The 47,886-nt window shown below is 69.5% G+C and carries 38 protein-coding genes and 1 pseudogene (1 of these 39 running past the window's edge); 13 read left to right on the plus strand and 26 right to left on the minus strand.

Annotation, left to right across the window (positions count from 1 at the left end):
• On the plus strand, positions 1–603 hold the 3' portion of the coding sequence (locus AC2YHT_RS01875) for a hypothetical protein (protein WP_487287894.1). Its footprint begins 207 nt before the window's first position; only the last 603 of its 810 coding nucleotides appear in the window; the start codon falls outside the window, past its left edge; its stop codon occupies positions 601–603.
• Here AC2YHT_RS01875 and arsC read toward each other — a convergent pair.
• From arsC to AC2YHT_RS01895, 4 genes are read right to left on the minus strand one after another with little or no spacing between them, the layout of a single operon-like run.
• Complete coding sequence (gene arsC, locus AC2YHT_RS01880) at positions 593–1,000, minus strand: arsenate reductase (glutaredoxin) (RefSeq protein WP_487287895.1); 408 nt, start codon at positions 998–1,000, stop codon at positions 593–595. The genes AC2YHT_RS01875 and arsC overlap by 11 nt on opposite strands.
• Entirely contained in the window at positions 997–1,671 is a 675-nt protein-coding gene (locus AC2YHT_RS01885) for an aquaporin (protein ID WP_487287896.1), read from the minus strand. Before AC2YHT_RS01885 ends, arsC begins: the two co-directional genes overlap by 4 nt.
• 4 nt (positions 1,672–1,675) lie before the next feature.
• Complete coding sequence (locus AC2YHT_RS01890; RefSeq protein ID WP_487287897.1) at positions 1,676–2,209, minus strand: arsenate reductase ArsC; 534 nt, start codon at positions 2,207–2,209, stop codon at positions 1,676–1,678.
• Positions 2,206–2,577, minus strand: a complete 372-nt coding sequence (locus tag AC2YHT_RS01895; protein WP_487287898.1) for an ArsR/SmtB family transcription factor — start codon at positions 2,575–2,577, stop codon at positions 2,206–2,208. The genes AC2YHT_RS01890 and AC2YHT_RS01895 overlap by 4 nt, the downstream gene beginning before the upstream one ends.
• Before the next feature lie 54 nt (positions 2,578–2,631).
• On the opposite strand from AC2YHT_RS01895, the gene arsH reads away from it, so the two are divergent.
• Positions 2,632–3,369, plus strand: a complete 738-nt coding sequence (gene arsH, locus AC2YHT_RS01900; RefSeq protein ID WP_487287899.1) for an arsenical resistance protein ArsH — start codon at positions 2,632–2,634, stop codon at positions 3,367–3,369.
• Here the strand turns inward: arsH and AC2YHT_RS01905 are convergent.
• The 3 genes from AC2YHT_RS01905 to AC2YHT_RS01915 form a co-directional block, all read right to left on the minus strand.
• Positions 3,366–3,713, minus strand: a complete 348-nt coding sequence (locus AC2YHT_RS01905) for a PilZ domain-containing protein (protein WP_110121521.1) — start codon at positions 3,711–3,713, stop codon at positions 3,366–3,368. The two genes, arsH and AC2YHT_RS01905, sit on opposite strands and share 4 nt — an antisense overlap.
• 10 nt (positions 3,714–3,723) lie before the next feature.
• Positions 3,724–4,914, minus strand: coding sequence for an FAD-dependent oxidoreductase (locus tag AC2YHT_RS01910; RefSeq protein ID WP_487287900.1), 1,191 nt, complete (start codon positions 4,912–4,914; stop codon positions 3,724–3,726).
• Positions 4,915–5,199: 285 nt separating this feature from the next.
• Positions 5,200–6,624: an amino acid permease gene (locus AC2YHT_RS01915; protein WP_487287901.1), complete on the minus strand. Its 1,425-nt coding sequence runs from the start codon at positions 6,622–6,624 to the stop codon at positions 5,200–5,202.
• 182 nt (positions 6,625–6,806) lie between these two features.
• On the opposite strand from AC2YHT_RS01915, the gene AC2YHT_RS01920 reads away from it, so the two are divergent.
• Entirely contained in the window at positions 6,807–7,379 is a 573-nt protein-coding gene (locus AC2YHT_RS01920; RefSeq protein WP_487287902.1) for a DUF2939 domain-containing protein, read from the plus strand.
• A gap of 191 nt (positions 7,380–7,570) precedes the next feature.
• Here the strand turns inward: AC2YHT_RS01920 and AC2YHT_RS01925 are convergent, their stop codons facing one another.
• Positions 7,571–8,683: a serine hydrolase domain-containing protein gene (locus AC2YHT_RS01925; protein WP_487287903.1), complete on the minus strand. Its 1,113-nt coding sequence runs from the start codon at positions 8,681–8,683 to the stop codon at positions 7,571–7,573.
• A 233-nt stretch (positions 8,684–8,916) separates the two neighbouring features.
• Between AC2YHT_RS01925 and AC2YHT_RS01930 the strand changes: the two genes are divergently transcribed.
• Positions 8,917–9,852, plus strand: a complete 936-nt coding sequence (locus AC2YHT_RS01930; protein WP_487287904.1) for an AEC family transporter — start codon at positions 8,917–8,919, stop codon at positions 9,850–9,852.
• 107 nt (positions 9,853–9,959) lie between these two features.
• Positions 9,960–11,894, plus strand: a complete 1,935-nt coding sequence (locus AC2YHT_RS01935; protein WP_487287905.1) for a C1 family peptidase — start codon at positions 9,960–9,962, stop codon at positions 11,892–11,894.
• Between the two features lie 15 nt (positions 11,895–11,909).
• Here the strand turns inward: AC2YHT_RS01935 and AC2YHT_RS01940 are convergent, their stop codons facing one another.
• The 10 genes from AC2YHT_RS01940 to AC2YHT_RS01985 form a co-directional block, all read right to left on the minus strand.
• Complete coding sequence (locus tag AC2YHT_RS01940; protein ID WP_487287906.1) at positions 11,910–14,933, minus strand: sensor histidine kinase; 3,024 nt, start codon at positions 14,931–14,933, stop codon at positions 11,910–11,912.
• Positions 14,930–15,586: a response regulator transcription factor gene (locus AC2YHT_RS01945; RefSeq protein ID WP_110121527.1), complete on the minus strand. Its 657-nt coding sequence runs from the start codon at positions 15,584–15,586 to the stop codon at positions 14,930–14,932. The genes AC2YHT_RS01940 and AC2YHT_RS01945 overlap by 4 nt, the downstream gene beginning before the upstream one ends.
• Before the next feature lie 127 nt (positions 15,587–15,713).
• On the minus strand, positions 15,714–16,541 hold the full coding sequence (locus AC2YHT_RS01950) for an alpha/beta hydrolase (protein ID WP_487287907.1): 828 nt from the start codon (positions 16,539–16,541) through the stop codon (positions 15,714–15,716).
• A 13-nt stretch (positions 16,542–16,554) separates the two neighbouring features.
• Positions 16,555–17,169, minus strand: a complete 615-nt coding sequence (locus AC2YHT_RS01955) for a helix-turn-helix domain-containing protein (RefSeq protein ID WP_487287908.1) — start codon at positions 17,167–17,169, stop codon at positions 16,555–16,557.
• Positions 17,170–17,331: 162 nt separating this feature from the next.
• A complete protein-coding gene (locus tag AC2YHT_RS01960) occupies positions 17,332–18,015 on the minus strand; it encodes a YoaK family protein (RefSeq protein ID WP_487287909.1) in 684 nt (227 codons plus the stop codon).
• 2 nt (positions 18,016–18,017) lie between these two features.
• A complete protein-coding gene (locus tag AC2YHT_RS01965; RefSeq protein ID WP_487287910.1) occupies positions 18,018–19,370 on the minus strand; it encodes an alginate export family protein in 1,353 nt (450 codons plus the stop codon).
• Positions 19,367–19,780, minus strand: coding sequence for a DoxX family protein (locus AC2YHT_RS01970; protein WP_487287911.1), 414 nt, complete (start codon positions 19,778–19,780; stop codon positions 19,367–19,369). The genes AC2YHT_RS01965 and AC2YHT_RS01970 overlap by 4 nt, the downstream gene beginning before the upstream one ends.
• On the minus strand, positions 19,780–21,654 hold the full coding sequence (locus AC2YHT_RS01975) for an amidohydrolase (RefSeq protein WP_487287912.1): 1,875 nt from the start codon (positions 21,652–21,654) through the stop codon (positions 19,780–19,782). The genes AC2YHT_RS01970 and AC2YHT_RS01975 overlap by 1 nt, the downstream gene beginning before the upstream one ends.
• Before the next feature lie 56 nt (positions 21,655–21,710).
• Positions 21,711–21,995, minus strand: coding sequence for a XapX domain-containing protein (locus AC2YHT_RS01980; RefSeq protein WP_110121531.1), 285 nt, complete (start codon positions 21,993–21,995; stop codon positions 21,711–21,713).
• Between the two features lie 66 nt (positions 21,996–22,061).
• Positions 22,062–22,715: a hydrolase gene (locus tag AC2YHT_RS01985; RefSeq protein ID WP_487287913.1), complete on the minus strand. Its 654-nt coding sequence runs from the start codon at positions 22,713–22,715 to the stop codon at positions 22,062–22,064.
• A 411-nt stretch (positions 22,716–23,126) separates the two neighbouring features.
• Here AC2YHT_RS01985 and AC2YHT_RS01990 point away from each other — a divergent pair, with 411 nt between their 5' ends.
• Entirely contained in the window at positions 23,127–25,937 is a 2,811-nt protein-coding gene (locus AC2YHT_RS01990; protein WP_487287914.1) for a TonB-dependent receptor, read from the plus strand.
• A gap of 256 nt (positions 25,938–26,193) precedes the next feature.
• Here AC2YHT_RS01990 and AC2YHT_RS01995 read toward each other — a convergent pair whose 3' ends face one another.
• Both AC2YHT_RS01995 and alaS read right to left on the minus strand, forming a co-directional pair.
• A complete protein-coding gene (locus AC2YHT_RS01995) occupies positions 26,194–27,480 on the minus strand; it encodes a serine hydrolase domain-containing protein (RefSeq protein ID WP_487287915.1) in 1,287 nt (428 codons plus the stop codon).
• Between the two features lie 95 nt (positions 27,481–27,575).
• Positions 27,576–30,218: an alanine--tRNA ligase gene (gene alaS / locus AC2YHT_RS02000; protein WP_487287916.1), complete on the minus strand. Its 2,643-nt coding sequence runs from the start codon at positions 30,216–30,218 to the stop codon at positions 27,576–27,578.
• A 320-nt stretch (positions 30,219–30,538) separates the two neighbouring features.
• On the opposite strand from alaS, the gene AC2YHT_RS02005 reads away from it, so the two are divergent.
• The gene (locus tag AC2YHT_RS02005) at positions 30,539–31,024 is read left to right on the plus strand and encodes a hypothetical protein (RefSeq protein WP_487287917.1); all 486 of its coding nucleotides are present in this window, start codon (positions 30,539–30,541) and stop codon (positions 31,022–31,024) included.
• Positions 31,025–31,432: 408 nt separating this feature from the next.
• Here AC2YHT_RS02005 and recA read toward each other — a convergent pair whose 3' ends face one another.
• The gene (recA, locus tag AC2YHT_RS02010) at positions 31,433–32,503 is read right to left on the minus strand and encodes a recombinase RecA (protein WP_487287918.1); all 1,071 of its coding nucleotides are present in this window, start codon (positions 32,501–32,503) and stop codon (positions 31,433–31,435) included.
• 248 nt (positions 32,504–32,751) lie between these two features.
• Between recA and AC2YHT_RS02015 the strand changes: the two genes are divergently transcribed.
• The 5 genes and pseudogenes from AC2YHT_RS02015 (at position 32,752) to AC2YHT_RS02035 (ending at position 38,352) form a co-directional block, all read left to right on the plus strand.
• Positions 32,752–34,353 carry an EAL domain-containing protein gene (locus AC2YHT_RS02015; protein ID WP_487287919.1) on the plus strand — a complete coding sequence of 534 codons (1,602 nt, stop codon included), beginning with the start codon at positions 32,752–32,754 and terminating at the stop codon, positions 34,351–34,353.
• A gap of 117 nt (positions 34,354–34,470) precedes the next feature.
• A pseudogene (locus AC2YHT_RS02020) lies at positions 34,471–34,929 on the plus strand (GAF domain-containing protein); the annotation flags it as partial.
• Positions 34,930–36,945 carry a PAS domain-containing protein gene (locus AC2YHT_RS02025; RefSeq protein WP_487287941.1) on the plus strand — a complete coding sequence of 672 codons (2,016 nt, stop codon included), beginning with the start codon at positions 34,930–34,932 and terminating at the stop codon, positions 36,943–36,945.
• A 398-nt stretch (positions 36,946–37,343) separates the two neighbouring features.
• Complete coding sequence (locus AC2YHT_RS02030) at positions 37,344–37,754, plus strand: hypothetical protein (RefSeq protein ID WP_487287920.1); 411 nt, start codon at positions 37,344–37,346, stop codon at positions 37,752–37,754.
• 73 nt (positions 37,755–37,827) lie between these two features.
• Positions 37,828–38,352, plus strand: coding sequence for a glycine cleavage system transcriptional repressor (locus AC2YHT_RS02035; RefSeq protein WP_487287921.1), 525 nt, complete (start codon positions 37,828–37,830; stop codon positions 38,350–38,352).
• On the opposite strand, the gene AC2YHT_RS02040 is transcribed toward AC2YHT_RS02035, so the two are convergent.
• Entirely contained in the window at positions 38,349–38,789 is a 441-nt protein-coding gene (locus tag AC2YHT_RS02040; protein ID WP_110118725.1) for a transcriptional repressor, read from the minus strand. The genes AC2YHT_RS02035 and AC2YHT_RS02040 overlap by 4 nt on opposite strands.
• A 181-nt stretch (positions 38,790–38,970) precedes the next feature.
• Between AC2YHT_RS02040 and AC2YHT_RS02045 the strand changes: the two genes are divergently transcribed.
• Positions 38,971–39,879, plus strand: coding sequence for a LysR substrate-binding domain-containing protein (locus AC2YHT_RS02045; protein WP_487287922.1), 909 nt, complete (start codon positions 38,971–38,973; stop codon positions 39,877–39,879).
• 141 nt (positions 39,880–40,020) lie between these two features.
• Here the strand turns inward: AC2YHT_RS02045 and AC2YHT_RS02050 are convergent, their stop codons facing one another.
• The 4 genes from AC2YHT_RS02050 to AC2YHT_RS02065 form a co-directional block, all read right to left on the minus strand.
• Positions 40,021–41,136 carry an acyltransferase family protein gene (locus tag AC2YHT_RS02050; RefSeq protein WP_487287923.1) on the minus strand — a complete coding sequence of 372 codons (1,116 nt, stop codon included), beginning with the start codon at positions 41,134–41,136 and terminating at the stop codon, positions 40,021–40,023.
• A gap of 195 nt (positions 41,137–41,331) precedes the next feature.
• Positions 41,332–43,662 (minus strand): alpha-N-acetylglucosaminidase, encoded by a 2,331-nt coding sequence (locus AC2YHT_RS02055; RefSeq protein WP_487287924.1) that lies wholly within the window; start codon positions 43,660–43,662, stop codon positions 41,332–41,334.
• Between the two features lie 105 nt (positions 43,663–43,767).
• Positions 43,768–46,440 (minus strand): TonB-dependent receptor, encoded by a 2,673-nt coding sequence (locus AC2YHT_RS02060; RefSeq protein ID WP_487287925.1) that lies wholly within the window; start codon positions 46,438–46,440, stop codon positions 43,768–43,770.
• A gap of 614 nt (positions 46,441–47,054) precedes the next feature.
• The coding region (locus AC2YHT_RS02065; RefSeq protein ID WP_487287926.1) for a PTS sugar transporter subunit IIB at positions 47,055–47,886 on the minus strand (832 nt) is incomplete at its 5' end.

A 47,886-nucleotide genomic window follows, 5' to 3' on the forward strand; every position in this document is an offset into this window, starting at 1 on the left:
AAGCCGCCGGCCCTGGAGCCGAAGCCCGAACCCACGCCCGCCCGGCCGACCTCGCCCGCCCCGCCCAAGCCGGACCCGAAGCCGCCGACCCGCACCGCCCGCCCGGCCGTGCGCCCGCCCGACGTCGAGCCCCTGGTCGCCACCCCCGCCGACACCACCATGATGGCCACCGAGCTGGGCGAGGCCGATCTCGCCGGCGCGACCACCGTGGGAACGGGATCCGGAAACGGCGCGGGCGACGGCGCCAGCTGCGACATGGTCCGGCGGCTTCAAGCAGCCCTGCGGCGCAATCCCCGCGTCCGCTCGGCCCTGGCGTCGGCGCATGGCGAGGCCGCAGCCTCGGGCAAGGCTGTGCTGGTCTGGCGCGGCAAGTGGCTGCAGAGCCCCGGCCAGGTCGGCAAGGGCCTGGCGGGCGTGCGCGAGGCGATCATCATGGAGGTCGGCTTTGCTCCGGCCGCCTGTCGCGCCGACCTGATGCGCGGCCTCGTCGTCGTCAGCCTGGCCGACGGCCCAGGCGCGCCGCGCCTGGCGCTGGGCGACGCCTCCTGGCGCTGGTCCGACCTGCTGTTCGCGCCGGGGACGCGGCGGCCGTCTAGAGGATGACGACCTCGCCGTCCTCCTTGGTGAAGCTGGCCGGACGGCGGTCCAGCAGGTCGAGCACCCGCTCGGACGGACGGCACAGGGCCACGCCCTTGGGCGTCACCACGATCGGCCGGTTCACCAGGATCGGATGCTCGACCATGGCGCCGAGGATGCGCTCGTCGGAGACCCCCTCGGCCAGAAGGCCCAGGTCCTGGGCAGGCGTGCCCTTCTCGCGGATCAGGTCGCGAAGCGGCAGACCGGCGCGGGCGGCGAGGTCGCGCAGTTGCTCGGCGGTCCAGCCGGCTTGCAGATACTCGACGACGACCGGGGCATAGCCGGCGGCCTCGACCATGGCCACGACGTTGCGCGACGTGCCGCAGGCGGGGTTGTGGAAGATGGTGATCGGGAAGTCGGTCACGACGCGGTCTCCGCTTTCAGCAGCCAGCCGAAGACGCCCGCCGCCAGCAGGGCGCCGGCGAGCTGGGCGAGGATGAAGGCCGGGGCGCAGGACGGCGCGATCCCGGCGAAGGTGTCCGACAGGCTCCGCGCGATCGTCACCGCCGGATTGGCGAACGAGGTCGAGGCCGTGAACCAGTAGGCGGCGGTGATGTAGAGGCCCACCGCCATGGGCGTGCTGTCGGGCCTGAAGCGCACGGTCCCCAGGATCGTCGCGACCAGGCCGAAGGTCGCCACCACCTCGGCGAAGGCCTGGGCGCCGCCCGCTCTCAGCTTGGTGGAAACCTGGACGACCGGCTCGCCGAACATGGCGTGGGCGATCCAGACGCCCAGCACCGCGCCGGCGACCTGCACGATCGGATAGGCCAGGGCCAAGCGCCAGGGCAGCTCGCGCCGCAGCGCCGCGACCAGGGTCACGGCCGGATTGAAGTGCGCGCCGGAGATCGGTCCGAACACCCCGATCAGCACCACCAGCGCAGCCCCCGTGGCCAGGGTGTTGCCCAGCAGGGCGATGGCGACGTTGCCGCCCGCCAGGCGCTCGCCCATGATCCCCGAACCGACCACCACCGCCAGCAGCAGGGCCGAGCCCAGAGCTTCCGCGACGAGGCGGCGCGCGACGCTGAAAGACTGCATCCGATCAGGCCGCCGTGTCGTCGGCGGTGGTAACCTTGCCGATCTCGTCCAGGCGACGCTGGAGCGACAGCCGGTCGAGCGAGTTCATCGGCAGGGCGCAGAACAGGGTGATGCGGTTGTTGAGCTGGCGGTAGGCGTCGGCGAAGGCCAGCGCGATCTCGGCTTCCGTACCGGTCGCGGCGGACGGATCAGGAATGCCCCAATGCGCGCTCATCGGCTGACCCGGCCAGATCGGACAGACCTCGCCGGCGGCGTTGTCGCAGACGGTGAACACGAAATCGAGTTCGGGCGCGTCAGCGTTGTTCAGCACCGCGAACTCCTCCCAGCTCTTCGAGCGCAGGACGTCGGTCTTGTAGTTCAGGTGCTTCAGCAGATTGATGGCGTGAGGATTGACCGTTCCGCTGGGCATTGAGCCCGCAGACCAGGCCTTGAAGCGGCCTGCGCCGACCCGGTTCATGATCATCTCGGCCATGACTGACCGGGCCGAGTTGTGGGTGCAGAGGAACAGGACGTTCAGCGGACGATGTTCGGTGCTCATGCGGGCTCCCTTTCCGTCAGGCAGGTTCCGTCGCAGGCCTCGGCCTTGGCGACGATCGCGCCCAGTGGGGCGCAGATCTGGGGCGAGCCGTTGCAGCAGTCTTCCATCAGGAAGCCCAGCAGGCCGCTCATCGCGCCGTAGTCGGCCGAATAGATGATCGACCGCCCCTCGCGCCGCGAGGTGACCAGCGCCGCATGCGACAGGACGTTGAGGTTGGCCGACAGGCTGTTGGGCAGGACGTCCAGCGTCCGGGCGATGTCGCCCGCCGCGATTCCCACGGGGCCGGCCTTCACCAGCAGGCGGAAGATCGCCAGGCGCCCTTCATGGCCGAGGGCGGAGAGCATGTTGACAGCGGACTTCGATTCCATATTTCCAATATGATGGAATTATCAGACAGTTCAATGACGCTCTTGGAGTCGCCCGTGACCGAGTTCCCCGCCCTCGACCGCCAGTTCCTCGTCCCGGTGGATCAAGCCCGGCTCGCCGTGGCGGCGCCCGCGACGCATCCGCCCCGCATCCTGCTGCTCTACGGATCGCTGCGGGAGCGCTCGTTCAGCCGGCTGCTGGTCGAGGAGGCGGCGCGGATCCTCCAGGCGCTGGGCTGCGAGACCCGGATCTTCGACCCGCGCGAGCTGCCCCTGCCCGACGCCGCCGGCCCCGACCATCCCAAGGTCCAGGAACTGCGGGCGCTGTCGCAGTGGTCGGAAGGACAGGTCTGGTGCAGCCCCGAGCGCCACGGCGCGATCACCGGGGTCATCAAGTCGCAGATCGACTGGATCCCGCTGGAGATCGGTAGCGTCCGCCCCACCCAGGGCAAGACCCTGGCGGTGATGCAGGTCAGCGGCGGCTCGCAGTCGTTCAACGCGGTCAACACCCTGCGCCTGCTGGGCCGCTGGATGCGGATGATCACCATCCCCAACCAGTCGTCGGTGGCCATGGCCTACAAGGAGTTCGACGAGAACGACCGCATGAAGCCGTCCAGCTACTACGAGCGGGTGGTCGACGTGATGGAGGAACTGGTGAAGTTCACCCTGCTGACCCGCGACCGGGCCGACTATCTCGTCGACCGCTACAGCGAGCGGAAGGCCGACGGGCGCATCTCCGAGCATGTCGCCCTGGGCGCCGAAGCCATGCGCCACGAGGCCGTGGCGGCCGACTAGCCGTCGGTGGGCCAGGGACCGATCATGTCGACCACGCGGCCGGCCCCTTCGGCCCCGCCGAGGGCCTCGGTGAAGGCGCGGCTCTCGATGAACTGCAGGCCCATCTGGCCGTCGCCCTGCCAGACCATGCGGGTCAGGTGGACGAGCCGCCGGGCCGGGTCGACCAGATGCAGCGGGCCGGCCTGCGGCGACAGCTCCGGCCCGGCGATGCGGGCGCCGCCCTTGGCGATGTCGATCAGGCGACAGCGCAGCGGCTCGCCGCCCACCACGAGGTAGGCCTTGCGCGAGGCGGGGTAGCGTCGGTAGGCGCGCTTTTCCATTCCCTGGACTTCAATCTGGCTCATCGCGGCGATTCTACACCCGACTTGGTGAATACAGCTTTGCGATTGTACGAACCGCGTCTTCGGCCTCGGCGCGGTCCGGCGTCTCGTCGGCGACGCCGTAGCCGAACATCTCGCTCTCGCCCACCTGCTGCACGACGATCCCGTCCGGGCGCGGCAGCACCGAGACGTGACGGTAGTAGAGGCCGTAGCGGACCTCGGGCTGCGGCGCCAGCCAGGCGATCTGGCCGCGCACCGGCGTGACGCTCTCGTCCTTCCACAGCGCCCGCGCGCCATAGCCCGTGCAGTTGACGACCACCGCCTCCTTCAGGCGGGCCAGATCGGCCGGCGTGTCGAAGGTCATGGTCTCGATGCGCCCGCCTTCCAACAGGAAATCGGTGGTCAGCTGGTGGGCCAGGTCGGCGACGTTGAACTGCATCTGCACGCCCCGCCGCGCGCGGGCGACCGGGAACGGGTGCGCGCCCGGCGGCAGGTCGCGCATGCTGGGCACCAGGCCCGCCAGCCGCTCGTTGTAGGCGGCGAAACGCACCGGCGGCGCCAGGTTGACGGGGCCGGGACCGCGCGGCGGCGGCAAGGCGTCGAACAGGGTGTAGCGGTCGCTCCACGCCACCGGCTCGCCGGGCAGGCCCAGCAGGGTCTGGTAGGCGGCGTAGGAGGTGCGGGCCATCCGCTCCCACAGCGCCGGGAAGTCGGCGGCGACCTTGTCGGCGTCGGCGATGCGGCTGTCGGGCGACCAGGTGCCGGTGGCCCGGGCCGAGCGGGTGTAGGGCGCGCGCTCCTTGGCGTAGATCGTCACCTTCGCCCCGGCTCGCTGCAGGGTGAGCGCCGTGGTCAGGCCGATGGCGCCGCAGCCGATGACGGCGACCTCGCGCGTCCCGCCCTCCAGCGCCTTGCCAGCCGCGATCTCGGCCGAGCCCCACGACAGCGACCAGCCGCTGCCGCCGTGGCCGTAGTTGTGCACCACGCGCTTTCCGGCGACGGTCTCGACGTCGAGACGCGGCCCCATGGCGCGGAACGGACGCAGGCAGACGGTGATCTTGGTGATCCGGTCGACCTCCATCCGCAGCGGGGCCAGCGGCGTGGCGAGAAAGCCGGACGCGACAAGACCTGGGCCGGGCGCGACCCGCCCGGTCGAGGCGCAGGCCGACAGTCCCATCGTCCCCAGTCCCGCCAGCACCGCCCGCCGACTGTTCGTCGCGATCATTGCCCCGCCCCATCGCCAACCTGAGCGCGAGCCTAGAGGCGCGGGGAAAGCCAGGGCAAGGCGCGAGGGCGGATGGTCCCCAGGAAGATGGCTCAGCGCCGAAACTTCACGCGACGGCGTCCCGAAACGATCCTGAACTCCTTTTCTCCCGTCATTCCCGCCCTTGTGGCGGGAAACCCTGGTTCCGCTCGCGAGGGCAGCGCAAGCGGCGTGCTGAGCACGCCGCCCCATCCGCACCTGCGGCTGACAGAGGGGTTCCCGCCACAAGGGCGGGAATGACGGGAGTTAAGATGCAGCCGCCAGCTTCGAGTGCTTGCGCGAGTAGCCGAAGTACATGACGCAGGCCGCCGCCGCCCACAGGCCGAACAGCAGGTAAGTGTCCCACGGCAGGCCGATGATCAGGTAGAGGCAGAAGGCCACGCTCAGCACCGGCAGCACCGGATAGAGCGGCACCTTGTAGCCGCGCGGCAGGTCGGGCCGGGTGCGGCGCAGGATGATCACCCCGGCCGAAACGATGGCGAAGGCGATCAGCGTGCCCATGCTGGTCAGGTTGACCAGCACGTCCAGCGGCACGAAGGCGGCCAGGAAGGCGATGAAGGCCGCCACGATCACCGTGTTCCAGACCGGCGTGCGGGTGCGCGGGTCGGTCTTCTGGAAGAGGCGCGGCAAGAGGCCGTCACGGCTCATGGCGAACAGGATGCGGGTCTGGCCGTACATGACGACCAGGGTCACGCTGAAGATCGAGATGATCGCGCCCAGGCACAGGATCAGCGAGGTCCAGCCCGCGCCGGTCAGGTTGCGCAGGATCACCGCCAGCCCCGCCTCCTGGCCGGCGAAGGCCGTCCAGGGCTGGGCGCCGACGGCGGCCACGGCCACCAGCACATAGACGGCGGTGACGATCAGCAGGCTCAGCACCACGCCCAGCGGCAGGTTGCGGCGCGGGTTCTCGACCTCGTCGCCGGCGGTCGAGACCGCGTCGATGCCGATGTAGGAGAAGAAGATCGACGAGGCCGCCGCCCCGATCCCGGCCACGCCCATCGGCGCGAACGGCGTCAGGTTTTCCGACCGGAAGCCGGTGAAGGCGATCACGACGAAGAACAGCAGCACCAGCAGCTTGGCCACCACCAGCACGGCGTTGACCGTGGTCGATTCCTTGGCCCCGCGCAGCAGCAGCACCATGCACGAGCCCACCAGCACCACCGCCGGCAGGTTGAACACCCCGCCCGCTCCGGGCGGCGCGGCCAGGGCCTCGGGCAGGCGCCACTGAAAGAGGTCGAAGAACAGCTCGTTCAGGTACTGGCCCCAGCCCACGGCGATGGCCGAGGCCGAGACGGCGTATTCCAGCAGCAGGCACGCCCCGACCAGGAAGGCGACGAACTCGCCCAGCGTGGCGTAGGCGTAGGAGTAGGACGACCCCGAGACCGGGATGGTCGAGCCGAGCTCGGCGTAGCACAGGGCCGTCAGGGCCGCGGTGACGCCGGCGATGACGAACGAGACGATGACCGCCGGCCCCGCCAGCGGCACGGCCGTGGTCAGGGCCACGAAGATGCCGGTGCCGATCGTGGCCCCGACGCCCAGCATGGTCAGCTGGAACAGGCCGATCGAGCGGTGCAGTTCGCCGGACAGGTCGTTGGGATTGTCGTCCCCCTCGGCCGCGATCGCGCCTACGGGCTTGCAGCGGAAAAGATCGGCGAGACGCAGGCCGGCCATGGGCGCTCCGGAAATTCCTCAGGGGCGGCGGGCGCTTAAGCCAGACCGCGAGCGGCGACCCCATAGAGCGCCCAGGCCCGTCAGGAAAGCGGATTCCATCAATGGAACTCCCGGCGCGCGAACGCCCTTGCAGGAAGGGCATGAATGCCCATTCTAGGCGGCGTTAACCGTGCGGGGGCGCAATGACTTTGCAGAAGCGGATCTGGGACCTCATCGTCCTGGCGATCTTCGTGTTCGCCGCCGCCTACGCCACGGCGCCCTGGTTCGCGTTCCGCGCCCTGAAGGCGGCCGCCCAGTACGAGGACGTGCAGGCGATCGGCGAGCTGGTCGACTTTCCCTCGGTGCGCCGCAGCCTGACCGGCCAGTTGGACGAGCAGGCTCCGGCCGCCAAGCCCGAGGCCCCGTCGATCTGGAGCAACCCGCTGGGCGTCTTCAAGCGCGCCATCGAGCCGATCGCCCCGCCCGAGCCCAAGGTCGACCGCTATCTCACCGTCCCGGGCCTGCAGGCCCTGACCCGCGGCTACGCCCCCGGCGCGGCCCCGCTGTCGCCGCCGCGTCCAGAAACGGTGCTGGCCCGCATGCAAGCCGTCGTGCGCGGCCCCTACCCGACCATCGCCTACTGGGACCCCAACCGCGTCCGCATCGCCGTGCGCCGGCCAGGCGCCAAGGACAAGGCGACGATCTTCACCTTCCAGCGCCGGGCGCTGTTCGAGTGGAAGCTGGTCCACATCCGCCTGCCCGGCGACGAGCGGTAGGCGGAACCAACCTCCATCTGCTTGCGACCCCAAATCCGTCCTTCCCCGCGAAGGCGGGGATCCAAGCAGACGTTCAAGAGGCGGCCCGGCCGTGGGTCACCTGCGGACTCGGCTTGGGTCCCCGCCTTCGCGGGGATGCTCGGTGAAAAATCGGCTGTAGTTCCTGAATATCGATCCGACCTAGGCGCCCCTCAGGCCACGTAGGCCTTCTGGAACTGCTGGGCGAGCTTGATGGCCGCGCCCTTCGACGCCTCCGGTCCGGCGTTGGTCGCGGCGATGATCGCCGCGCCGCGGCCGGGCGCGATCAGCACCACTTCGTGCCACAGGGTGTTGGAGCCCTCGTGGGCCAGGATCGGGCCGCGGCTCCAGGGCTTTTCCGGCACGATCCCCCAGCCCAGCGCATAGGTCGCGCCCGGCGCCGGCGTCGTCAGGCGACGGATGCTTTCGGCCGACAGGATCGCGTTGTCCTTCAGGAACAGCCGGGCGAAGCGGGCGTGGTCCTGGATCGTCATGTGCACCGTGCCGGCAGGACCGAGCGCCGGCGGATTGTCGGCCGGACCCGCCGGGTCGACCGGCGTCAGCCCGCCGCCCGGCGCGGACACGTGCCCCCAGGGGACGTCGCCCTTCGGCGCGCCGAAACCGGCGCTTTCGATCCCCAGCGGCTGGAACAGGCGCGTGCGGATCGCCTCCTCCCAGGCGACGCCGGTGATCGCCTCGATCGCCGCGCCCGCCAGCACGTAGTTGAAGTTGGCGTATTCGAACGTCCCCGGCTTGCCGGTCGGCGGCGCGGACAGCACCTGCACCGCGACCTCGGCCCGCTGGACGGGCAGCGGCCGCTTGTCGAGGTTGGCGCGGACCAGCCATGCGCCGGCCATCACCGGTCCGTCGCGAAGGCCCGCGCTGTGGCTCATCAGCTGCTCGATCGTGGTCTCGCGCCAGGCCGGGTCGAGCTTCACGCTAGGAAACAGCGCGCCCAGGGGCGCGCCCCATTTCGCCTGGCCGGCCTCGACCAGCCGGGCGTAGAGCGCCGCCGTCATCGCCTTGGTGTTGGAGCCGATGTGCCAGGGGTCGCGCGCCTCGACCGGGTCGGGCGCCCCGATCCGGCGCACCCCGCCGACGGCGGCCAGGACCGTCCGCTCGGCGCCGGAGACCAGGCCCGCAACGGCCGGCGCGCCGGTCTCCGCCAGCACCGCCGCCGGATCGACGGGACCAGCCGGCAGGTCCGAAACCTGGCGCGCCACCGCCAGGGACGGCGACGCCCCCGCCACGGCGGCCAGGGCGAGCAGTCGGCGGCGGTCGAGCATCGGTTCGCGTCCTTGCGAGGAGGAGACCCGTTGAAACTCAACCAAAAGGCGGTGGCAAATGAAGGATCGGTAAGCCGTCCGGACCTAGCTCTATCTTCCCTCCTCATTGAAGCGGGTACGGTCGCAGCGACGCTTTTTGACCCCGGCGCGGGACGGGTGGTATCAGCGACCCCGCGTTTTCCGCCGAGGCCCTCGCGCATGACCCTGTTCCCGCCCGCCAAGGCGCATCCGGCGTGATCGCCCTGACGCTGGAGGTCCTGGCGCGGGCCCTGCCGTTCTTCATGCTGGTCGGGGCCGGCGTGGTGCTGGCGCGGCTGCGGCTGTTCGACGGCCGCATGGCCCAGGGCCTTTCCGCCTACGTCTACTGGATCGGCTTCCCGGCCCTGCTGGTGCATTCCCTGTCGCGCATGGGCCGTCCGGGCCACGACCTGACCCTGGGTCTCGCCGCCTACGCCGGCTGCCTGGCGGCGATCATGGGCCTGCTGGTGCTGGCGGGCCTGACCTTGCGCTGGACCCGCGAGGAGCGGGCCGGCACGGCCATGGCCGCCGGCGTCGGCAACAGCGCGTTCCTGGGCCTGCCGGTGGCGGCGGCCGTGTTCGGCCCCGAGATCGCCCGCCTGGGCGCGGGCCTCGTGGCCGTGGACTTCGTGCTGGCCACCGCTCTTGGGGTCGCCTTGCTCGGCTGGGCCGGCGGGCGCTCGGTCTGGCGCTCGACCATGCAGGCGTTCCGCAACCCGATCGTCGCCGCCGCCCTGTTCGGCGCGGCCCTGGCCCTGATCGGCCTGCAACTGCCCGGCGTGCTCGACCGCGCGGTCGGCGCGGCCGCCGTCTCGGGCAGCCCCGTCGCCCTGGTGGCGCTCGGCGTGGTGCTGGGCCTGCCGGTCGAGGCCGACGTTCCCGCCCCGCGCTGGAGCCCGGTAATCGCCGCCGCCCTCGCCAAGCTGCTGGTCCTGCCGCTGCTGGTCTGGACCGTGGTCGGCCTGACCCCGGCTCCGGCCGCCTTCCGCCTGGCCGCCACCCTGCTGGCGGCGACCCCGACGGCGGTGAACGTCTTCATCCAGACCCGCGCCTACAACGTCTTCGCCCGCGGCGGCGCGAGGGTCGTGGCCCTGACCACGGTGGTCGCCTGCGTGACCCTGTCGGCCGTGGCGGTGTGGTTGAAGAGCTAGGGCCGCACACAACCAAGAGAAACACCCCCGCAATTACACGACTCTTGATTGACTAAAAAACAACCTTGAGTAACCATTGCCGTACACAATCCTGGGGGGGATTTGGTATGGTCAGCAAGATCAAGCGCACTTTCGACGCGCTGCCCGACACCATCGATTTCCGCGACACGATGTACGTCCCGAGCCTGGTCGAGGTCCGGCCGACATCGGACCTTCAGGCCTACCGCAATCTCGGATTGCCGGTTCTGGACCAGGGCAATGAAGGCGCCTGCACAGGGTATGGGCTCGCGACCGTGGCCAACTATCTTCTGACGAAGGTCGACCCGGCCGCGCCGCATGCCGGGGTGAGCGCCCGCATGCTCTACGTCATGGCCAAGCGCTATGACGAGTGGCCCGGTGAAGACTATACCGGCTCCAGCGCGCGCGGCGCCATGAAGGGCTGGCACAAGCACGGCGTCTGCGCCGAGACCGAGTGGCCAAGCTCCAACCTCAAGGCGAACCTCAACGTCGCCCGAGCCGACAATGCCTTCCTCCGCCCGCTGGGCGCCTATTTTCGGGTGAACCATGCTGATCTCGTGGCCATGCACTCGGCCATCAGCGAAGTCGGCGTCCTCTACGCCAGCGCGCTGACTCATCAAGGCTGGCTCAACGTAAAGCCGGGCGACACCGACATCACGTGGCAGGAAGGAGTCTTGGGCGGTCATGCCTTCGCCATCGTCGGTTACGACCAGACAGGCTTTTGGATCCAGAACAGCTGGGGCCCGACCTGGGGCTCCGGGGGCCTGGTCCGGCTGAGCTATGACGATTGGCTTTCCAACGGAACCGATGTCTGGGTGGCCCGACTGGGCGCTCCGGTGCAGTTCTCCGGATCCAGCAACGCGGCCAACATCAATTCGGCCGCGCCGCGCAGCTATGAAACCTATGTCTATGCCGACCTGCGTCCTCATATCGTGACGGCGGGAAATGACGGCGTGCTGCGTGAGAAGGGCGACTACGGGCTGACCGAGAAGGCCTTGGAGGAAATCGTCCGTACGACCCTCAAAGACAAGACGGCGAACTGGCCCAAGAAACGGGTTCTGATCTACGCGCACGGCGGCCTGCACCCCGAAAGCTCGGCGATCCAGTACGCGGCCAACCGTCTTTCCCCCGCCCTGGCCCACGAGGTCTACCCCATCTCGATCGTCTGGCGATCAGACGCCTGGACGACCCTCGGCAACATCCTCCGCGAGGCCGTCAGCCGGCGCCGAAACGAAGGCCCGCTCGACGCCGCGAAGGACTTCATGCTCGACCGGATCGACGACACGCTCGAACCGCTGGCCGGCCTGCTCGGCGGCAAGGCGCTTTGGGACGAGATGAAGGAGAACGCCAAGGGCTGCACAACCCAAAAGAAGGGGGCGGCGCGGTTGCTGGCCAAGCATCTGAAGACTGCGCTGCAGGCGGGAGAAATAGACGAGATCCATCTGGCGGGGCACAGCGCCGGCGCGGTTCTGCACGCCTACCTGGCCCAGCATCTGGCCGAAGAGGGCGTGCCCGTCACGAGCGTTTCACTGTGGGCCCCGGCTTGCACGATCGAGCTGTTCGACAAGATCTATCAGCCTCTGATCAAAGACAAATCGATCGCCGCCTTCGACCTCTACACGCTGGACGACGCCACGGAGCGCGACGACGACTGCGCCCACATCTATAATAAGTCGCTGCTGTATCTGGTCAGCGCGGCCTTCGAACGCAGGCGCCGCATCCCGCTCCTGAGGCCGATTGGGGAGCCTCTGCTGGGGCTGGAACGCGACGTTCGAGCGAATATTCCATCGAATTTCTGGACCGGCGGCGCGCGGAATTGGTTCATTGCGCCAAGCGCCCCCCAATCCGAGGCCCGGCATCACGGGGACTTCGACAACGATCCCGCGACGCTGGCATCGACCCTGTCTCGAATTATCGGCGGCAAGGCGCCGGTCAACCTCGCTCCGCCCTCGGCCGTTCCGCCTTCGCCAGCCAACCGCGTGGGACTGCGTCAGCGCCTGAACCGCCGGCTGGATAATGGGTGACTGCCCGCTCTAGGTCTAACGCTTCTTCCTCCCCAGCCGCGCCAGCCAGGGCTGGGTCGGGTAGGCGATGGCGCCGGCGACGCTGAGGGTGATGGTGGTGCCCTTGCCGGCGGCGCTCTCGATGGCCAGTTGGGCGCCCATCTTGCTGGCCCGCTCGTGCATGCCGATCAGGCCGTAATGGCCCTCGCGGCTGGCCCAGGCCATGCGGTTGGCGCCGATGCCCACGCCGTCGTCGCGGATGGTCACCTGCAGCTGCCGCACACCGTACGAGACGCGCACCTGCACCTGGCCGGCGCGGGCGTGGCGGGCGGCGTTGAACAGCGCCTCGCCGCCGATGCGGACGATCTCCTCCTGCACCAACGGCTGGATGGCGCGGGCCACGCCCTCGACCACCAGCTCGACCTTCACGCCGGGCTCGAACGGCTGCTCGGCCATCAGCTCGCGCAGCTGGATGTCGAGACGACGCGTCTCGCGGCCGCGCAGGTCGCGCACCCGGTCGCGGCCCTCGACCAGCATCTGGTCGGCGCGGTCCAGCGCCTGGTTGATGACGTCCTTGGCCGGCAGGTCGTCGGGGATCTGATAGGCCACCGACTGGAAGCGCATGATCAGGCCCTGCACGCTTTGCAACAGGGTGTCGTGCAGCTCGCGGGCGATGCGCTCGCGTTCGGCGGCGCGCTCCTCCAGCCGGTCCTTGATCTGGGCCGACACCCGCCGCAGCCGCAGGGCGTAGACGCCCCACAGCGCCAGGCCGACGGCCGCCATGCACAGCAGGCGGAACCACCAGGTCTCGGCCAGGGTCGGCGGGATGGTGACGACCACCTGCGCGCCCTGCTCGTTCCAGACGCCGTCGTTGTTGGCCGCCTTGACCCGGAAGCGGAAGGTCCCGGGATGCAGGTTGTTGTAGAGCACCTCGCGCCGGCCGCCGGCGTCCACCCAGTCGCGGTCGACGCCCTCCAGCCGGTACTGGAAGCGCACCCGGCCGGGCACGGCGAAGCTGAGGGCCGTGTACTGGATGCGCAGGCTGGTGGTGCCGGCCGCCAGGCGCACGGCCGAGGGGTCGGCGAAGCGTCGCTCGCCCGCCACCACCGCGCGAATCGCCACCGGCGGCGCCACGGTGTTGAGCGCCAGGCGGGCCGGATCGACGACCAGCACGTTGCGCCGGGTCAGGATCCAGATGCGCCCGTCGCCGCCGGCGGCGATCTGGGCGCCGGGCGACTTCTGCACGAAGCTGTTGAGGCCGTCGCGGAAGTCGAACACCTGCCGGGCCAGCGGCGCGCCGGGCTTGTCGAGGGCGCGGTCGAGATCGGCCGAGCGCATCCGCACCACGCCGGCGTCGCCGATCGTCCAGGTGTCGCCGGCCGGGGTCTGGACCAGGCCGTTGACCGAGGCCAGCCACGGATAGCGCTCGGCGTCGAGGGTCGCGGCCTTGCCGTCGCGCAGGCGGGCCAGGCCCTGGCCGCCGCTGAGATAGAGCGCCGCCGCGCCGGGCAGCACGCCCTCGATCTCGCCGATCGAAAAGCGCTCCTTGTATAGCGGCTCGAACGGCGGCCGGCCTTGCAGCGGCGGCAGGGTGCGGAACAGGATCGCCACCCGGCCGTCGGGCTGGACGGCGGCGTTGGAGGCCACGCCCAGGGTCGGCGACAGGCCCGGCCAGCGATTCCAGGTCCCGCCCTCGCGCCAGTAGAGGCCCTTGTCCAGCGCGGCCATCCATAGCCGCCCCTCGGCGTCCTGCGCGCAGCCGAAAGCGCTGGCCTCGGCGGGCTTGGGATAGGTCTCGACCTTGCCGGCGCGCACCTTCAGCACGGTGTCGCGCAGGGTGACCCAGACGCCGTCGTTCTCGTCGGCGCACAAGGCGCCGGCCGACCAGCTGGTCCGCGCCACCGGCCTGGGCGCCTTGCCGGGAGCGATGGCGTAGACGGTGTGGGCGTCGGCGACCCAGACCGTACCGTCGCGGGTGGCGGTCATGCGATAGCCGCGCGCGGAGTTGGGCGGGATCGCCTGCTCCACGACCACGCTGGCCGGCCGCATCATGTCGAGACCCAGCTCCGTGCCGAACCAGACATTGCCCTCGCGGTCCTCGAACACCGCATGGGTCTGGTCGGAGGTCAGGCCGTGCACGGCCTTGTAGGCCTGGATGCGCAGGCCCGCCGCGTCGGCGCTGCGGGCCGCCACGCCAGGCGCTGGAATGTGCACGACGCCGTCGGTCCAGGTCGCGCCCCACAGGTCGCCCTTGTGGTCGAACAGGATCTTCGAGCCGCCCACCTCGTCCTGGCGCGGATAGGCCCGGGTCAGCGACGAGGCGGCCGGGGCCTCGCCCGCCAGCAGCCGCACGCCCTTGGTGTCGGACACCCAGAGGCGCCCCAGGGCGTCCTGCGCCAGGCTGGCCCGGCGGGCGACCTTGACGCCGGTCGGCGAAAACCGGGCCTGGCCCGGCGCGCGGCGCAGCACCGTGTCGCCCAGCACCAGCCACTGGACGCCGTCGCGGCTGAAGAAGACCTGCCAGACCTCCTGCTCGGGCACGCCGACCTCGGCCCCGAACTCCTGCCAGCGGCCGTCATGCCAGCGGGCCAGGGTGTTTCGCTTGCGGCCACCGCGGGCGACCCAGATCCCGCCCTCGCGGTCTTCGGCCAGGCTCGTGACCTCGCGCGAGGGATTGGGCATGCGGGCGTCGATCAGCTGGCCGTCGCGATAGACCGCCACCCCGCCGCTGCGGCCCAGCCCCACCCACAGCGCGCCCGACTTCGCGCCCAGCACCTGCGAGACGTTCAGCCGCCCGGGCTTTGGCCCGCCGCGCTGAATCTGCTCGAAGGCCACGCCGTCGAAGCGGAACAGGCCGTCGACGCTGCCGATCCACAGATAGCCGTCCTTCGACTGGCCGATGCTGTTGACCCGGCTGGGGGCGCCGCCCTCCAGCGACCAGCTGACGCGCTTGTACTCGGCCAGGGGTTCGAGACCCGGCGTTGCCTGCGCGGAGACCGCGAGGCTGAGGGCGAGCGCGACGCCCGCCAGTCCGGTCCGGAAGCCCCCCGCCCGGCTCAAAGGTCGATGATGCCGCGCTTGGCGGCCACGGTCACCGCGTGGGTCCGGTCGTTGACGTAGAGCTTGGCGAAGATGCTCTTGATGTTCGACTTGATGGTGTCTTCCGAGAGGTTCAGCTCACGGGCGATGTGCTTGTTGGAATTGCCGTTGGCGATCAGCTGCAGGACGGTGATCTCGCGGGCGTTCAGCGTCTCGTCGATGGCGTGGATGGCGATCCGTTCGGCCACCTCGGCCTGAAGATGGCGGCGGCCGGCGTGGACGCCGCGGATGGCGTCCAGCAGATCGCGGCGCAGGCTGCTCTTCAGCAGATACCCCGCCGCGCCGGCGCGCAGGGCGTGCAGGGCCTGGGCGTCGCCGGTGAAGGTGGTCAGCACGATGATCCGCGCCTCGGGATGGGCCCGGCGGATGGTCTCGATCGCCACCACGCCGTGGCCGGGCATCTGCAGGTCCATCAGGGTGATGTCGGGACGCAGCGCCTCCCAGCTGGCGACCGCCTCGTCGCCGGTGGCGGCCTCGCCGACCACGACCATGTCGGCCTGCGTCTCCAGCACCGAGATCACCCCTTCGCGCAGCATCGGGTGGTCGTCGGCGATCAGCACGCGGATGCGCTCGTCGCTGGCAGGGGACGCGCCGCTGGCGGGGTACTCGTTCATTTCGGCGGCGTCCGGGGACCGGTCCTTGCGCATGGGGCTCGTACAGGTGACGTGTTTGGCGAACCGCGACCATACACGAAAGCGGCGCAGCATTACCCTTTCGGGGGTTGACGCGGAACCGGCCCGATCAAGCCTGCGCGGGAATGGGACGCCCATTGGCGCCGCCGGCCGCTTCCAGCGGACGGGCATGGGCAAGAGCCCAGTCGAGGGCGAAGTCGGCGACGTCCTCCCAGCCCGGCTCGTTGCACAGCCAGTGCGAGCGGCCCGAGAAGCATTGCAGGTCGGTGCGCGAGGCCGCGCGACGCTGCTGGCGGGCGCTGGCGGCGACCATGGCCACCGGCGCGACCCGGTCCTCGTCGCCGGCGATCAGCAGCAACGGCGGCCGGCGACAGCCCGTTCCCTTGCGACGCCTCCAGGGGCCGAGCAGGGCCTGGCGCACCACCCTGGCCGGCGCGGACACGATCTGCTCGGCATAGGCCGCGCGGCGGTCGGCCTCGGGCAGGGTCTGGGCGAACAGGGCGGCAAAGCGCTCGGGGCTCAGCGGCGCGGCGCCGTCCCAGTCGCGCCAGCGGGCCAGGATCCGCCGCAGGGCCCAGGCCGCGCGCGGCCGCTCCAGCAGGCCGAACGGCGGGGTCGAGGCGATGGCCACCCCGCAGGCGCCGCAGCCGCGATCCAGCAGAAGCTGCACCACGAGACCGCCGAAGCCGTGGCCGATCAGGATCGGCGGCTCCGAAAGCGTGGCGGCGCGAGCTGCGTAGCTTTCGACCACCTCCTCCAGGCTCAGCCGGCCGAAGGCGCGGGGCGGCGAGCGGCGCAGGGCCTCGACCGGCGCGTCCAGCAGCGGCCAGGCCGGCGCCAGCACGCTCAGGCCGCGCGCGGCGTAGCGGTCCTGGAAGCGATCCCAGTGCCTGGGCGTCAGCCAGGCGCCGTGGATCAGCAGGACGGTGGCGGTCACGACGGATCCTCGATCATTCCGCCGCGATCAGCGGCCAGGCCGCCTCGCGCTCGCCGCCGCGCAGGCGACGCCAGACGCTGGGCGACTGGCCCTCGAAGCGGCGGAACATCCGGCAGAAGTGGGCCTGGTCCGACAGGCCGCAGGCCAGGGCGATGGCGGCCAGGCTGTCGCCGGTCGACAGCATCATGTCCTTGGACCGGGCGATCCGGCGGCGGTTGACATAGGTCTTGGGCGCGTCGCCGAAACTCGCCCGGAAAGCCCGCGAAAAGTGGCTGGGGCTGAGGCGGGCGGCGGCGGCCAGCTCGGCGCTGGTCACCCGGTCGGCCAGCCGAGCCTCCACCAGCGCCTTGACCCGCAGCACCTGCCAGGGCGCGAGGCCTCCGCGTTGCAGGGCCGGCGAGGCGGCAGGCGCGCCCGCCGTCTGGGGGGCGAAGCTGCGGGAGGCGGCCGCGTCGATCTGCGGCAGCAGCCGCACCGCCACGGCGATGCAGCGTTCGGCGTCGGCGGGGTCGGTCGCCAGGACGTGGCGGGCCTGCTGCAACAGCTGGCGGATCTGGTCGTGGGCCGGTTCGGGGGCGGGTTCGGCGCCTGTGTCGGGCGCGCGGGTCATGACGGTCTGGGCTTGCATCGTCGCTCTCTTGGGAAGGTGGTCAGTCCAGGACGCCGCCGACCACTTGCCGGCGCAGGAGCAAACTCAACCAAGGCGCGCCGCAGCGCCATTCCCGCACGGGTGAAGCGCACTCACCCAGGCGGGTGAAGAATCCCGCCCCCGGATGGGACCGCTATCTCCTCACCCCGCCTTCACCGCCACGCCCCGCGCCTCGTCCGAGAACAGCGACAGCAGGCCCAGCGCCGCCGACGGCCAGAAGGCCGCGGGCCCCAGCAGGGCGAAGGCCAGAGCGCCCAGGCCGCAGCCGGCCGCGAACAGGCCGACGGCGACCGACAGCTTCCGGATTCGAGCGATCGAGGCCCCCCGATCGGGTCCCCGGCGGATCAGTTCGGCGACGTCGAGCATGATCTGGGTGGTCGAGCCGGTCATCAGGGTGGTGGGCGGCGCGGTCGGGATGTGCACCCGGTGGGCGGCGTTCTGGATGGCCATGGCGCAGACGAAGACCGCCGCCACCAGGATCAGCTGCCAGCTGTCGCCCTTGGCGAACGGCGCCAGGGTCACGGCCAGGGCCGAGCCGGCGACCAGCAGCACGGTCTTGACCCCCAGCATGATCCGCAGCACCGGCAGGCCCTCGGCCTCCAGCCGGAAGGTGACCAGCCGGCTGATCACCACCGCCGCGCAGAAGATCGGCAGCACCAGCAGCTTGGCCACCGCCCCGTCGGCCCCATGGATCATCGCCGCGCCGAAGGTGACGAAGTTGCCGGTGACATGGGCGACGAACAGCCCCTGCAAGGCCAGGAACCCGACCGTGTCGAGATAGCCGCCGTTGAAGCTCATCACCTTGGAGAGGCTGGGAAAACGCATGGTCACCATCCGTACTTGAGCTCGACGCCGAGATAGTCGCTGTCGTCCCGGCCGGCGGCGCGCAGGGCGCTTCCGGCCTCGAAATGGACGGCTTCGACCGTGCCCGTCAGGCTCCGATTGAAAGCATAGTCGGCCCGCAGGTGGCCGTAGGCGCCGGTCCAGCGGCCGCCCTGCCCGGCCGTGCCGGCATAGGCCACGAAAGGCTGGCCGTAGATCGCGTCCGCGCTCGTGCGCCGCCACTGGCCGGCCAGGGCCGCCATGACGGTCAGCTTGCCGGTCGGCGACACCGTCACCGACGGCTTCAGGTGCGCGATGTTGGCGTAGCCGGTGTAGCCGGCGCGGGTGAAATAGGCGGCGTTGGGATAGAGCGGGTTGAAGGTCCCCAGCCGCCCATCCCCCTTCCGGGTGTCGCCGCTGGCGAGATCGCCTTGCAGGCCAAGGCGCGGCGACCAGGGGACGCCCGCGAACGTCCAGCCGCCCCGCGCCCCGGCCGCCCAGGCGCGGACGTCGGTCGAGCCGACCTCGCCGCGCTGGGCCATGGCTTCGAGGTCCCAGTCCAGGCTCTTGGCCTTGCCGGCGTAGCGCAGGTCGTAGACCTGCCGATCCTCCTGCCCGACCGCGTCGCCGTAGCGGGCGGTCGAACGGGCCAGACGACCGGCATAGGCCGACACAGCGCCGCCGAAGGCCTTGCGTTCCACCCGCGCGAAGTCGAGCCGCACATGGCCGCTGGACGTATCGTCGAAGGCCTCGTCATCGGCATATTGCACGGGCTGGCTGACGACGCCGGCCAGGGTCCACGGGCCCCGGCTCCAGTCGACCCACACCGCGTCGAACGACTGGCGCACGCCCGGACCGTCACGGGCCGACAGGAAGCGCTGCTGGTCGATCGGGAAGTCCTGGCGGCCGACCCGCACCGTCGCCTTGCCGCCGGCCAGTTGGCCCACGCGGTCGACGAAGGCCAGGCGCAGGTCCAGCCGGTCGGCGTCGGCCCCGCCGACATGCCGACGGCCGAAGGCGCGCACGTCCTCCAGCATGACGAACGCCCGCCAGGCGCCGGTCCGGGCGTCGGCATGGAGCTGAAGGCGCTGCGACAGGCTGGTGTCGTGCGCCTCCTCGCCGAAGGTCGGGGCGTCGCCCAGCTCCAGCCGCTCGCGCAGGGTCAGGCCCAGCGACAGGAAGGCGTCGTCGCCGAGCGGGACGTATTTCAGGCCGTCGAGAGGCTCGGTCCGCTTGGCCGGATCGGCCAGGACCGACCAGTCCTCCTGCCAGCGGTTGACCTTGATCGCGGGACGCTCGGCCGCCAGGGCGGGACCGGTAGCCGCGAGCACCAGGGCCGCGGCCGCCAGCGTCCTCATGACCCCTCTCCCGAGGCCTGGCTCCGCGTATCGAGATCGTGCCAGGCGACCAGCAGGAAGCCGCCCACTAGGCCCAGGTGCTCGAAGAAGCTGTTGGTCGCGCCGAAGCGTTCGGGCGGCGCTATCTGCCAGAAGCGGTTGGCCATGAAGGTCGCGCCCAGGGTGAAGGCCGCCAGGGCCAGCGCTCCCAGCCAGCGCAGCCGGCCGCTGAGGATCATCGCCGAGGCGGCCAGCTCCAGCGCGATCACCGCCACGGCGAAGGGCGCGGCCGGCGACAGGCCGAAGTGGGCCATCTCGCCGACGGCTCCGGGAAAGTCGAAGGCCTTGGTCAATCCGCCCTGGATATAGGCGGCGCACAGGCCCAGCAGCGCGATCCAGCGCACCGCCGGCGAGGTGAGGACGGCCCGCATCAGACCGCCCAGCAGGCGCAGCCCAGCGCACCCCAGAACGACTTCAGGTCGCTGATCGGCAGGCTCTTGGTCCAGGCGGTGGCGTGGTCGTGGCCGTGCACCCCGCAGCCGCTGGCGCAGGCGCACGACGCGGCCGCCTGGCGACGCAGGGCGGCGTCCTTCTCCGGCTCGGCCCAGGCGGCATAGCCGCCGAACACCCGCACCGGCGACCAGTCGGGCATGGCCGGCGGCACCTCGTTCTCGTCCAGCTTGGCGAAGTCGCCAGCGCCATAGACGATCTTGCCGCCGACCATGGTCAGGTCCGAGGTCATGTCGGCGATCTCGTCCTCGGGCACGCCGAAGAAGTCGCGGTCGGGCACGATCAGGTCGGCCAGCTGGCCTTCCACGATGCGGCCCTTCTTGCCCTCCTCGTTGGAGAACCAAGTCACGTTCTCGGTCCACATGCGCAGCGCGCCCTCGCGGTCCAGGCAGTTGCGCTGCGGATAGATCCGGGTTCCGCCCACCGTCTTGCCGGTGATCATCCAGGCCAGCGAGACCCAGGGATTGTACGAGGCCACCCGCGTCGCGTCGGTGCCGGCCGAGACCTTGAGCCCCTTCTCCAGCATCTTGGCGATCGGCGGCGTCGCCTCGGCGGCGGCCGCGCCATAGCGCTCGAGGAAGTATTCGCCCTGGTAGGCCATGCGGTGCTGCACGGCCACGCCCCCGCCCAGGGCGGCGATGCGGTCGATCGACTTTTCCGAGATCGTCTCGGCGTGGTCGAAGAACCAGTTCAGGCCTTCCAGCGGGACGTCCTTGTTGACCTTCTCGAACACGTCCAGCGCCCGGTCGATGGTCTCGTCATAGGTGGCGTGCATCCGCCAGGGCCAGCGGTTCTGGGCCAGGATGGTGACCACCTCCTCCAGCTCGCCCTCCATCTGCGGCGGCATGTCGGGACGCGGCTGGCGGAAGTCCTCGAAGTCGGCGGCCGAGAACACCAGCATCTCGCCCGCGCCGTTGTGGCGGAAATAGTCGTCGCCCTGCTTGTAGGTCGAGGTCTTGGTCCAGTTGAGGAAGTCGTCCTTCTCGCCCTTGGGCTTCTGGGTGAAGAGGTTGTAGGCGAGGCGAATGGTCAGCTGGTTCTCGTCGGCCAGCTTCTGGATGACCGCGTAGTCGTCCGGATAGTTCTGGAAACCGCCGCCGGCGTCGATCGCCCCGGTCACGCCCAGCCGGTTCAGCTCGCGCATGAAGTGGCGGGTCGAGTTGACCTGGTAGTCGAAGGGCAGCTTCGGGCCCTTGGCCAGGGTGGCGTAGAGGATCTGGGCGTTGGGCTTGGCCAGCAGCAGGCCGGTCGGATTGCCCTGGCTGTCGCGGATGATCTGGCCGCCGGGCGGTTCGGGCGTGTCGCGGTCGTAGCCGATCACCCGCAGCGCCGCCGCGTTCAGCAGGGCGCGGTCATAGAGGTGCAGGATAAACACCGGCGTGTCAGGCGCCACGGCGTTCAGCTCCTCGATGGTCGGCAGGCGCTTCTCGGCGAACTGGTGCTCTGTGAAGCCGCCCACCACCCGCACCCACTGCGGCGGCGGAGTGATCGCCACCTGGCGCTTGAGCATGCCCATGGCGTCGGCCAGCGAGCGCACGCCGTCCCAGCGCAGCTCCATGTTGAAGTTCAACCCGCCCCGGATGATGTGCAGGTGGTTGTCGATCAGGCCCGGCAGCACCCGGCGGCCTTTCAGGTCGACCACCCGGGTCGCCGGCCCGGCCAGGGCCATGACCTCGGTCTCGGTCCCGACGGCGGAAAAGCGTCCGCCGGTCACGGCGACGGCCTGGGCGTTGGGATTGCTCCGGTCGAGGGTCGTGAAGCGGCCGTTGCGCAGGATCAGGTCGGGCGAGGTCATGCGGATACTCCGGGGGAACTGGGGCCGAGGGAATTGGGCCAAGGCAACTGGAGACGTCAGGCTTGGGGATGGGGCGGCTCGGCGCGCGCCTGTTCGGGGGGCTTCACGGCCCCCGGCAGGCTGCCGAACATGTGCGGCCCGACCTGATGGCGCAGCCACGAGACGGCGGCCGGCTGGCGGGCGGCCAGGCTCTTGACCAGCGGCGGGATCTGCTCGCCGACCAGTATGCCGAACAGGCCGATCAGGGCCACGACCGGCGGCGCCGGCGAGCGCACCTGCACCAGGGCGTAGAACACCCCGACGGCCAGGCCCGCGGCGAGCGACAGGAGATAGATCTTCATCTTGGGACGCCTTGTTGAAAGGCGGTCCGCGCCGACCTGGAAGGTCGGCCGGCGCGGGCCGGTTCGTCAGCCCTCGTGGGCGTTGAACATGGTCTTGGCGTAGATGATGCCCAGGCCGTAGCCGCCGCCGAACTTCTTGGCGATGCCGGTGGTCAGGTCGTAGGTCTCGCCGCGCGCCCAGTCGCGCTGCAGCTCCAGCAGATACTGCAGGGCCGTCATCGGCCGCGCGCCGGCCTGGATCATCCGCTGCACGGCCCGCTCGTGGGCCTCGTCGGAGATGTCGCCGCAGGCGTCGGTGATCACATAGACCTCATAGCCCTGCTGCAGGGCCGACAGCGCCGGGCCGACGATGCAGACGCTGGTCCACAGGCCGGCCAGCACGATGCGGCCCTTGCCGATCTTGTTGACCTCGTCGATCACGCCGGCGTCTTCCCAGCTGTTCATCGAGGTGCGGTCGACCAGGGCCTTGCCCGGGAACGGCTCGGTGACCTCGGTGAACATCGGGCCCGAGAAGCTCTTCTCGGCCACGGTCGTCAGGATGGTCGAGACGCCGAAGCCGGCCGCGCCGCTGGCCACCAGGGCGGCGTTGTTGCGCAGGGAGACCGGGTCGATCGACTTGGTCGCGAACGCCATCTGCGACTGGAAGTCGATCATGATCAGGGTGTGGTCGGTCGGGGTGATCAGTTGATCGCCAGGGGTCGGGGTGGCCGTGATCGGCATCGACGGTGTCCTTGGAAAACGGAGTGGATAGAACGCCGCCGATACTGTCGGCGGAGGGCCGCTGGGTCTTGTTTAGGTCGGCCTCGATTTGGCCGCGCGGGCTGTTCGGACGTCGCCCCCGGGGTCGTCGCAACCCGGGCCAAGTCGAGCCTTTCCGATACCGGCGGTATGTTCGCTCTCAACCTGCGGCGCTGAAAAAGCCAAGCAAATCCTCACGTTGCCGCGATTGGCCAGATCGACGCTTTCAGCCCATTTCTAATACGACATATCGTATCCTACTCGACATTTCCGGAGCGAGGCGGTTATCATCCCGACTATCGGGATAAGTTCCCACAATATGAAAACCGTCGATCTCGGCGTCGCGCCCTCCCCCGGGTCGCCTCCGAGCCACGTCAGGCACAGGAGGAAACGATGAAGTCGTCGACCAGCGCGCAACTGTGGGCGGGTGTTTCGAGCGTCGCGGTGGCCGCCGCCGTGTTCGCCGCCCCGGCCATGGCCCTCGCCCAGACCGCGCCCGCCGCTCCGGCCGGCCAAACCGTCGAGCCCGACGCGGTCGAGGAAGTCGTCGTCACCGGCATCCGCGCCTCGCTGCGCAGCGCCATGGACACCAAGCGCAACTCGCTGCAGGTGGTCGACTCGATCTCGGCCGAGGATATCGGCCAGTTCCCCGACAAGAACCTCTCCGAAGCCCTGCAACGGGTGACCGGCGTGCAGATCAGCCGCCAGGACGGCGAAGGTCGCGGCGTCAGCATCCGCGGCGCCGATCCCAGCCTCAACCGCGTCGAGATCAACGGCTCGTCGGCCCTGTCGCTCACCGTCGGCGGCAGCGACCGCGCCGTGGACTTCCGCGACATCCCCGTCGAGTTCGTCTCGCGCCTGGACGTGGTCAAGTCGCCGACCGCCGACATGGCCGAAGGCGGCATCGGCGGCACGGTGCGGGTGATCACCCGCCGGCCGTTCGACAGCAAGGATCCCTATGTCGCCGGCTCAATCCAGGGCGTCTATTCGAACCTGGCCAAGGAATACGACCCCAAGGTCGCCCTGATCGGCAGCCGCACCTTCTTCGACGACAAGCTGGGCGTCCTGCTGTCGGGCACCTGGGAAAACCGCCACCTCAACAGCAACAACGCCCGCACCACCGGCTGGATTCGCCGGGCGGCCACGGCCACCGGCACGGGCGCGACGCCCGGGCGCAGCACCGACGTCAACAATGACGGCACGCTGGACTGGATCCCCGAGATCCCGCGCCTGATCATCGACCGCCGCGAGACCGAGCGCAAAGCCCTGAGCAGCGTCGTCGAATGGCGGCCGACCGACAACTTCAAGGCCTATTTCGACGCCACCTACGCCACCGCCAGCGAGAAGGTGAACAGCTCGTTCCTGCAGCTGGGCGCCTCGGGCGGCCTGATCGACTACAGCAAGACCACGCTGGGCGCCGACAACACGGTCAACCACATCGAGCTGACCAGCGACGCCAACTTCCCGATGGACCTGGCCTACCGCAACATCCTCGGCGGGCTGAAGCGCACCCAGTACACGACCGCCGTCGGCGGCGAGTGGAAGCTCGACCACTGGGTGTTCGACGCCCGCTTCGACTATTCGAACGCCGAGGTCCAGAACAACGAGATCAACTCCACCGCCACGGTGTTCGGCGTGCCGCGCGCCGTCGTCGACTACACCGGCGGCCAGGGCGCGCCGAACTTCTCGTTCCCGGGCCTGGACGTCACCACCGGCCAGGGCGTCAAGCGGATCGACGCCCTGTTCAACCCGCGCAACAACACCTCCGAAGAGACCGCCCAGCAGTTCAACGTCACCTACAAGCCGGAAAGCTCGTGGCTGACCTCGATCAAGGCCGGCGTCCAGGCGCGGCAGTTCGAGACCGACCAGATCCTCTACCAGCGCACGACGCGCCTGAATTGCCGCAACGACGCCAGCAGCGGCGCCGTGGTCGCGGTGGCGACCTCGTGCGCGACGCTCGAGAACATCGTCAACATCAACTCGATCGTGAACAGCATCCCGTTCTTCGAGACCGGCGACCTGGGCTATTCCGGCGGCATCCGCCAATGGAACGACAACACCATGGGCACCTACGCCGCCACCCTGGCGACGGCGGGCCTGATCAACGACGTCTACGGCGTCAATCCCAACGCCAACACCGCCGAGACCTATGGCGGCCGCGGCACCTTCCAGGCCTTCCTCGACACCTGGTCGGTGGAGGAGAAGACCCGCAGCGCCTACGTCCAGGCCGCCTTCGACTTCCGTGAACTGCCCGTGGGCATCAGCGGCACGCTGGGTGTCCGCGTGGTCGACACCGAGACCGTCTCCACCGGCTACAACCGCGTGCAGACCGGCACGACCTCGGCCCCGATCGTCAACTTCGTCAAGGGCGAGCAGGACGGCGGCTACACCAAGACCCTGCCGTCGCTGAACCTGCGGTTCGAGTTCATCCCCGGCAAGCTGATCGGGCGCGCCGCCGCCAGCAAGGTGATGGCCCGCGCCGCCCCCAGCCAGTTGGCCCTGCGTCGCAGCATCGACCAGATCGGCTTCACCGGCTCGCGCGGCAATCCGGACCTGCAGCCCTTCGAGGCCACGGCCTACGACGCGGGCCTGGAGTGGTACTTCGCCAAGGACAGCTTCGTCTCGGCGACCTACTTCCGGAAGGACATCTCGTCCTTCATCATCAACCAGACCACCTCGGAGGTCATCGACGGCCAGACCTACGCCATCTCGCGCCCGGTCAACGGCACCGACGAGGTGTCGATCAACGGCCTGGAAGTGGGCGGCCAGTACGCCTTCGACTTCCTGCCCGCGCCGTTCGACGGCTTCGGGGTCCTGGCCAACTTCACCTACCAGAAGGACAAGGGCTTCAAGGGGGTCAACCTGCTGACCAACGAGATTCTGCCGTTCCCGGGCCTGTCACGTAAGAGCTACAACGTCTCGCTCTACTACGAGAACGACAAGTTCAGCGCCCGCGCCTCGTACAACTGGCGCGACGACTGGCTGATCACGGCCGCCGGCCGCGGCAACCTGCCGGAGTTCAACAAGGCCTTCGGCTCGCTGGACGCCTCGGCCAGCTACAACGTCAACGACAAGATCACCGTCTTCGTCGAGGGCGTGAACCTGACCGACGAGGTGCGCATCGAATACAACAGCGCCGCTCGCCGGATCGGCAACGAGACCTTCGGCTCGCGCTACTTCTTCGGCGTCCGCGCGAAGTTCTAAGGAAGCCTGGATCCAGACGACAGGGGCGCTCTTTCCGAGAGGGAGGAGCGCCCTTTTTCGTTCACCCCCTCGCCCGTCATCCCGGGCGGAGGGCCGCGAAGCGGACCGCAGACCCGGGACCCAGGGGACTGGGCCCGGCGCACGGGTTCGCCATCCGCGGGCGGCCGACACACTGCGGCGGCCCCTGGGTCCCGGCTCTACGCGCTGCGCGCTTCGGCCGGGATGACGATGGATTTGAGCTGACGAAAACCGCCCCTCAGGGCGCGACCTCCACCGCCTCGCTGCCCTTCAGCTGCAGCCAGTCGGTGAACGGCAGGTGGTAGTAGAGGTCGAAGACCTCGGCCTGCAGCTTGAAGGGCAGGCTGCTCTCGCTGTTCCACAGCATGACGACGCCGGTCTTGGTCGCCGGGTCGAACATCATGGTCGAGCGGTAGCCGTCGACGGCGCCGCTGTGGCCGGCCAGGCGGTGGCCCTGGTAGCCGAAGCTGCGCATGCCCAGGCCGTAGGCCGGTTTGTCGAGCGAGCGGCCCAGCGGCGAGTTGCCGTAGGGCCGGTTGGTGAGCACGCGCGGACGCTGGATCTCCTCCAGCACCCTGGCCGGCAGCACGGCGGGCGCCAGGCCCATCTGGGCCTGCATCCAGCGCGCCAGGTCGACGATGTTGGAGTTCACACCGGCGGCGGCCGGCACCCGGTAATAGGCCTCGGCCAGGATCGACTCGCGACCGTAGCGGGTGGGCCGCGCCCAGTGCCGCTCGCCACGGATCTCCTCCATGCCGATGGTCGTGCTGCCCATGCCCAGCGGCAGGAACAGCTTCTGGCGCGCCTCCTCGGCGTAGGGCCGGTGGGTGGAGGCCTCGATGACCTCGCGGATCGTGTCGTAGGCGAGGTTCTGATAGGTGTGGCAGGTGGCCGGCGGGCACTGCGGCGGCACCGCGCCCAGGGCTTGCCGGATCGTCTTCGGATCACGGCCGCCTTCCAGCCAGCCGTCATAGGCGTTGCGCGGCAGGCCGGTGCGCTGCGACAGCAGCTGCTCGACCGTCAGGGTCTGCTCGGCCCCGCCCGGCAGGCGCAGGCTGACGCCGAACCTGGCCAGCGGGTCCTGCAGCGAGAACGCTCCCTCCCCGGCCAGCCGCGCGCTGAGGGTCGAGGCCACGGTCTTGGACAGCGAGGCCCAGCGGAACACGGTGTCGGCGTTCACCGCCTCGCCGTCGTTCGGCGTGGTCTGGCCATAGCCCTTCACGAACGACAGCCGGCCGTCCTCGACCACGGCGACGGCCAGGCCCGTCATGCTGCGGTCGGCCATCATCGTGCGGATGCGGGCGTCCAGCGCGCGGTAGTCGATCTTGCCGCGCCAGTCCTTGGCCTCCAGCGGCAGGACGACGGGGGTCGCGGCCGCGGCGACCTGGCGCTCGGCCTTTGTGCCAGGCTCGGACGGCCGCGTGCAGCGCGAGACGGTCAGGCCGACGCCGCCGCCGATCACCGCCACCACGGCGGCGAGGCCCAGCCAGACCCGCCAGGCGCGACGCTCGGCGGGATCGGGCATGATGTTGTGGATCTTACGCAGGCGCTGGTCCGCCGATACTGACTTGAGAACGAAGTCGGCCCGCTTCGGCGAGGAAGCGGGCCGATCTAAGGCGATCAGCCGGCCAGAACGGCCTTGATGGCGGCCAGGCCGTCGTCGGCCTTGGTCGCGTCCGGGGCGCCGCCCTGGGCGAAGTCGGGCTTGCCGCCCGCGCCCTGGCCGCCCATGGCGATCACGGCGGCCTTGGCCAGTTCGGCGGCGCTGAACTTGCCGACCAGGTCGGCGGTCACCGCCACGGTGACGGCGGCCTTGCCGTCGGTCGTGCCCACCAGGGCCACGACGCCGCTGGTCAGCTGCTTCTTGAACTCCTCGGCGACGCCGCGCAGTTCCTTGCCGCCGACGCCGTCGAGGACGCGGGCGATCAGGGCGGTGCCACTGACGTCTTCCGGACCGGAGGCCGCGCCGCCGCCGCCCAGGGCCAGCTGCTTCTTGGCCTCGGCCAGTTCCTTCTCCAGCTTCTTGCGCTCGGCCACCAGGGCGTCGACGCGAGCCAGGACCTCGGCGACCGGGGTCTTGAACTGGTCGGCCAGGGCCTTGGCGACGCCGGCCTGGTCGAGCAGGAAGCGGCGGGCCGCCTCGCCGGTCAGGGCCTCGATGCGGCGCACGCCGGCGGCCACGCCCTGCTCGGAGACGATCTTGAACAAGGCGATGTCGCCGGTGCGGGCCACGTGGGTGCCGCCGCACAGCTCGACCGAATAGGCCTTGCCGGCTTCGCTCAGCGAGTCACCGAGGGTCAGCACGCGCACGCTGTCGCCGTACTTTTCGCCGAACAGCGCCACGGCGCCGGCCTCGATGGCCTCCTGCGGGGCCATTTCCTTGGTCTGGGCCGCCACGTTCTGACGGATGACCGCGTTGACCTCGGCCTCGATGCGCTCGATCTCGTCGGGCGACAGCGGGCCGCCGTGGCTGAAGTCGAAGCGCATGCGCTCGCCGTCGACCATCTGGCCCTTCTGGGCGACGTGCGGGCCGAGCACATGGTGCAGGGCCGCGTGCACCAGGTGGGCGGCGGAGTGGTTGGAGCGGGTGGTGTGGCGGCGCTCGGCGTCGACCGAAGCCACAACCTGGTCGCCGACCTTCAGCGGACCGGCCAATTCGACGCGGTGCACGTGCAGTTCGCCGGCCTGCTTCTGGGTGTCGAGCACGCGGCTCTCGGCGCCATTGGCCTCGATCACGCCGGTGTCGCCGGCCTGACCGCCGCTCTCGGCGTAGAAGCTGGTGCGGTCGAGCAGCACGTCGACGGTCTGGCCGGCCTCAGCGGACTCGAGCTCGGCGCCGTCGGCGACGATGGCCTTCACCACGCCGGTGGTCTCGGTGGTCTCGTAGCCGACGAAGTCGGTGGCGCCGGCCTTTTCCTTGATCGAGAACCAGGCGGCGGCCGCGCCCTGCTGGCCCGAACCGGCCCAGTTGGCGCGGGCCATCTGGCGCTGACGGTCCATGGCCACGTCGAAGCCGTCGGTGTCGACCGTGATGCCCTTGGCGCGCACGGCGTCCTGGGTCAGGTCGAGCGGGAAGCCGTAGGTGTCGTAGAGCTTGAAGGCGGTCTCGCCGTCCAGCACGCCGCCGCTTTCGAGCCCGGCGGTAGCTTCGTCAAGAAGCCCCATGCCGCGACCCAGGGTGACGCGGAAGCGCTCTTCCTCCTGGCGCAGAGTCTCGACGATCGAGGCCTCGGCGCGGCGCAGTTCCGGATAGGCCTGGCCCATCTCGGCCACCAGGGTCGGGGCCAGACGGTGCATCAGGGGCTCATTGGCGCCCAGCAGATAGGCGTGGCGCATGGCCCGGCGCATGATCCGGCGCAGCACGTAGCCGCGGCCTTCGTTCGACGGGGTGACGCCGTCGGCCAGCAGGAACGACGACGAACGCAGGTGGTCGGCGATCACGCGGTGCGACGGGGCCTGGTCGCCCTCGGCCTTGACGCCGGTCAGCTCGACCGAGGCGGCGATCAGGGCCTTGAACAGGTCGATGTCGTAGTTGTCGTGCTGGCCTTGCAGGACGGCGGCGATGCGCTCCAGGCCCATGCCGGTGTCGATCGAGGGCTTGGGCAGCGACAGGCGCTCGCCGCCGGCCAGCTGCTCGAACTGCATGAACACCAGGTTCCAGATCTCGATGAAGCGGTCGCCGTCTTCATCCGGGCTGCCCGGAGGGCCGCCGAAGATGCCTTCGCCGTGGTCGTAGAAGATTTCCGAGCACGGGCCGCAGGGGCCGGTGTCGCCCATGGACCAGAAGTTGTCGCTGGTCGGGATGCGGATGATCTTGTCGTCGGACAGGCCGGCGATCTTCTTCCACAGATCGGCCGCCTCGTCGTCGGTGTGGTAGACCGTGACCAGCAGCTTGTCCTTGGGCAGGGCGAACTCGCCGGTCAACAGGGTCCAGGCGTGGGTGATCGCCTGTTCCTTGAAGTAGTCGCCGAACGAGAAGTTGCCGAGCATCTCGAAGAAGGTGTGGTGGCGGGCGGTGTAGCCGACGTTGTCCAGGTCGTTGTGCTTGCCGCCGGCGCGGACGCACTTCTGCGAGCTGGCCGCGCGCGGATGCGCGGGGGTCTCGGCGCCGGTGAAGACGTTCTTGAACGGCACCATGCCCGCATTGACGAACAGCAGGGTCGGATCGTTCTGCGGCACCAGCGGCGCCGACGGCGTGACGGCGTGGTCGGCCTTGCCGAAGTAGTCGAGGAAGGTGCTGCGGATCTCGTTGAGGCTAGGCATCGTCGTCTCGGGAATCTCGAAAGGTCCGGTGTCGGCCGGAAGTCGGCGCTGCATAGCGCGGTTTCAAGATTTGTGGAAATCGAATGGAAGAACCTCACCCCGTGGGAGAGGCGATCGCCTGGCGATCGGTGGGGGGCGTATGTTGGCGGACGGCCAACGCGGCGGACGCTGAAAACGTCCCCCCTCCGGCCCTCCGGGCCACCTCCCCCTGAGGGGGAGGATCTTGGTTGGCGCAGCGCCAGGAAGTCCACCGGGAGCGCTGTCGCCCCCTTGGCTTGACAGGCCTCCCGCTCCTACTATCGCCCTACGGGAGGAACGCCATGACCGACGCCGGGATCGCGGGACGAGCAGCCGCCGTGCGGGTCGATGGACGCGCCAGGCGCGGCGGCTGGATCTTCTGGGCGGCGATCGCCATCGCCCTCGCCGCGCCGCTGATCGGCTTCGTCGTGGTCAAGCAGCGCGAGGCCGCCGGCGCCGCCGAGGCCTATTGGAGCCTGGTGGGAACGCCCTGCCCGGCCCTGGATCAGGCCGCCTTCGAGGCCCGGCAGCGCAAGCCGATGACCTTCGCCTTTGACAGCCTCAGCGTGGCGCGGGGCGCCGGCCACATGGAATGCACCCACCGGACCTACGCCCAGGCCAGCGGCAAACGCGAGGCGCCGGTCTGCGACTTCAGCGGCCCGATCGCCCTGGCGGTCAGCATCGGCGGGCGGCGGGCGTTCTATGCGCCGACGGGATCGGCGCGGGTGGCCGTGATCGACGGCGCTCCGGTGTGCGTGCAGCGGCCGTGGACGAAGATCGGGAACTGAGGGGCTGGGGCTTCTCGCCTACCCTGTCGCGGGGGAAACCGGCCGATATTTCGGAAGCTGAAAACGGCCCCCCTCCGGCGCTTCGCGCCACCTCCCCCAGAGGGGGAGGATCTTTTGGTCGGAGCCGCGCCAGGAAGGTGCCCCCCTTGGGGGAGCTCTCGCGGAGCGACTGAGGGGGAAGGCCGGCCCTCTGCGGCGGTCGCCCCCTCCGTCACGACGCGTTTCGCGCCGCGCCACCACCCCCGCTTTGCGGGGGAGGATAAACGAAATCGGACGCCTGGCATGGGGTCCAGGCGTCCGGGGATCGCGGCCGTCGTGGCGGTGTAGATCCGCCGCGGGCGTATGGCGGGGTCGCCCTCGGCGGGCGGCGGCCGCGAAACTCGGAGCAGGCGCGCCCCGAGCTGTCTCTTATTCTTCCTCGCCGTCCTCGGGACCGCCGACCAGCAGCTCTTCCTCGATCTTCTGCGAGGCCTTGCGCACGGCCATCTCGATCTCGTTGGCCAGGTCCTTGTTGTTCTTGAGGAACTCGCGGACGTTGTCGCGGCCCTGGCCGATGCGCTGGCTGTTGTAGGAGAACCAGGAGCCGGCCTTGTCGATGATGCCGCCCTTGACGCCCAGGTCGATGATCTCGCCCAGCTTCGAGATGCCCTCGCCGTACATGATGTCGAACTCGACCTCGCGGAACGGCGGGGCCACCTTGTTCTTCACCACCTTAACGCGGACGTTGTTGCCGATGATCTCGTCGCGGTTCTTGACCGAGCCGGTGCGACGGATGTCCAGGCGCACCGAGGCGTAGAACTTCAGCGCGTTGCCGCCCGTGGTCGTTTCCGGGCTGCCGTACATCACCCCGATCTTGTGACGGATCTGGTTGATGAAGATGACGATTGTGTTGGCCTTGTTGATCGAGCCGGTCAGCTTGCGCAGCGCCTGGCTCATCAGACGAGCTTGAAGACCGGGCAGGCTGTCGCCCATCTCGCCTTCGATTTCGGCCTTCGGGGTCAGGGCGGCCACGGAGTCGACCACGACGATGTCGACGGCGCCCGAGCGCACCAGGGTGTCGGTGATCTCCAGGGCCTGCTCGCCGTTGTCCGGCTGCGAGACCAGCAGATTGTCGAGATTGACGCCCAGCTTGAAGGCGTAACCCGGATCCAGCGCGTGCTCGGCGTCGACGAAGGCGGCGGTGCCGCCGGCCTTCTGGACCTCGGCGACGACGTGCAGGGCCAGGGTGGTCTTGCCCGAGCTTTCAGGGCCGTAGATCTCGATCACCCGGCCCTTGGGCAGGCCGCCGATGCCCAGCGCGATGTCCAGGCCGAGCGAGCCGGTGGAGACCGACTCCATCTCGACCTTGCCCTTTTCGCCCAGCTTCATCACCGAGCCCTTGCCGAAGGCCCGATCGATCTGCGCCAGGGCCGCTTCTAGCGCCCGCGCCTTGTCGCCTTCTTCCTTGCCCACGAGTTTCAAAGCCGCCTGACTGGTCATTGGATGATCCGCCTTATTCCATGATTCCGACCGTCCGGCCGGAAGTTCGAGCGCCTCGGCGCCCACCGCCTGTGGAATGATTAATGCGTACACATTTTGTTCTATGTTCGCAAGATGTTCTTTTTCGTTCCGGCGCGCCCGCCGGACCTGCCTGCGACGGGCGGTCGCAGCCCCATCGGCGACCCGCCCCCGTGCACGGGTCTTTAAGCTAAGGCGCGCAAGCTGCCCCACCTCTGGGGAGCTCTGCCTTGTCGATCGATCCGCGCCGCCTGCTGGGACTGGCCTTCGCCAGCGCCGACCTATTGCTGGAACTCGAGGGCGACCGGGTCAGCCTCGCCCTGGGCGCGGCGCAAAAGATCATGGGCAAGCCTGAAACCTCCTTGATCGGCCGCGTCTGGCGCGACCTGTTCACCGCCGCGGACCGCCCGCTGATGGACGCCGCGCTCTATGCTCTCGACGAGGGCCAGCGCCGGGGTCCGGTCACCGTCCGCGTCGCCGGGGAGCCGGAGCGCTTCGTTGGAGTCACTCTGCGCGCCCTCCCCGACAATTTCGGTCGTACCTCCATCGCGGTCACCGCCGCCCGCGCGCCCGCGGGAGGCCTCGACGCCGCCGGCCTGCGCCCGCGCGAGAACTTCGAGGAGATCGCCAAGGGCCTGTTTGAAGCCGCGCGGGTCACCGGGCTCGAGCTGGAACTGGCCATGGTCGAGTTCGCCGGCCTGTCGGCCCTGCGCGAGGGCCTGAACGCGCCCGACGCCCTGGCGCTGGACCTGAAGATCGCCGGCGCGGTGCGGGCCGAGTCCCACGCCGGCGCCATGGCCACCCAGGTCTCGCCCGAGCGCTACGCCCTGCTGCGCGCCAAGGACGACCGCCCCGAGGCCCTGGCCGCCCGCCTGACCAAGATCGCCGCCCTCGACGCCAGCGCCCACGTGGTGCCGCTGGACGGCGGGACCTCGTCGCGCGGCCTGCGCGCCCTGCGCTACGCCCTCGACGACTTCCTGCGCGAGGGCCTCAAGGACACCCCGCCGCTGACCCTGTCCGAAGCGATGAACCGCTCGGTCAAGCGCACCCTGGCCCGCGCCGGCGCCCTGGGCGCGGCCGTCAGCCAGCGCCGCTTCACCCTGGCCTACCAGCCCGTGGTCGACCTCGCCTCTGGCCAGGCCCACCACCACGAGGCGCTGGTGCGCTTCGAGGACGGCGCCAGCCCCTTCGCCCTGATCCGCATGGCCGAGGAGTTCGACATCATCGAGGAGCTGGACCACGCCATCGCCGAGCAGGCGGTGCGCCGGATCGCCTCGGACCGCAGCGGCGCGGTGAAGCTGGCCGTCAACGTCTCGGGCCGCACCATCGTCAGCGAGACCTTCGTCGATCACATCAACCGCCTGCTGACCCAGACTCCGGCCGCCAGGGGCAAGCTAATCTTCGAGGTCACCGAAACCAGCGCCATCGACGACCTGCCCCGCGCCAACCGCCACATCCAGGCCCTGCGCGGCCTCGGCTCGCTGGTCTGCCTGGACGACTTCGGGGCCGGCGCGGCCTCGTTCGCCTACCTCCAGGAACTGACCCTCGACATCGTCAAGATCGACGGCCGCTACGTGCGCGAACTGGCCGGCAACAGCCGCGACGGCGCCATGGTGCGCCGCCTGGTCGAGCTGTGCCGCGACCTCGACGTCCGCACCGTCGCCGAGATGGTCGAGACCGCCGAGGTCGAGGACGTGGTCCGCAAGGCCGGCGTCGACTTCGCCCAGGGCTGGCTCTACGGCAAGCCGGCCGACCAGCCGCAGCCCTCGCAGAAGCCCTTGGCCGTCACCCCGATGGCCCGCCGCGCCGGCGTGTCGGAAGGCTGGGGCTGAAAAACTTTACCCTGATCGCGTGGAACCGTTGATCGCGCCAAGCGTCTTAAGCCTCTAGTCGATAGGCGCGTCGGCTATCCGACGCCGCCGGTGATTGAGGGGGGCCTCAAGTTTCGCATGGACGCCGCCGATCCGGCGGAGCGTGAGGCCGATCGCCTCGCGGCGCTCCGCCGTTACGACATTCTGGACACCCCGCGCGAGGCGGCCTTCGACGAGATCGTCGCCCTGGCGGCCGAGATCTGCGGCGCGCCCATCGCCGTCGTCAACCTGATCGACGAGCACCGTCAGTTCTTCAAGGCCGAGGTCGGCCTGGGCGTGCGCGAGACGCCGCTGGAGACCTCGTTCTGCGCCAAGGCGATCCTGGAAGACGACTTCCTGCTGGTGCCCGACGCCACGCGCGACCACCGCTTCGACGGCAATCCCCTGGTCACCGGCGAGCCGCACCTGCGGTTCTACGCCGGCGCTTTGCTGAAGACCGCCGAGGGCCTGCCGATCGGCACGCTGTGCGTGCTCGACACCGCGCCCAAGGAGCTGTCGCCCCTGCAGCAGCGCACCCTGCAGGTGCTGGCCCGGCAGGTGATGAGCCAGCTCGACCTGCGGCTTTCGCTGCAGCATCGGGCCCAGAGCGAGCAGCTCTACCGCACCCTCTTCGACTCGATGGACGAGGGCTTCTGCATCATCGAATTCTTCGACGGCCCGCACGGGCCGCTAAGCGACTATGTCCACGTCGACGCCAACGCCGCCTACGCCCGCCACGCCGGCATCCCCGAGGTGGTCGGCCAGAAGCTGCGCGAGATGGTGGGCGACGAGGCCGACGCCTGGGTGGCGCGCTACGGCCAGGTGCTGCGAACCGGCCAGCCGATCCGCTTCGAGCAGGAACTGGTGGCCACCGGCCGTTACCTTTCGCTGTCGGCCTTCCGCATCGAGCCGCCCGAGCGCAGGCAGGTGGCGGTGCTGTTCCAGGACGTCACCGAGCGCCGCCGGGCCGAGTTGGCCCTGCGCCAGCTGAACGAGACCCTGGAGCAGCGGGTGGCCTCGGCCCTGGCCGAGCGCCGGGTGCTGGCCGACGTGGTCGAGGGCACCGCCGCCCTCGTCCAGGTGATCGACAACGACTTCCGCTGGCTGGCCGTCAACGGCGCGGCGGTGCGCGAGTTCGAGCGGGTGTTCGGGGTGACCCCGCGGGTCGGCGACAGCATGCTCGACCTGCTGGCCGACCATCCCGACAACCGCGAGCAGGTGCGCGCGGTCTGGTCACGCGCCCTGGCCGGCGAGGAGTTCGTCGCGGTCGAGGCCTATGGCGATCCCGCCGGCTACCGCCGCGACTACGAGATGCGGTTCGGCGTGCTGCGCGACGAGGCCGGCGTCCAGGCCGGCGCCTATCAGTTCGTCTACGACGTCACCGAGCGCCTGGCCGAGCAGGACCGCCTGCGCGAGGCCGAGGACGCCCTGCGCCAGGCCCAGAAGATGGAGGCCGTCGGCCAGCTGACCGGGGGTCTCGCCCACGACTTCAACAACCTGCTGTCGGGCATCTCCGGCTCGTTCGAGATGATCGGCACGCGGCTGTCGCAGGGCCGCATGGTCGATGTCGACCGCTACGTGACCGCCGGCCAGGGCGCGGCGCGGCGGGCCGCCGCCCTCACCCACCGCCTGCTGGCCTTCTCGCGCCGCCAGACCCTGTCGCCCAAGCCGATCGTCATCAACCGGCTGATGGCCGAGTTCGTCGAGCTGGTGCGCCGCACCGTGGGACCGGCGATCAAGGTCGAGACCGTCGCGGCCGGCGGCCTGTGGCCTACCCTGGTCGACGCCAACCAGCTGGAGAACGCCCTCCTCAACCTCTGCATCAACGCCCGCGACGCCATGCCCGACGGCGGCCGCATCACCATCGAGACCGGCAACAAGTGGCTCGACCGCCGCTCGGCCGATGAGCGCGGCATGGAGCCGGGCCAATATGTCTGCATCTGCGTCAGCGACACGGGCGTGGGCATGGACAAGGCTGTCCAGGAGCGGGTGTTCGACCCGTTCTTCACCACCAAGCCGATCGGCGAGGGCACGGGCCTTGGCCTTTCCATGGTCTACGGCTTCGCCCGCCAGTCGCACGGCCACGTGCGGATCTATTCCGAACTGGGCCAGGGCACGATGGTCTGCATCTACCTGCCGCGTCACTTCGGCAAGGAGGAGAGCGACGAGAGCGACGTCGCCGCCGCCCTGCCCGCGCCCGCCGCCGCCGGCGAAACCGTGCTGGTGGTCGATGACGAGCCGACCGTGCGGATGCTGATCGTCGATGCGCTGCAGGAGCTGGGCTACGCCTGCATCGAGGCCGCCGATGGTCCGGCCGGCCTGCGCCTGCTGCAGACCGACGCCCGCATCGACCTTCTGATCACCGACGTCGGCCTGCCCGGCGGGCTGAATGGCCGCCAGGTGGCCGACGCCGCCCGCGCCCTGCGGTCCGACCTGAAGGTGATGTTCATTACCGGCTACGCCGAGAACGCGGTCCTCAACCACGGCCATATCCAGCCCGGCATGGAGGTGCTGACCAAGCCCTTCGCCGTCGCCGACCTGGCCGGGCGGGTGGATCGTATGCTGAGGAGTTGAGGGTCAGGAATGTGGCGAAATCCGGCTTGAACTCGACCATCCGGTTAGGCATGATTCAATGGCGGGATAAGCGATATCTGAAGTCCATAAAGGCGTACCTACGTGTCGAAAGCACGTCGGCGCGAATACGCGCGCGTGCACGTTCTGAAGTCCTAGTCCGATCTCCCTGACGCCTTGGGCGACGGCTCTTATGCGATGTGGCGGCGCGCTGCGTCGGTCGAAGGCGTCGCCATTGTCGCCGGCCGTCCAGACGAGCCCCCAGAAGGAGGCGGCATGGCGGTTTTGGTCGATCTGGGTCCGAACATTCAGGGCGCATCACGCGCCTCCGCTCGACAATGCGCCGTCAGCCTGCGCGGAGGTTTCCGCGAACGGGTCCTCATGCCCGGAGGGCCGCCGCGATGGGCCTGAGCATCACGTCCGCCGACCTCGTCATTCTGGCCAGGATCGGACTGTTCACAACCATAGCCGGCGCCGCGGCGGGCTGCCTGGCCTCTATCGCCAAGCACTTCTTCGCCTATCGCACCAAGTGCTCCGACAACGAGGTCGCGAAACTGGTGATCCAAACCGACCTGCAAGACCGAGACAACGAACGCGATCACCAAATCAAGGAGATAGTCCTGGCCCAATCCTCCAAGCAGGCGATCACCGAGACCCTCCGCGGCGTTCTGGGACTGCGTGAGCGGCCGCTCACGTCTCCGCCTTCCAAGCCACGCAGGTCGCGCAAGCCTCGAAAAGCAAGCAGCGACAGCGCTATGAAGGAGCGGCCGGCCAACGACGAGGGCGGTCCGCGACGCACCCGCCTGCATTGACGGACGCCGCGGGTCGTGGCTGGCTCGCCGCCTCCGTTCGGGCGACGCCCGTCCGCTTAAGTGAAGGACTCCCATGGCCAGGCTGATCTTGAGCGTCGTCGGCAGCGACCGGCCAGGCCTCACCCAGGCGCTGGCCCAGGCGGTGCTGTCGGCAGGCGGCAACTGGCTGGAGAGCCATCTCAGCCGGCTGGGCGGACTCTATGTCGGCTCGGTGCTGGTCGAGCTCGACGAAGGCAAGGTCGAGGCCCTGCGCGCGGCCGTCGCCGCCGTGGACGCCCAGGGCCTGGAGGTGCGGATCGCGCCTGCCGTAGATGCGCCCGAGACCGCCGGCGAAGCGATCCAGCTGGCCCTGGTCGGCCAGGACCGGCCGGGCATCGTGCACCAGGTGACGGGCGTGCTCAGCGGCCTTTCGGCCAATATCGAGACCTTCGGCACGCGCCTCAGCGTCGAACCGCATTCGGGCGCGCCGCTGTTCCACATGGAGGCCCGGCTGCGCCTGCCCGCCGGCCTGTCGGTGGCGACCGTGCAGGCGGCGCTGGAGGACATCTCGGGCGAGATCATGGTCGACATCGCCCTGGCGCCCGCCGAGGCAAACTAGCTCCCGCCTTCGCCTTTCCCATCGGGCGGCTTGCGCAGCACCACCATCACCTCCACCCCGCCCGGCCGCCGGGCCAGGGCGTCGCGCAGCATGGCCAGCAAGGTCTCTTCGGAGACGTGCAGGTCGACGATCCGCGCCGTCTCCTCATAGACCATGTGGAAGTGCGGCTCGGGCTGGGTGTCGAACACCGGCTCGGGGCCGGTGGTCGGCAGGCGCGAGACCAGGCCGTGGTCGGCGAAGGCCTCCATCTGGCGGGCCAGTTCGCCAAGCGGGATCGACAGGCCGGCCTCGGCGGCCAGGTCGGCGACCTCCGGCAGGGTCAGGTGGGTCTCCTCGGAGGCGCGCAGCAGCGCCAGGAGTCGGGGCGCCGGGCCGCGGCTCGGCAGTCCCGCCCGGCGCAGCGCGTCCTGCAGGACGGCGTCCACGGCGTGAGGCATCGAAGGCGTCCTCCCGGGGCGGAAGGACGGTCGCGCTCTTTGACGGCGTCGCGACCTGTCCCGCGCCCGAATTCCGGCGCCGCCCGAAGGCGCCACCGCGAAAGACCTTCACGCAAACTCAGATTGAATAGAAGCGCCAAGATCCAATGGTTGCGATAGGCTTCCCCTATCGGGAGGAACCATGAACCTGCGAGACCTGCGCTACCTGCTGGCCGTGGCCGAGCACGAGCATTTCGGCCGCGCCGCCCGCGCCTGCGGCGTCAGTCAGCCCACCCTGTCGGTGCAGATCCGCAAGCTGGAGGAACTGCTGGGCGTCACGCTGTTCGAGCGCACCAGCAAGACCGCCGCCCCGACCGCCGCCTGCCGCGAACTGCTCGACCACGCCCGGGCGGCTGTGACGGCGGGCGAGGCGGTGCTGGCCACGGCCCGGAACCTGCGCGACCCGCTGGCCGGCCGCTTCCGCCTTGGGATCATCCCGACCCTGGCCCCCTACCTGCTGCCGCTGATCTTCGCTCCGCTGCGCGAGGCCCTGCCCCATCTCGAGATCGAGCCCTGGGAGGACCAGACCGCCGCCCTGCTGGAGCGTCTGCGCGCCCACGAGCTGGACGCCGTCCTGCTGGCCACCGACGAGGCCGCGCCCGATCTCGACGGCCGCGCCCTGTTCGCCGAACCGTTCCTGGCCGCCCTGCCGCCGGACCATCCGCTGGCCGGCCAAAAGGTCATCGCCGAGACCGACCTGGCGCGCGACATCCTCGTCCTGGCCGACGGCCACTGCCTGCGCGACCAGGCGCTGGAGGCCTGCGGCAAGTCCAGCACGGCGCTGAGCACGGCCCTGCGCGCCTCCAGCCTCTCGACCCTGCTGAACATGGTCGCCGCCGGCTACGGAACCACCCTGATCCCGGGCCTGGCCTCGGGCGCGGCGCAGGACGCCGGCATCGTGCTGCGGCCGCTGTCGGCGCTGACCAGCCGCACCGTCCGCATCGTCTGGCGCACCCACTTCCCCCAGCGCCCCGCCGCCGAGGCCGTGGGCGAGATCATCGCGGCGCGGCTGAAGGGCTATGCCGAGGGCGCGGCGGCGGGGGCGGTTTAGGAAAACCCTCTCTCTTAGAGAGAGGGAGGGGCCCATGGCGAAGCCATGGGAGGGTGAGTGGTTACGAGGTTTGACGGCGTGCCGGCACGCCGGCCGGCGGCGTACCCCCTCACCCCAGCCCTCTCCCCATGGGAGAGGGAGCTACAGCTTCACCACCCAATTCTTGCGGTACATCACCCAGCCCAGCAGCCAGCACACCAGCATGTAGGCCACCGCGCACAGCAGCGAGCCCACAGGCCCCGGCGCGACCGCCTGGAACACGTGCACGCCCACCCACTCGTAGGGACCCACGCCCCCGATCGCGAACTGGTTCAGCGTCACCACGAACAGCTCCGAGAACAGGTAGATCACCAGCGGATTGAGGCCGAACACCTGGAAGAAGCGGGTGGCGGCGTTGGGCTCGCGGCCTTCCAGCACGGCCGTCAGGGCGGCCAGCAGCAGGAGGTCGACACCGACCGTCAGCAGCACGAAGGGGCCGGTCCACAGCTTCTTGGCGATCGGGAACCAGGGGTTCCAGGCCAGGGCCGCCAGGATCAGCACGCCGCCGATACCGGCCATGCGGACCAAGGTCTTGCGGGTGTCGGTCGCCTGGCGCAGGGCGCGGGCGGCGAGATAGCCGGCCAGCACGTTGACCGCCGACGGCAGGGTGCCCAGCAGCCCCTCCGGATCGAAGCCGCCGTCCTTGCGATAGAGGTGGTCGCGGCCCACCACCAGCAGGTCGAGCTTGGTGCCGGCGTTGCCGAGCTTGGAATAGGGATCGCCGTCGCCGAAGCCCAGCAGGATCGCCCAGTAGCCCAGCAGCAGGCCCGCGCACAGCGCCAGGATCCAGCGTGGCGACAGGAACCGCGCGGCGAAGGCGGCGATCAGGTAGCACAGGGCGATCCGCTGCATCACGCCCATCACCCGGGTCTGGGAGAACGGCGCCAGCGCCCAGTGCCCGTCCACGTGATGCACGAACGGGAACCAGTACATCAGGAACCCGAGCAGGAAGATCAGCGCCGTGCGCTTAGCTACCTTGGCGGTGAAGTCCGGCAGCGGGATCGGCCGCGAGAACGCGAACGCCATCGAGCAGCCGACGGCGAACAGGAACGAGGGAAACACCGCGTCGGCGGCCGTGAAGCCGAACCACTTGGCGTGCACCAGCTGGGTGAAGGCCTTGGCGCCGGGACCGGCGGTATTGACCACGATCATCAGGCAGACCGTCAGGCCGCGGAACACGTCCAGCGACAGGAAGCGGGGGGCGGGCTTGGTGCTCATGGTCTGATCCTCGAGCCATTCGACATTCCGGAGCTCGCCTCCCCGCACCGTGTCTCCCCGCGAAGGCGGGGATCCAAGCTGAGCAGGCGGGCCTGCCCGGGAACGCGCGTAATCCTGAAAGTCAGCTTGGGTCCCCGCCTTCGCGGGGATTGAACGGTTGAATGTGGACGTCGAAAGCTAAAGTGGTTCGGCTCGCTAGGCCCGGTCGATACGCGCGATCAGCGCCCTGACCCCGGCGACCGGGTCGGCCGGCGCCTGGCGGCGATAGGCGACGTCGGCGGCCAGCCAGGTCTTTTCCCAGGCGATCCCGTCCTTGACCACGGCGGCCTCGTCGAAGGACCCGGTCCCGGCCGCCTTCAGGGCGTCGAGGAAACGGCCCCAGCGCGGCAGGTAGAAGTCGGCATAGAGCCCCTGCCAGGCCTTGGAGGCGTAGTCGTTGAGGTTGCCCTCCCCGCCCCACACCGTCACCTGGGCCTTGGCGTTGCTCACATAGGTCGCCTTGTCGGCGGGCGTGTCGCCATAGGCGCGGGCGTCGTCGATCCAGGTGGCCAGGGTCTCGGGCTGCACGCCCAGCAGGGCGTCGATGGCCAAGGCCAGGTCCTGAACCTTGCGGCGGGCGGCGTCGCCGGCAACCGCGTCGCCCTTGCGATAGGCGGTGACGGCGGCCTGCAGCTGGACGTCGATCTCCAGGCTGGCCAGCTGCCGGGCGGCGTCGACCAGGTCGAGCACGAACAGCTTTTCCTTGGCGTAGCCCGGCGCCAGGGCGCTCAGCGCCCGCACGGCCGCATCCAGCTTGGCGCGGTCGCCCGGATGGCCCGGGAACTCGCCGATGGTCGCCGTCGGCCGCTTGAAGAAGAGATAGGCGCCCGCCTTGCTCTTCCACCAGCGCGAGGACCAGTAGCGGGTCGAATAGGCGCCCTGGACCAGCAGGCCCATGGCCGCGTCCAGCTGCGGCGAGGTCTTGCCGTAGCGGGCCTTCGAACGGCTCGACAGCCAGGCGGCCGTCGAGGCCCCGCCGCCGTTCCAGGCCAGGTCGTAGACCGCCTCGTAGACGATCGAGTTGTTGTGCAGGCCCTCGGGGAACATGCCGAAGCCCGACAGCTTGCCGGTCTCGGAACTGGCCGCCACCGCGGCGATGTCGCGGCGGTAGTAGTCGAGATCGCCATAGACCGGGTTGCTGCCGCCGTAGTTATGGACGTAGCCATAGATCCACGGCTTGCCGCCGAAGGCCTTGGCGTTCTTCCAGACGTCGGGATAGCGGTCGTTGCCGATGTCGAGGATCATCAGCTTCTCGTCCGGCACGCGGCTGAGATAGGCGCTGATCGCGGCCGGATCCCAGAAGTGGCTGTCGGCGCCGAACAGCCAGCCCTGCATCACCCACACCGCGTCCGGCCGGGCCTGGCGGATGGAGTCGTAGATCGCCTTGCCATAGGCGGCCAGGCGCTCGGCCTTCAGGGCCGGATCGACCTCGACCTTGGTCTTGGTCGCCGCCGTGTTGGCCGTGCCGTCGCCATAGGCCGCGTCGCGCGCATCGGCGCCGTCGGCGTTGATCGGCGGCAGCATCTCGTTGAAGGAGTCGGCGAGGTAGTAGGTCCCCGCGCCATAGGTCTGGGTGTAGAGCGCCAGGAACCGGCCGGCGATCCTGGCGAACAGCGGGTCGGCCGGGTCGAGCCAGTAGGTCTCGTGGAAGCCTTCCCATGGCCGCATGCGGTAGATCTTGGCCTTGGGGTTCTTCTTGGCGAAGGCCTTGGGCACGTAGCCGCCGAAGGCCGGCAGGATCGGCGTCATGCCAAGCCCGCGCATACGCGACAGGATCTTGACCTGCAGATCCTTCTTCTTGTCGATCCACGCGGTCGGCAGCGGGGCGGCATAGCCCTCGATATTGCCCATCCGGTGCCAGGGCGTGAACGCCGCGCCGGAGAAGTAGTCGGCCAGCTCGGCCTCGCTCAGCCCGAACTCGCGCCACAGGGCCCGCCAGACATATTCCTGGCCTTCCATGGCCAGCGGCATGTCGACGCCATGCACCGCCATCCAGTCGATCTCGCGGGTCCAGCGGTCCCAGCCCCACCAGGGCGTGGTGTAGCCGTAGGTGCAGGTATTGAGGTAGGCGCGGTGGGCGAAGGGGCTTTCGACCCGGCCGGTGTCGGCGTCGGGCAAGCGGGCCGGCAGGGCGACGCGGTCGCCTTCCCAGCTCACCGAAGCCGCGCCGTTGTCCTTCAGATAGGCGTAGGCGCCGCGAGCCAGGGCCACCGGCGTGTCGCCGCTGATCGCCGCCTTGCCGCCGGCCGCCTTCACCACGTAGCCGGGCTTGCCGCCCTTGGAGGCCGTCAGGGCCAGCTGGATTCCAGCGGCCTTGGGTCCGAACCGCCGCGCCAGCACCGCCCGCGCCGCCGCCACGCCGCCCGGCTCTCCAGCCGCCTTGCCCGCCGTCTTACCCGCCGCCTGGGCCAGGGAAGGCGCGGTGGAGACGGCCATCAGGGCCAGGGCCTGCTTCAGGGTCTGGCGACGCGAGGGGATGGACGGCATCGTTGGCTCTTGCTCCAAAACGAAAATCTGGTCGCCGCCCAGGAGTCAGGCGGCGACCAGCAGTTGCGCCGCACGGAACGGCGTCTCCGGGGAGGAGATACGGGGTTACATCTTGTACTGGAACGACAGGTAGTAGCTGGGGCCGGTGACCGAGGTCATCTGCCAGCGGCTCTCGTTGCCGAGATAGGCCTTCTCCTGGGCGTTGTTGATGTTCATCGCCGCGAACGACAGGCTGAGCTTCTCGTTGATGTTGTAGCCCAGGTTCAGGTCGAACTGGGTGCGGGCGTCAACGGTGTGGCCCAGGGGACCCGAGAAGAAGCTCTCGACCGAGGTCTGGTCGTAGGCGCTGCGATAGTTGGCCGACAGGCGCGCGCTGAACGTCTGGTTTTCCCAGTAGATCGTGCCGTTGGCGGTGTGCTCCGACAGGTTGGCCAGCTTGAAGCCGGTCACCGAGGTCGCCGGATTGACGTGGGTGTAGTTGGCGATCAGGCCGAAGCCCGCGATCGGCAGCCAGGCGTCGAGCGACTGTTGCCAGTTCAGCTCGTAGCCGTGGATGTCGACGGTGCGCGCGTCGTTGAAGCTCTGGGTGATGGTGTAGGTGTCGCCGGCGGCCGAGACGCAGACGCCGCTGCTGTCGGTCGACAGCGAGGTGCCTTCGTACGCGGTCGGGCACATGGTCGAGGTGTAGACGCCGTTCTTGACCTTCTTCGAGAAGAAGCCCGCCGACAGGCCGTTGCCCGAACCGTAGTACCACTCCAGGCTGACATCCAGCTGGTTGGCGGTCATCGGGTCCAGCGAACCCTGGCCGATCGAGATCGTGTAGACCTTGTGGCCGGTGGTGTCGGTGGTGCTGGTCATGGTGGTGGCCAGCTGGTTGTTGGAGTCGATGATCGGACGCACCAGCACCTTGGCCGCGGCGACGCGCAGCAGCAGGTTGTCGGTGATGTCGAAGCTGAAGTTCGCCGACGGCAGGACGTTGTCGTACGACTTCTTGGTCGTGTAGGTGCCGGCCACCAGCTTGACTTCGGTGTTCTGCGGGTTAGCCGCGCCGCCGACATAGCCGTTGACGGTCTGGTCGGTGCTTTCGCGACGCACGCCGATGTTGCCGCGGAAGGTGCGCGACAGCACTTCGCCCTTCAGGTTGGCCATGGCGTAGAGCGAACCGAGGTCACGCTCGACGCGGAACGAACCGGCCGGGTCGAAGGCTTCGTAGACGGTCACGCCCTGGGCCTTGAGGGCCGCGCGATAGGCGTCGAGGTTCGGCGACACCCAGCTGCCCGGCAGCGTCATGTCGCCGTCCAGGAAGTTGGTCACCAGGATGCCCGAGCCGGCCATGGTCGGCGAATAGGAGGCCGGGATGGTGTTCTGGCCGTCGCGGCGCACGACGTAGCGCTTGAGCACTTCCTGGCGGATCTTGCCGCCAAACTGCACGGAGTCGAGGATGCTGAAGTTCACGTAGCGCTTGGCGTCGAACTGGCCGGCGTTCTCGTAGGAGTCGATCGTCCGGTAGGCGCCGTTCGGGTAGGTGTTCCGGATCAGCGTCGAGGTGTTGTACTGGGCGGTGTCGTCCAGCGCCGTCGCCGTCGAGAACACGATGTTCTTGGGGTTGCTGATGTCGAGCGTGGCGCTCGAGATGTTGACCCCGAGGATCGCCGCCTCTTCGTTGAACAGGGCGTGGCCGCGCGAATAGTGGCCGACGCCGCTGAAGTCCCAGTTCTCGATGCCGGTCCAGCGCACCTTGGTGGTGAAGGCGCCGGTCGACTGCGGACGGTCCTCGTGCTGGTGGTTGTTCTCGAGGCGGAAGTTGTTGATCTGCACCTTGGTGGCGGTGTTGTTCGCCGTCGCCAGGGTCACCACGTTCGAGGCCGAGGGGGTGGTGAACAGGAAGACCTGCTGGTGCAGTTCCTGCGTCGTCTCGTCCTTGGCGTAGGTGGCGATGGCGTCGATCTGCAGGTCGTCGGTCGGCTTGAACTGGATCGCGCCGTTGACCATGCTGCGCTTGGTCTCGCGGTCGATGCGGCGATAGCGCAGGCGGGCCGGGGTGTAGACGCCGTTGCTCACGGTCCAGCGGTCCATCCACAGATAGTCGCCGCGGTCCTTCAGCTCCTGGTAGCCGGCGCCGAGGAAGACGCCCAGCTTGCCGTCGAGGAAGTGGTCGACATAGGTCGCGCCGAACTTGGCGGTCGGGTCGCCGCCGATCAGTTCCTGCTGCTGCAGCTTGCCGGCGAAGATCAACTGGCGGCCCTTCACGTTGAAGGGGTGCACGGTGTCGATGTTGACGGTGCCGGCCAGGCCGCCGGCGTCCATGTCGGCGGTCGGCGACTTGTAGACCTGGATGCCCGAGGCCAGCTCGGTCTGGATGACGTCGTAGCGGAAGCCGTCGGTGAAGTTCGAGCTCTTGAAGGCCTGGCCGTTGACCGTGGTCAGGGCGTACTGCGGACCCAGGCCCCGGATGCTGATCGTCGAGCCGCGGCCGTTGATGTTGGAGATCTGCACGCCCGGAATGCGCTGGATGGCTTCAGCGATGTTTTCCGACGGGAACTTGCCGATGTCCTCGGCCGAGATGCCGTCCGAGACGCGCACGTCGTTGCGCTTGGTGTCGAGCGCCGTGGCCAGGCTCTTGCGGAAGGCGGTGACCACCACCTCGTCGACGGCCTCGCTGGGCGCGGCCTCTTGCGCGGCGGCGACGCCGGCGAAGCTGACGCCCGCCAGCAGGGCCAGGGCGAAGGCCTTGCGCTGGGCGGCGGGCCTGAAACTCGTAAGCTTGTGACCGATCATCCTGTTATCCCCTCAAGCTGGCGCGGCGCGCGCGCCCTGTGAACGCCGCTCCCCCGCGGCGTTGTTTTTGAGCAGACCATTTAAAGACCTTTTTTCGCTGCTCACCGGCAACCTAGGGGCCGACGCGATACCCGTCAAAGCCGACAACCCGTTCTATTGCTTGTATTTCGGCAGAGATTGCCGGTTAGGCGCCCAATTTGTCGGGCTAAGCCGCGCCGCATATCGGCGATCGGCAACAAATACGAATAAAGTCAGTCGATTAGTGAAATTTTGTCCTTATTGGACAGGGCCAGGCATAATACCAATTTAATGCCTTTTTTGCGACCATTCGCGCCCAACACCCCGGGTGCACGCAAGCTCCGCGCGCAATCCACCGACCTCCGCGCGCGCAACTTGCGCCCGGCGCCCACGAAAAGGCGCCCGCGCCCCGCGAGCGCGGCCCCGCATGACGCGAGTCGCTGATTGATGTCAGGCGGCAAACCTCGGCGCCGCCCCCTCCCCCGTAAAACCCCCGCGAAAGCGGGGGCCCAGGTGTTTTATCGTCGAGCGCCGTGGGTGGCGGAAAAAGCCTGGGTCCCCGCTTTCGCGGGGATCTTACGGAAGGGGTGAGCGCTCTAGACGGCCACCGCCTCTTGCAGCGCCTTGGCCACGGCCTCGGCCTTGGGTCCAAGCACCAGGTGCACCACCGGCCCATCAAGCCGCACGAGCGCGCGGACGCCGGCGGCCTTCAGCGCCGCCTCGTCCAGCTTGGACGGATCGGCCAGTTCGAGCCGCAGACGGCTGGAGCAGGCGCTGACGGCCAGCAGGTTGGCCGCGCCACCGAGACCCGGCAGCAGGGCCTGGGCGGTCTTTGGATCGGCCGCCTGGACCGGCGCAGCGGCCACGACGGCCGGAGCCTGTACCCCCGCGCCCGCCGCCTGGCGGATCTCGCCGGCGACGGTGTCGGCGATGGGGCCCAGCACCACCTGCAGGGCCTTGTCGGAGGGACGCACGACGCCGCGCGCGCCCAGGGCCTTGAGGCGGGCTTCGTCGACCGCCTTCTGGTCGGCGACGATCAGGCGCAGGCGCGTGGTGCAGGCGTCGACGCTGACGAGGTTGGAAGGTCCGCCCAGGGCGATGACGAAGTCGGCGCCGCGGCCGCCGGCGCTGGGGGCCGGGGCGGCGTTGAGGAGCGCGGCTTCCTCCTCCGGCTCGCGGCCGGGGGTCTTCAGGTCGAAGCGGACGATGAAGAACCGGAAGAGACCGTAATAGACGGCGAAATAGACCGCCCCGATCGGCAGCAGGAAGAGCGGGTGCGTGGCCTTGCCGAAGTTGAGGACGTAGTCGAAGAGGCCCGCCGAGAAGGTGAAGCCCAGCTTCACGTCCAGCAGGTTCATCAGCGCCATCGAGACGCCGGTCAGGATGGCGTGCACGGCGTAGAGCGCCGGGGCCAGGAACATGAAGGAA

It is taken from the genome of Caulobacter sp. SRI_008, from assembly GCF_057586355.1.

Bases quoted from the DNA above. Each gene is read 5' to 3' on its own strand.
- AC2YHT_RS01885 (WP_487287896.1), bottom strand. From the start codon at position 1,671: ATGCAGTCTTTCAGCGTCGCGCGCCGCCTCGTCGCGGAAGCTCTGGGC.
- AC2YHT_RS01890 (WP_487287897.1), bottom strand. From the start codon at position 2,209: ATGAGCACCGAACATCGTCCGCTGAACGTCCTGTTCCTCTGCACCCAC.
- AC2YHT_RS01895 (WP_487287898.1), bottom strand. From the start codon at position 2,577: ATGGAATCGAAGTCCGCTGTCAACATGCTCTCCGCCCTCGGCCATGAA.
- AC2YHT_RS01905 (WP_110121521.1), bottom strand. From the start codon at position 3,713: ATGAGCCAGATTGAAGTCCAGGGAATGGAAAAGCGCGCCTACCGACGC.
- AC2YHT_RS01910 (WP_487287900.1), bottom strand. From the start codon at position 4,914: ATGATCGCGACGAACAGTCGGCGGGCGGTGCTGGCGGGACTGGGGACG.
- AC2YHT_RS01915 (WP_487287901.1), bottom strand. From the start codon at position 6,624: ATGGCCGGCCTGCGTCTCGCCGATCTTTTCCGCTGCAAGCCCGTAGGC.
- AC2YHT_RS01920 (WP_487287902.1), top strand. From the start codon at position 6,807: ATGACTTTGCAGAAGCGGATCTGGGACCTCATCGTCCTGGCGATCTTC.
- AC2YHT_RS01925 (WP_487287903.1), bottom strand. From the start codon at position 8,683: ATGCTCGACCGCCGCCGACTGCTCGCCCTGGCCGCCGTGGCGGGGGCG.
- AC2YHT_RS01935 (WP_487287905.1), top strand. From the start codon at position 9,960: ATGGTCAGCAAGATCAAGCGCACTTTCGACGCGCTGCCCGACACCATC.
- AC2YHT_RS01945 (WP_110121527.1), bottom strand. From the start codon at position 15,586: ATGAACGAGTACCCCGCCAGCGGCGCGTCCCCTGCCAGCGACGAGCGC.
- AC2YHT_RS01955 (WP_487287908.1), bottom strand. From the start codon at position 17,169: ATGCAAGCCCAGACCGTCATGACCCGCGCGCCCGACACAGGCGCCGAA.
- AC2YHT_RS01960 (WP_487287909.1), bottom strand. From the start codon at position 18,015: ATGCGTTTTCCCAGCCTCTCCAAGGTGATGAGCTTCAACGGCGGCTAT.
- AC2YHT_RS01965 (WP_487287910.1), bottom strand. From the start codon at position 19,370: ATGAGGACGCTGGCGGCCGCGGCCCTGGTGCTCGCGGCTACCGGTCCC.
- AC2YHT_RS01970 (WP_487287911.1), bottom strand. From the start codon at position 19,780: ATGCGGGCCGTCCTCACCTCGCCGGCGGTGCGCTGGATCGCGCTGCTG.
- AC2YHT_RS01975 (WP_487287912.1), bottom strand. From the start codon at position 21,654: ATGACCTCGCCCGACCTGATCCTGCGCAACGGCCGCTTCACGACCCTC.
- AC2YHT_RS01980 (WP_110121531.1), bottom strand. From the start codon at position 21,995: ATGAAGATCTATCTCCTGTCGCTCGCCGCGGGCCTGGCCGTCGGGGTG.
- AC2YHT_RS01985 (WP_487287913.1), bottom strand. From the start codon at position 22,715: ATGCCGATCACGGCCACCCCGACCCCTGGCGATCAACTGATCACCCCG.
- AC2YHT_RS01990 (WP_487287914.1), top strand. From the start codon at position 23,127: ATGAAGTCGTCGACCAGCGCGCAACTGTGGGCGGGTGTTTCGAGCGTC.
- AC2YHT_RS01995 (WP_487287915.1), bottom strand. From the start codon at position 27,480: ATGCCCGATCCCGCCGAGCGTCGCGCCTGGCGGGTCTGGCTGGGCCTC.
- alaS (WP_487287916.1), bottom strand. From the start codon at position 30,218: ATGCCTAGCCTCAACGAGATCCGCAGCACCTTCCTCGACTACTTCGGC.
- AC2YHT_RS02005 (WP_487287917.1), top strand. From the start codon at position 30,539: ATGACCGACGCCGGGATCGCGGGACGAGCAGCCGCCGTGCGGGTCGAT.
- recA (WP_487287918.1), bottom strand. From the start codon at position 32,503: ATGACCAGTCAGGCGGCTTTGAAACTCGTGGGCAAGGAAGAAGGCGAC.
- AC2YHT_RS02030 (WP_487287920.1), top strand. From the start codon at position 37,344: ATGGGCCTGAGCATCACGTCCGCCGACCTCGTCATTCTGGCCAGGATC.
- AC2YHT_RS02035 (WP_487287921.1), top strand. From the start codon at position 37,828: ATGGCCAGGCTGATCTTGAGCGTCGTCGGCAGCGACCGGCCAGGCCTC.
- AC2YHT_RS02040 (WP_110118725.1), bottom strand. From the start codon at position 38,789: ATGCCTCACGCCGTGGACGCCGTCCTGCAGGACGCGCTGCGCCGGGCG.
- AC2YHT_RS02045 (WP_487287922.1), top strand. From the start codon at position 38,971: ATGAACCTGCGAGACCTGCGCTACCTGCTGGCCGTGGCCGAGCACGAG.
- AC2YHT_RS02050 (WP_487287923.1), bottom strand. From the start codon at position 41,136: ATGAGCACCAAGCCCGCCCCCCGCTTCCTGTCGCTGGACGTGTTCCGC.
- AC2YHT_RS02055 (WP_487287924.1), bottom strand. From the start codon at position 43,662: ATGCCGTCCATCCCCTCGCGTCGCCAGACCCTGAAGCAGGCCCTGGCC.
- AC2YHT_RS02060 (WP_487287925.1), bottom strand. From the start codon at position 46,440: ATGATCGGTCACAAGCTTACGAGTTTCAGGCCCGCCGCCCAGCGCAAG.